Below are 44,048 nucleotides of genomic sequence, written 5' to 3'. Positions count from 1 at the left end.
ATCTTGATTTGGTTATTTTAAACACCATTGCAAGATCCTGAATCGTTCGATAAGTACACTTTTTCTTGGCTTCTTCACAAATCTATCCACAGAAAGCGTGAATAAATGTGCGCAAACTCTCATTGCTATGTTTATAACTTCCTGTTAGGGGTTAAGTTATCCTCAGATGACGACGAGTGCGCAAAAACAACGCTCAATCCACAATGTTTGTTTACCCTTTACCGCTTTTTGTGAAAAAATCAGGTTCAGTAGAGATTTACCATTGAGGTCGTCCAGTGATTGATGGCGATGGCTATCGTCCCAATGTGGGGATAGTAATTTGTAACGGCCACGGTCAAGTTCTCTGGGCTCGTCGATATGGTCAGCATTCGTGGCAGTTTCCACAAGGTGGCATCGATGAAGGGGAAAGCCCTGAACAAGCGATGTACCGGGAGTTGTACGAAGAGGTAGGTCTGACCAAGAAAGATGTACGCATCTTAGGGACCAGTCGACATTGGCTGCGCTATAAGTTACCCAAACGCTTGGTGCGCTGGGATTCTAAGCCCGTGTGTATTGGGCAAAAGCAGAAGTGGTTTTTGCTAAAACTTGAATGTGACGAGTCACGCGTCAATGTCTCGCGCGGAGGCACGCCTGAATTTGATGGTTGGCGCTGGGTGAGTTATTGGTATCCAGTGCGGCAAGTGGTGGCGTTTAAGCGCGAGGTGTATCGGCGCGCGATGAAAGAGTTTGCGCCACTTGCGATGCCGTTTAAAGAACGCAAACCTCGACGTCGACATAAGCGAGGATAAGTGTAGAGGAGAAATCGGGTGCTCACGCAGTTACGACATATTGTGCAAAGTGTAGCGGCGTCTTCAGATCTTGAGCAGGCGTTACACACTTTAGTGCAACAAACTTGCGTGGCGATGCGTACCGAGTGCTGCTCCGTTTATCTTGCCAATGCCGAACACCAACAGTTCGAGCTGATGGCAACACAAGGCCTCGACCCTTGTGCACAAGTGTCGATGGCATTTGGCGAGGGGTTGGTCGGTGTGGTAGGTGAGCGCGCTGAGCCTTTAAATTTGGCGTATGCGCGTGAGCATCCTGCGTTCAAACCTTTCCCCTCTACCGGCGAGGATGCGTTTCAATCCTTTCTTGGCACGCCCATCATTTATCGCAAAAAGGTGTTGGGTGTGCTGGTGGTGCAGCAACACCAACCCCGCCAGTTTGATGAGAGCGAAGAGTCCTTTCTCGTGACCTTAGCCGCACAGCTGGCGGTGGTGTTTGCCCATGCCGATGCGCAAGGTGGCTGGCAGGGAGCCCCGTCACCGGTGTTACTGGAGGGAATGCCTGCGTCGCCGGGCATTGGCATCGCACAAGCTTGGTGTGATGACTCTCAACCGCGGCTTGAAGAGGTGGCGCCCGCTTGCCACCTAGATACACAAGTTGAACTCGATAGACTGGATGCGGCGATTGACGATGCCAGTACCGAGTTTCGTCGTCTGCGTAAACGCTTTGATAAAGAGCTACAAAAAGACGCGCTGGCGATTTTTGATTTGTTTGTTCATCTGCTTAACGATCCTATGCTGCGTGAAGATATGACGGTGCGGATCCAGCAGGGGGATGCCGCCACATGGGCGGTAAGACAAACGGTTGAAGCCTTTTCTGCCCGTTTCGCCGCGATGGATGATCCTTACCTAAAAGCCCGTGCCGGCGATGTGAAAGAGTTAGGACAGCGGCTGCTTTACTTTTTAATCGCACCGGCGGGGAGTCCACCACCGGTATCGACGCCCATTGTGCTGTTGGCGCGAGAGTTAACGGCGGGCATGTTAGCGTCAATTCCCCGCGCATTACTGACGGGTGTGGTCGCCGAAGAAGGGGCGGCGAACTCACACGCGGCTATCTTGGCACGTGCGTTGGGGATCCCGGCGGTAATGGGCGTCAGCTTTTCTCCCGCCAAGCTTCATCAAAAAACCGTGATCCTCGATGGCCACAAAGGGATGTTGATGATCGAGCCCGCTGAGGCATTGATCAACGAATATCAGCACCTGGTGCAAGAAGAAGCGAGCCTGCAATCTACCTTTGAGACCGCACTGGCGGCCCCGGGACAAACTCAGGATGGCACACGTGTTGAAGTGCATTTGAATGCCGGCTTAAGCGCGGATAGCCAAATTGCGATCAATCAAGGGGTTGATGGGGTTGGGCTCTTTCGTACGGAAGTCCCGTTTCTAATGCAGCGCCGTTTTCCCTCTGAAGACGAGCAGGTCAAACAATACCGTGCGATTCTTGCCAGTTATCCCGATAAACCTGTGGTGATGCGCACCTTGGATATTGGCGGCGATAAACCATTACCGTATTTAAGTGTTGAAGAGGACAATCCGTTTTTAGGCTGGCGGGGGATCCGCTTTACCCTCGATCATCCAGATATCTTTTTAATTCAGGTACGTGCGATGTTACGTGCCAGTATCGGCCTCAATAATTTAAAGCTATTGTTACCCATGATCTCGGGACGTAACGAGCTACTGGAGGCAAAAGCGCTCATTAGCCGAGCTTATCAAGAGGTCAGCCAAGAGGCCCAGCACGCCGGGCAGAGTCTCAACATTCCTTTATTAGGGATCATGGTTGAGGTGCCTTCTATTTTATATCAGCTTGATAGCATTGCCCGAGATGTGGATTTTCTCTCGGTTGGCACCAATGATCTCACTCAATATCTCCTTGCCGTTGATCGCAACAATGCGCGCGTGGCTGATATTTTTGATGCCTTGCATCCCTCGGTATTACACGCATTAGCGTCGATTGCCGCGGTGGGAACGCGTCATCAATTACCTGTCAGTGTGTGTGGTGAGCTAGCCGGCGATCCAGTGGGGGCCTCACTATTGGTGGGCTTGGGGTACCACCAACTGAGTATGAACACCCGCAATGTGGCCAAAATTAAATACTTGCTAAGCCGCTTACCCCATGAGCGCTTGGTCATGCAGGCCAATCAGATGTTGACGCTGGATCACCCAAGCGAAATCCGCGCCGCTACTGAGGCCTTTCTCGCTGCGCAAGGGTTAGAGGCGTTGGTCAAAATCGGACAAATGCGATGATCACCAGCCTAACCGTGCTGCTGTTTGTGGTGTGTATGCTGTTGGGGGCCTGTGTGGGGACCTTATCTGGCCTGCTGGGTATTGGTGGGGGCTTAGTCGTGGTGCCCGCCCTGACCTTCTTGCTTCCCGTGTTCGGTATTGCCCCTACTGTGGTGATGCCTATCGCGCTCGCCACCTCACTTGCCACCATTGTACTGACCTCAAGCGCCTCTGCGTGGCGCCATTTTCGTCTGGGGAATGTTCACCTTGAAGCGGTTAAAGCGCTCGTCCCTGGTATGATGCTGGGCGGCATCTTGGGGGCTGGGCTGGCGGATCGGCTACCACACGACTGGTTGCCTCGCCTGTTTGGCGTGATAGTGCTTGCCATGGCGCTACAAATGTTGCTCAATCGGCGTCCCTATCGCGCGCGCCCTTTACCGCATTGGTGGCGGTTGTCCTTTGCGGGCACACTGATCGGGACACTCTCCAGCTTAGCGGGCATTGGGGGCGGCTCTTTTACTGTCCCATACCTGCATTGGCGCGGCGTCAGTATGCACCAAGCCATCGGCAGTGCCTCGGCGGGGGGCGCGGTGTTGGCGCTGGGTGGCATGATGAGTTTTGTGTGGTTGGGCTGGCGTCAAACGGAACCCTTGCCCGCGCTCAGTGTCGGATATTTGTATTTGCCTGCGTTACTTGGCGTCGTGTCAACGTCGGTGTGGATGACACGGGTCGGTGCTCAACTGGCGGTGAGGCTACCCACAGCACAAATAAAACGTATTTTTGCCGTCTTTCTTGTTATCGTCGGCGTCAGCATGTTGTTGAAATAAAGGATCCCATTCATGGCCGAAGGCTACATCATCTTTCCATCAATCGACCCCATCTTAGTTGAACTGGGTCCGTTAGCCGTGCGCTGGTACGGCTTAATGTATTTGCTTGGCTTTGTGTTCGCCTTATGGCTTGCGAATCATCGGGCGGCCAAACCGAATAGCGGTTGGAGTAAAGAAGAGGTCAGTGATCTGCTTTTTGCTGGCTTTTTGGGGGTCGTGCTCGGGGGACGCATTGGCTACGTCCTATTTTATCAATTTGATGCATTTGTTGCTGATCCGCTGTTTTTATTCAAAGTGTGGACAGGTGGCATGTCCTTCCACGGGGGCTTGCTGGGTGTAATCACCGCTATGGCGTGGTACGCGCGTAAAACGCAGCGTCACTTTTTTACCGTCGCCGATTTTATCGCTCCCTTGGTGCCGTTTGGACTGGGCGCAGGTCGCCTAGGGAATTTTATCAATGGTGAACTTTGGGGACGGGTGACCGATGTCCCATGGGCGATGGTATTCCCAAGTGGTGGCCCTTGGCCGCGGCATCCCTCACAGCTTTATGAGTTTGCGCTAGAAGGTGTCGCCCTGTTTATCATTCTCAACCTTTATATCAAAAAGCCGCGCCCGATGGGCGCAGTATCAGGGCTTTTCTTGACAGGCTACGGGACGTTCCGCTTTATTGTGGAGTATTTCCGTGAGCCTGATGCGCACCTAGGCTTATTTGCCGGCATTCTCAGTATGGGGCAACTGTTGTCATTACCTATGATTATAGCGGGGGCTGTGATGATCGGATGGGCGTACCAGCGTCAAACCGCCAAGTGACCGAATAACGCGAATCGGTTATAGTAAGTAAACCACCAAGGCACCTCAGCGGTGCCTTTTGTTCGTTTGGCCAATGATAGGAAACACTATGAAGCAGTATCAGGCTTTGATGCAGGATATTCTCGATAACGGGACGGATAGAGGGGACCGCACCGGCGTGGGAACACGATCTGTGTTTGGTCGACAGTTGCGCTTTGATCTTGCTGCTGGTTTTCCGCTACTGACTACCAAGAAACTCTACACGCGCGCCATTATCCACGAGCTTTTATGGTTTCTTAACGGCGATACTAACGTGCAGTATTTGCAAGATAATAAAGTGCGTATCTGGGATGAGTGGGCAACCGAAAGCGGTGATCTGGGGCCTGTGTATGGTGCGCAGTGGCGGTCTTGGGCGTGTCCTGATGGCTCGACCGTGGATCAAATCGAACAACTGATCGAGCAAATTAAAACGAAACCTAATTYACGTCGTCATATCATTACCGCTTGGAACCCTGCTGACTTGCCTGATGAGTCGATAAGCCCAACAGAGAACGCCGAACAAGGCAAGATGGCCTTAGCGCCTTGTCATTGTTTGTTCCAGTTCTATGTGGCCGATGGCAAGCTTTCCTGCCAGTTATATCAGCGCAGCGCCGATTACTTCTTGGGAGTGCCGTTTAACATTGCCAGCTATGCGCTTTTCACTCACATGATTGCGCAACAATGCGATTTAGCGGTGGGTGATTTTGTCCATACCTTTGGTGACGTGCATCTTTATCACAACCATTTAACCGACGAGATTGTTTACGAGCAACTTAAACGTGAACCACGTGCGCTGCCTCGCTTGGTGATCAAGCGTAAACCGGCGTCTATTTTCGATTATCAAATTGATGATTTTGAGATTGAAGGGTACGAGCCGCACCCAACGATTAAAGCACCGATCGCCATTTAGCCACGTCGTATCGGATTCACGYGCTATATCGCGACCTAACGTTTTATCTCCAATAAAAAACCACCGCACGGGCGGTGGTTTGTTTGTGCTTGGGCGGGAGGTCAACCCATCACTGTGACAACAGCACAATGCTTCCTGGCACAATCACAAAGACGAGGCCGATGTAAGCCAGTACCGCCGCTTTTGATTTGGCTGCTAATTGGCCTAACCAGTCGGCCCCTTTGAGCGGCAATTCACGCAAGAACGGAATACCGAAGATAAGTGCCGTCGCCAAGATGTTGAAGCTTAAGTGCACTAACGCGATTTGGAGGGCAAAGACCGCGAACTCACCGGTAACCGCCGTGGCGGCGAGTAGGGCAGTAATACAAGTCCCAATGTTGGCCCCTAAGGTGAAGGGGTAGATGTCACGGACTTTCAGCACCCCTGAGCCGACCAGCGGCACCATTAAACTGGTGGTTGTCGATGAAGACTGCACCAAAACAGTGACCACAGAGCCTGAGAAAATACCGTGCAGTGGACCACGACCAATCGCGTTTTTCAGCATGTCTTTGGCACGACCGACCATCAGCTTTTTCATCACTTTGCCCATGATGGTAATCGCAATCACGATGGCAGCAATCCCCATGACAATCATGATAGCGCCACCAATGTTACCAGGCAGGGCGGCTTCAAGCGGTGATTGCACCGCGTTAACCACGGGTTTTGTCAGCGGCTTAACAAAGTTCAACCCTTTAATGCTCATGTCACTGGCTTGCGTCAGCGGTGAAACCAACCACTCGGAAATCTTGTTCAGCAAACCGAACGCCATCTCTAATGGCAGGAAGATAGCAACGGCGAACAGGTTGAAGAAATCATGAACGGTGGCGCAGCTAAATGCGCGACTGAACTCCACCTTACAGCGGGCATGACCAAGGCTGACGATAGTGTTGGTCACCGAGGTGCCTACGTTCGCCCCCATGACCATCGGAATGGCCGCTTCAACGGGGAGGCCACCCGCGACTAAGCCCACTATAATTGAGGTGACTGTACTTGACGATTGGATCAATGCGGTAGCAACAATACCAATCATTAAGCTAGCTACGGGATGAGAGGCAAACGCAAAGAGCGTCTTAGCTTCGTCGCCGACGGCCCATTTAAAGCCGCTTCCTACCATGGCAACGGCCACCAGTAGGAGGTAAAGCATGACGGCAAGCTTGGTCCAACGGAACCAATTTGAGGAGCTCTGGGTTGCCTCTACCGCTGTAGCATGGGGAGTCATAAGATATCTCCGTGACAGTTCGATGTCAGTTTAGTGTCAAAGCAAAAATCTGCGGCGATAGTAAGAAGGTAATATTTCAGAAATATGACACAAATACTGCAGTGGTTTGAAAATCCGATCTGGACGAGGTTATCAGTGGAATTCGCGTCAGTTAGCTTGCTGATTTTAAGTATTATTTGTGCCCGTTCGGTGCCGTAAAAAAATCCGCGTAAAAAATGTAACAGGCGCGCGCTCGATGGCACTATGCTAGAAGCAGGGCGGGTAACAAGGTAAAAAAAGATTAGACTGCGAATAAATCAATGGTAAGTTAGTTTTCATATCGGTTTTCCCGATGTTTACTATCAGAACAAACGATTTTTCTAAAAGTGGTCTGGCTGACTAGACTACGGAAATCCACTTTTTTTGTATGGAGTGCTTAAATGACTGATGTCATTCGTCAGTTTCTGAAAATGGAATCCGCAGGAGGTATTGTGCTGATTATTGCGGCGGTATTGGCGATGTTCGTAGCGAACTCGGATCTACAGCCCTTATATGACGGCACCCTTCATACCTATATAGCCGGTTTATCGGTTGGTCATTGGATCAACGATGGCTTAATGGTGATTTTTTTCCTGCTGATTGGTTTGGAAGTGAAGCGTGAGTTGGTGCAAGGTGCCTTAAACTCGAAAGATAAAGCGACCTTCCCGGCGGTCGCCGCCATTGGGGGGATGCTTGCACCCGCATTGGTCTACCTCGCCTTTAACTGGGGCGATCCACTCGCGGTATCGGGGTGGGCGATCCCGGCCGCGACCGATATTGCCTTTGCGTTGGGTGTGTTGGCATTGCTGGGTAATCGTGTCCCTTTGGCGTTAAAGGTCTTCTTGCTCGCGTTAGCGATTATTGACGATCTTGGCGTAATAGTGATCATTGCACTGTTCTACAGCAGTGATTTGTCTGTGGTTGCTTTAGCGGGCGCATTTGCGGCTACCTTGGTCTTGGTGGCGATGAATATGCGCAAAGTCACCAGTATCACTGCCTATGTGGTGGTCGGCTTGCTGCTGTGGTTCAGTGTTCTGCAGTCAGGTGTTCACGCGACCCTTGCCGGTGTGGTGCTTGGTTTTGCTATCCCACTTAAGGGGAAAACGGATGATGACCCATCACCGTTGAAAAAAATGGAGCACGCCCTCCATCCTTATGTGTCGTATTTGATCCTGCCTATCTTCGCCTTTGCCAATGCCGGGGTGTCTTTGGATGGCGTCTCTTTGGCCAACTTAACTGAAATGTTGCCGCTAGGTATCGCTCTAGGTCTGCTGATTGGTAAGCCTTTGGGTATCTTTAGCTTTAGCTGGGCAGCGGTGAAACTAGGCATTGCCAAATTACCAGCACGTGTGAATTTCACCCACATCTTCGCGGTGTCAGTGCTTTGTGGTATTGGTTTTACCATGTCTATTTTTATCTCGTCACTGGCCTTTGTCGGTGTGAATGGCGAGTTCGTCACACTCTCTCGTCTGGGGATCTTGATAGGATCAACCTTGGCCGCGGTGATTGGTTATGCGGTTTTGCACTTTGCATTGCCGCCAGCCAGCGCGCTTGCTGATGAACGAGGAGACGAGTATGAAGAAGGCGACACTAGCATTGATTACTAGCCTGGTTGCCGTCTCTGGCGCTGCCATGGCGGCGAACCAAGAGATGTACTGCCACGGAGAAAAGGATAACAGCGACGTGTGCCAAGCCTACCTAGCGGGCGTGGCAGATGGAAAAGCAATGACAGCCTCATTAAACGACAAAGACAATGTCGACAATGGGTCGAGCTTTTCAGAGCGAGCGTTAGAGCATCGAGCCGGAGAGCGGGTGAGAAAGCCGCTCGATAAAGATGATGTGAAAGACTAAAACGTGCATGGAACTTGAAGGCGCCAGAGGGGCAGCGTAAGCTGCTCGTCTGGCGTTTTTTTATCAATCAGCATGGCTCACCTAAACTACAACCACCTTTACTATTTTTGGATGGTCTGCAAGCAAGGTTCTATCACCCAAGGGGCGGACAAACTTTGTTTAACACCACAAACCGTGACAGGGCAAATCCGAGCGCTGGAACAGCGCTTAAATGGCAAGCTGACTAAACGCAATGGCCGTTATGTTGAGCCCACCGAACTGGGTCAGCTCGTTTTTCAATATGCGGACCGTATGTTTGGCTTGAGTTATGAGATGCTGGATATTGTTAACTATAGCCAACAAGAAAACATCTTATTTGATGTAGGGGTGGCTGATGCCTTATCTAAGCGTTTGATCAGTCAAATCTTGCTTCATGCTATCCCGAACGATAATGCCATCCACCTACGTTGTTTTGAATCGACGCACGAGATGCTACTCSAACAGCTCTCTCAGCATAAATTGGATATGATCCTGTCCGACTGCCCAGTCGATTCCACGCAACAGGCCGGGTTATTTAGCGTCAAGCTTGGTGAGAGTAGCATGAGTTTGTATTCCTCTAATCCTGCTGAGCCCCCCGATGTGCCGTTACCTATCCGTCTGGCTACGCAAAAGATATTGATGCCGAGTAAAGCTACCGCCATGGGGCGAAAACTCACCCAATGGTTTGATCAACAAGGGATAGTACCCAATATACTGGGTGAGTTTGATGACTCTGCACTGATGAAAGCTTTTGGCATTAGTCATCAGGCACTATTCATTGCGCCCACCACGTATGCTGAAGAAGTGACCCGGTTGGGACAGGCGGTGCAAATTGTTGAGCTGAGCGCGGTTAAAGAAGAATACTATGTGATATTCGCTGAGCGGATGATCCAGCACCCAGCGGTCAAGCGGATTTGTGAGGCAGATTACAGTCGCTTATTTGTTTAGTTACAAGCTGACATAAAGATCGTGCTAGACTCACGGCAATGAGTATTAATCAATGATGGAAGTTGAATGGATTTAGCCCGTATGCAGCAGAATGGGCCGAAGGCGGTAAACTTGCTCAAGGCCATGGCTAACGAGAAACGCCTATTCATTCTGTGTTATTTATTGCAAGGAGAGTTGTCGGTGGGGCAGCTCGTAGATCGCGTGCCTCTAAGCCAGTCGGCGCTGTCTCAACACCTTGCTTGGCTTCGTAAAGATGGCCTGGTGGCCACGCGTAAAGAAGCGCAAACCGTGTATTACTCGCTAAAAAGTGATGAAGTCGAGGCGGTTATCCAGTTACTACATGATCTGTATTGTAAGGAAACCGTGGATTCACCCAATCCTTAAGCCATAAAAAAACCGGCCGAGGCCGGTTTTTTTTATCTCTTTGCAAAGAGCAAGATTACAGCGCTTTAATTTGTGCTGCAAATGCTGCTTTGTAACGAGCGGCTTTGTTCTTGTGGATCAGGCCTTTGGTGGCTGAACGATCAAGAATAGGCTGAACTTGTGCAAAAGCAGCGGTTGCTGCTTCTTTGTCGCCTGCAGCGATAGCTGAAGCAGTTTTCTTCATATAGGTGCGCATCATAGAGCGACGGCTTGCGTTGTGCTGGCGACGCTTCTCAGACTGGATCGCACGCTTCTTAGCAGATTTGATATTCGCCAAGGGTCTAACTCCCAAATCTTTTTGTTCGGTGACATTTCAAGGCGGAGGACTATGCCTCTTTTTACCTCTATTGTCAATTCATTTGTGCAAAGATCCGCCGCTCCAACGATGTGTTGGCGCTGCGGGGTTATCACAGTTAATATGGCGGCTGATTCTATCAGCATTTCAGCCCCGACGTCACCTATATTTCCATTTCTTATCGATGTCAGCGATGGCGCGACAGCGGAAAGAAACAATAAAGGCGCGACAGTGACGCGCATTGGGCACGTGTTTTCAAGAGGTAACCGTGAGTAAGCGACTTTTACGCTCTGGGCTCATCGTGAGCACCATGACTTTGGTGTCCCGTGTTTTAGGGTTGGTTCGTGATGTGGTGATCGCGAATTTGATGGGGGCAGGAGCGGCCGCCGATGTGTTCTTTTTCGCCAACAAAATTCCGAATTTTCTGCGCCGTTTGTTCGCGGAAGGGGCCTTCTCACAAGCGTTTGTGCCCGTATTAACCGAATATCAAGCGCTCGACAAAGAAGATGACACGCGCGCACAATCGCGTGAGCTGGTGGCGAATGTGGTGGGCACCTTGGGTGGCTTGGTCACCCTTGTCACCTTGCTCGGGGTGGTTGGCTCGCCAGTGTTAGCGGCGTTATTTGGGACCGGTTGGTTTGTTGATTGGTTAGAAGGGCGACCTGATGGGGCTAAATTCGAGCTTGCCAGCTTGATGCTCAAAATTACCTTCCCTTATTTGTGGTTTATTACCTTTGTGGCTTTATCCGGGGCAATACTCAACACGCTAAACAAGTTTGCTGTGTCGAGCTTTACCCCTGTTTTTTTGAATATCGCGATTATCGCGGCGGCGATAGGGCTCTCCCCGCATCTTGCCCAACCTGAAATTGGACTGGCGATTGGTGTCTTTGTTGGGGGGGCGGTTCAGCTTTTATTTCAACTGCCTTTTCTCGCTCAAGAAGGCATGTTGGTCAAACCTAAATGGGGATGGCGTCATCCTGGGGTAGTGAAAATACGTCAGCTAATGATTCCGGCGCTTTTCGGGGTCTCGGTGAGCCAAATTAACCTATTATTCGATACCTTTATCGCCAGTTTCTTGATGACAGGATCGATCAGTTGGCTGTATTACTCTGATCGCTTGCTTGAGTTTCCGCTCGGTTTGTTTGGCATCGCCATCGCCACCGTTATTCTCCCTGCGTTATCGAAAAAGCATGTGGATCAATCGCCTCAGCAATTTTCCGCCACCATGGACTGGGGGGTGCGTATGGTGTTGCTCCTTGGGATCCCAGCGATGGCAGGGTTGATCGTGCTGGCCAAACCGATGTTGATGGTGCTCTTTATGCGGGGTGAATTTGGTGTCCCCGACGTAGAGGCGGCGAGTTTATCCTTGATGGCCTATGCGTGTGGTTTGGTCAACTTTATGGTGATTAAGGTCCTTGCGCCTGGCTACTACGCCCGCCAAGATACTAAAACGCCTGTTAAGTACGGGGTCATTGCCATGGTGAGTAACATGGTTTTTAACGCCATTTTTGCTTACTTGTTTAGTTATGTCGGGCTGGCCATGGCGACCGCACTTTCTGCGTTGATTAACGCCGGCCTGCTCTATCAAGGATTACACCGACAAGGTATTTATCAGTTATCGCGGGCGACCCTCGGCTTTATTAGCAAACTCGTGTTGGCGGTGAGCGTGATGATCGGCGGGTTGTACCTGGTGATGCCTGCGTTGTCTCAATGGGTGTCTATGTCCTTGCTATCGCGAAGCGTAACGTTAGGCGGGCTTATTGTGGGGGGCGGTGCGCTTTATCTTATCACCGCCTTGTTGGTCGGTGTGCGGTTGAGTGATATTCGACACCGTGGATGATAGAAAGCGCGGATTATCAATCCAGGGCTGATTGCCGGCGCTGACTAGTATATAATCCGCCAGTTTTAATAGTTCAAATAGTCAGCAGGCGATGGAATTAATTCGAGGCATCCACAACATCCGGGCGCAACACCGAGGCTGTGTACTGACCATCGGGAATTTCGATGGTGTCCACCTAGGTCACCAGGCTGTTTTGCGTCAAGTGGTTGAGAAGGCCAGAGCCCTTGACTTGCCTGCGACTGTGATGCTGTTCGAGCCGCAACCGCTCGAGTTATTTCTTGGTGAGCAAGCGCCTGCGCGATTATCGCGATTGCGGGATAAATACACCCAGCTTGCCAAACTGGGCGTCGATAGGTTGTTGTGCGTCAGTTTTACCCCGGCCTTCGCCGCCATGAGTCCTGATGCCTTTGTGGACCGCTTGTTGGTCAATCAATTGGGTGTTAAGTTTCTGGTTGTGGGTGACGACTTTCGCTTTGGCCTGAAGCGAGCGGGCGATTTTTCCCGTTTAGCGCAAGCCGGACAAGAGCATGACTTTGCGGTTGTCAGCACTGAAAGCTTTTGTGTCAGTGATCGTCGCGTGAGTAGCACCGCGATTCGTGATGCGCTTTCCGCGGGTGAAATGAAAGCTGCGGCCGATATGCTGGGGCGTCCTTATAGTATTTGTGGCCGGGTTGCCCACGGGCGCAAGCTGGGGCGAACGATTGGTTTTCCTACGGCGAATGTGTTGCTTAAACGTCGCGTTTCACCTGTGTCTGGTGTTTATGCGGTAACGGTGGCCATCGACGGGCAATCATTACCTGGAGTGGCAAATGTAGGACATCGCCCGACGGTCAACGGCACGCACCAGCAACTCGAAGTACACCTTTTTGATCACACGCTCGACTTATATGGCAAACAGCTTGAAGTGAGCTTGTTACATAAGTTGCGTGACGAGACCAAATTTGCGTCAGTAGACGCGTTAAAAATGCAAATTCAACGAGATGCATCAGCCGCGCGTGCGTGGCTGGCTGATGCCAATAATGTCTAGAGTGTAACCTCCATACGGAATCAATAATCAATGAGTGACTACAAAGATACCTTAAACCTGCCGGAAACCGCGTTTCCGATGCGAGGTAATCTTGCTAAGCGTGAGCCTGATATGCTCAAGCGTTGGTACGATGAAGATCTTTACGGTGCAATCCGTCAAGCGAAGAAAGGCAAAAAAACATTTATTTTGCACGACGGTCCTCCGTACGCGAACGGCAACATTCATATTGGTCACTCTGTTAATAAAATTCTCAAAGACATTATTATTAAATCGAAAACGCTGGCGGACTATGACGCACCGTACGTCCCTGGCTGGGACTGCCACGGTCTGCCTATCGAGTTGATGGTAGAGAAAAAAGTTGGCAAGCCAGGTCAGAAAGTTTCTACCGCCGAGTTCCGTGAAAAGTGCCGTGAATATGCCGCCAAACAAGTGGAAGGCCAAAAAGCGGACTTTAAACGCCTTGGCGTGTTAGGTGAGTGGGATAAGCCTTACCTGACCATGGATTTTAATACCGAAGCCAATATTATCCGTGCATTGGGTAAAATTGCCGGTAATGGCCATCTACACAAAGGCTTCAAGCCTGTGCACTGGTGTACAGACTGTGGCTCAGCGCTCGCGGAAGCCGAAGTTGAGTACCAAGATAAGACATCACCGTCGATTGACGTGACTTTCCGCGCGGTGGATGAGCAAGCATTGGTTAACGTATTTACCCTAGCAGGCGATCACCAAGGTGAAGGCCCAGTGTCAGCGGTGATCTGGACCACCACCCCTTGGACCTTGCCGGCTAACCGTGCGGTCGCGGTCGCGGCGGACTTGGAATATGTCTTAGTCCAAGTCGAAGGTGACCAGCCACAGCGCTTGATCCTTGCCGCAGAGCTGGCAAAAGATGTGATGGATCGCGCGGGCATTGAGCACTATCACAACCTTGGTTTTTGTAAAGGTGAAGCGCTAGAGCTGCAACGTGTGCAGCATCCTTTTTACGATTTTGATGTGCCAGTGATCCTGGGTGATCATGTTACCACCGAGTCTGGTACGGGTGTGGTTCACACGGCGCCGGGTCATGGTCAAGAAGACTTTGTGGTAGGACAAAAATACGATCTCGAAGTCGCTAACCCGGTTGGCAGCAATGGTGTTTATCTGCCGGATACGCCACTGTTTGCTGGTCAACACGTGTTCAAAGCCAACGATAATGTGATTGAAGCGCTGAAAACGCACGGGGCGTTGCTGCATCATCACGCGTATGAGCACAGCTATCCGCATTGCTGGCGCCACAAAACACCGATTATTTTCCGCGCGACGCCGCAATGGTTTATTGCCATGGACAAAGCAGGTCTGCGTGACAAAGCGTTGCAAGAGATCAAGAACGTTGAGTGGATCCCGGACTGGGGACAAAGCCGCATTGAGTCGATGGTAGAAGGGCGTCCAGACTGGTGTATTTCGCGCCAGCGCACTTGGGGCGTACCCATTGCCCTGTTCGTGCATAAAGAAACCTCCGAGCTACACCCGGATACGCTCAACCTGATTGAGAAGGTGGCTCAGCGTGTAGAAAAAGCCGGTATTCAAGCGTGGTGGGATCTCGATCTAAACGAACTGCTAGGCGATGACGCTGACCAGTATGAGAAAGTTTTGGATACCCTAGATGTGTGGTTTGATTCTGGTGCGACGCACTATGCCGTGGTCAATCAGCGTGATGAGTTTAACGGTCAAGAAGCCGATATGTACTTGGAAGGCTCGGATCAACACCGCGGCTGGTTCCAGTCATCGCTGATGACGTCAGTGGCAATTAAAGGCCAAGCGCCTTACCACCGCGTACTGACGCATGGCTTCACCGTTGATGGTAACGGTCGCAAAATGTCGAAGTCGCTGGGTAACACCATCATGCCGCAAGATGTGATGAACAAGCTGGGCGCTGACATTCTTCGTTTGTGGGTGGCATCAACCGATTACACGGGTGAGATCAGTGTGTCGGATGAAATTCTCAAGCGCAGTGCTGATGCTTATCGTCGTATCCGTAATACCTCGCGCTTCTTGCTCGCTAACCTACACGGTTTTGATCCTAAAACTGACTTGGTTGCACCAGACGATTTGGTGGCGGTCGATCGCTGGGCAGTGAGCCGCGCCCTCGAAGCGCAACAAGAGATCACTGCCGCGTATGATGCGTGTAACTTCCACCAAGTAACCCAGCGCTTAATGCAGTTCTGCTCGATTGAGATGGGCTCGTTCTACCTCGATATCATCAAGGATCGTCAGTACACCGCCAAAGCAGGCAGCCACGCGCACCGCAGTTGTCAAACGGCGCTGTTCCACATCGTAGAAGCACTGGTACGCTGGATGGCACCGATTATGTCATTTACCGCCGATGAGATCTGGAATGAAATGCCGGGTGAGCGTAACCCGTTTGTGTTCACCGAAGTCTGGTATGACGGCTTGTTTGACCTAGAACAGCAGGCTGTGCTGAATCAGGCTTTCTGGGCGAAACTGCTTGATGTGCGTGATGCAGTGAACAAAACCCTTGAGCAAGCGCGGAATGAAAAAGTCATTGGTGGCTCATTAGAAGCGGAAGTCACCCTCTATGCTCCCGCTGATTTTGCCGAGAAGCTGCGCTTGATGGGTGATGAGCTTCGCTTTGTATTGCTGACCTCGAAAGCAACTGTGGTCGCCGGTGACGCGCCAGCGTCTGCCACGCAGACGGAACTCGACGGATTGGCCGTAGAAGTGGCGGCATCAAGCGCGGCCAAGTGTGAGCGCTGTTGGCACCACGTTGCTGATGTCGGCACCATTGCAGGTCATGAAGAGATCTGTGGCCGATGCGTGACCAATATTGCAGGAGAAGGCGAAACTCGCCAATTTGTGTGATGCAGACTCTTTCCCTCTCACAATCAGGATGGCGCTGGCTTTGGCTGGCGCCACTGGTCTTTGCACTTGATATCGGCAGCAAGTGGCTGGTGATGCAAACCATGGAATACGGGTTTGCGAATCGGATTGAAGTATTGCCWTTCTTTAACCTGACGTACGTGCACAATCATGGCGCGGCGTTCAGTTTTTTAAGTGATGCGGGTGGCTGGCAACGTTGGCTTTTCAGTGTTATTGCACTGGGGGTGAGCGGGTTATTGGCGTATTGGATGCGGCATACCCCGGCCGATAAACGCATGATCAATATTGCTTATGCAATGATCATTGGCGGGGCCCTGGGTAATCTGTTTGATCGTCTTGTGCATGGCTATGTGATTGACTTTCTAGATTTCTATCTCGGTCAGTCGCACTGGCCAGCGTTTAATCTCGCCGATTCGGCGATTTGCGTGGGCGCGGCGTTGATTATTTTGGATAGTTTTCGTCAAGGCCAGTCATCGACCAAACATGAGTGATGCGTATCTATCCCCGTTACCGCGACGTTCTAAAAGGATGAATCATGACAGCAATCACAGCGTCTAGCGAAGTCATTATGCACTTTACCATCAAACTTGAAGATGGCTCGGTCGCCGATACCACCCACAATGCGGGTAAACCGGCGAAGCTGGTAATGGGCGACGGGAGTTTGACGGAAAACTTTGAAACTTGCCTTCTTGGCTTAAAAGAAGGGGAGTCGAGCAGCTTCACCTTGGCACCAGAGGATGCATTCGGCCAACCTAACCCGGATAACATCCATCACATGGATCGCCGTCACTTTGGTGGAGAAACGCCTGCAGAAGAAGGGGCGATCATTGCCTTTAGTGGGCCGCAAGGACAGGAGATCCCGGGGATTGTGACGGCAGTGACGGGCGATTCCGTCACGGTTGATTTTAACCACCCGCTGGCTGGGAAAACCGTCATTTTTTATGTTGAAATTATAAGTGTGCAATAAAGGCGGACACATGAAGATCTTACTTGCCAATCCCCGTGGTTTTTGCGCAGGGGTTGACCGTGCCATCAGTATTGTTGAGCGCGCGCTAGAAATCTATCAGCCTCCCATTTATGTCCGTCATGAAGTGGTGCATAACCGTTTTGTGGTGGAAGGCTTAAAGCAGCGTGGGGCGATTTTTGTTGAGCAGATCAGCGAAGTGCCTGATGACAGTATTGTGATTTTCTCCGCCCACGGCGTGTCTCAGGCCGTGCGCAATGAGGCCAAGTCGCGTCAGTTAACCGTGTTTGATGCGACCTGCCCGCTAGTGACCAAGGTGCATATGGAAGTCGCGCGTGCCAGCCGTAAGAACATGGAAGTGGTACTGATAGGCCATGCCGGCCACCCTGAAGTGGAAGGCACCATGGGACAATACGCCAGTGAAACCGGTGGGATGTATTTGGTCGAAACCCCAGAGGATGTGTATACCTTGGAGGTGAGCGATCCGGATAACCTGCATTATGTCAGTCAAACCACCCTGTCGGTCGACGAAACCGCGGATGTGATTGATACTCTGCGTAAGGTGTTTCCTAACATCCAAGGACCACGCAAAGACGACATTTGTTACGCCACCCAGAACCGCCAAGATGCGGTGCGCGATTTAGCGCAAAGCTGTGACGTGATGGTGGTTGTCGGCTCAAAAAATAGCTCTAACTCAAACCGTCTGCGTGAGTTATCCGAAAAGCTGGGAACGCCAGGTTATTTAACTGACACGGCAGAAGATATTGATCCGGCTTGGTTTGAAGGCAAGCATACGGTGGGGATCACGGCCGGTGCGTCGGCACCAGAAGAGCTAGTGGATCAAATTATCGAGCGTATCAAGCAGCTGGGTGCGACCCATGTTGATAACCTTGCTGGGCGTGAAGAAAACATGTTTTTTGAAGTGCCTAAAGAGCTACAAATTCGTGAAGTCACTTAGGGTGATGAGCAAGACGATGAGGGGAGCAAGTGCTTCCCTTTTTTTCGCCAATATACAAGTGCCAAGGAACGCGCTAGAGTGGTGGGTTACCGAGAAGGAGCCAGTGAACTGGCAAAGTGACAAAGGGGAAAATCATGGTACGTATTGCCATAGCCGGTGCGGCTGGGCGCATGGGGCGCAACCTTATCCAAGCGGTTTCACAGTATCCAGGTGCCGTGTTAGGGGCGGCGAGCGAAAGGCCGGAATCTAGCTTAGTCGGCACCGATGCAGGCGAGCTGGCAGGGATCGGCCGCTTGGGCGTGAATGTGGTGGACGATTTGCGCAAAGTCAGTGACGACTTTGACGTGGTGATTGATTTTACCGCTCCCGCTGCAACCTTGGCCAATTTAACGCTGTGCCAAGAGGTCGGTAAGCAACTGGTTATCGGTACCACCGGCTTTGATGAGGCGCAAAAAAAAACCATTGAAGAGGCGGCATCCTCGACAGCGATGGTGATGGCGCCCAACTACAGTGTGGGTGTGAACCTTGTCTTCAAGTTGCTTGAGCAGGCGGCGAAAGTGATGGGAGACGAGTGCGACATTGAAATTGTTGAAGCGCACCATCGCCATAAAGTGGACGCACCATCAGGTACCGCACTCGGTATGGGTGAAGCGATCGCGGGGGCGATGGGGAACCAGCTTAGTGACGTGGCGGTTTATGCCCGTGAGGGGATTACTGGCGAGCGGAGTAAAGACGAAATTGGCTTCGCGACCATTCGAGCTGGGGACATTGTCGGCGAACACACAGCGATGTTTGCCGATATTGGCGAGCGTGTCGAAATCACACACAAGGCCTCTAATCGTAATACCTTTGCTAAAGGGGCGGTACGTGCCGCGGTATGGCTCAATCAGCATCAACGCGGTTTATACACAATGCAAGATGTCCTCAATCTTAAATAATTATTCATCGCGCTTCGGCGCGATGTTTTTTTATCCCCTCTTGTTTGCTTYGCCCTGTTTTCTTTCCATTTCCTTATTTCTTATTCTTTATGCGCCTTCCGTGAACTTTAAGTGACAAAGTCGCCTTCATCAGCATTTAGTCATGCAAGGTAAACGTTTGCGAGTTTGATTTCATTTTAAAGAGAGAAAACACGAGCAATAAAAGAATCTCAGTGCTCGATTTGGGTGTTTTTTGTCCGTAAATCGCGGTTTAGGTTTGTTTTTATGGTGCTTTGATGGCGCTTTGTTAGTGAGTGACTAATAAAATAAAGAAAAATACTGTGCTTTGATTGACAGCTAGCCGCCTCGTCCCTAGAATGCGCGCAATTTGTCAAAATTCAGCTTGACGCGGGTTTTGATCTTAGATGGAATACGTGAATGCAACGTTAGTCGTAAAAAGTGCATTTCTATATAACTGGAGGTTGTCTTGAGCAAGTCTGCGCTCTTAGTCCTAGAAGATGGGACAGTGTTCCACGGTACCCCGATCGGCGCTGATGGCACCGCGGTGGGAGAAGTGGTTTTCAATACCTCGATGACGGGGTATCAAGAAATACTCACCGACCCCTCTTATTCCCGTCAGATCGTGACACTCACCTATCCCCACATTGGCAACACCGGCACCAACACCGAAGACGAAGAATCTAGCCAAGTCCACGCCCAAGGCCTCGTCATTCGTGATCTCCCCCTGTTAGCCAGCAACTTCCGCAATCAACAGTCCCTTTCTGATTACCTCAAACATCACAACATTCTCGGCATTGCCGATATTGATACGCGCAAACTCACGCGATTATTGCGAGAAAAGGGCGCGCAGAACGGCTGTATTGTGGCCGGCGATAGTGTAGATGAGGCATTGGCGCTGGCGAAGGCGCAGGACTTTCCTGGCTTAAAGGGAATGGATCTCGCCAAAGAAGTGACCACCAAAGAAAGTTACCGCTGGACGCAAGGCTCTTGGCAGCTTCATCAAGGCTTGCCCGAGGCTGCCGTAGAAGGTGAGCTGCCCTATCACGTGGTCGCCTATGACTTTGGAGCCAAACGCAATATCTTGCGCATGTTGGTTGACCGAGGCTGTCGCTTGACTGTAGTGCCGGCGACGACACCGGCTGATGAGGTGTTGGCGATGAACCCCGATGGTGTCTTCTTATCCAATGGCCCCGGCGATCCTGCGCCATGTGATTACGCGATTGAGGCTACACAAGCGTTTTTAGAAGCAGGCGTGCCTGTCTTTGGTATTTGCTTGGGCCATCAGATATTGGCGCTGGCGAGCGGCGCGAAGACAGTGAAAATGAAATTTGGCCACCATGGCGCTAACCATCCGGTGAAAGACCTAGACCGTGGCGTGGTGATGATCACCAGCCAGAACCATGGCTTTGCCGCCGATAAAGACAGTCTGCCAGACACATTAAGAGCCACCCATGTGTCTCTATTTGATGGAAGTTTGCAAGGTATTCATCGCACTGATAAGCCCGCATTTAGCTTCCAAGGGCACCCCGAGGCAAGTCCGGGGCCGCATGATGCCGCGCCACTTTTTGATCATTTTATCGATCTTATCAAACAACATCGCGCCTAATTGGAGTCGTTGAGCATGCCAAAACGCACAGACATAAAAAGCATTCTTATCCTGGGCGCAGGCCCTATCATCATTGGCCAAGCCTGCGAATTTGACTACTCCGGGGCGCAAGCGTGTAAAGCCCTGCGCGAAGAGGGGTATCGTGTCATTCTGGTGAACTCCAACCCAGCCACTATCATGACCGACCCAGAGATGGCCGATGCCACTTACATTGAACCTATCCAGTGGCAGGTGGTGAAACACATCATCGAAAAAGAACGCCCTGACGCCGTACTGCCAACCATGGGTGGTCAGACAGGTTTGAACTGCGCCCTGGATCTTGAACGCCATGGCGTGTTGGCCGAATTTGGCGTGGAAATGATTGGCGCTACTGCTGATGCGATTGATAAAGCCGAAGACCGTCATCGCTTCGATGAGGCGATGCAAAGCATTGGTTTGGAGTGTCCACGCGCGGGTATCGCCCACAGCATGGATGAGGCGCACAAGGTGCTCGACGAAGTGGGCTTTCCTTGTATTATCCGCCCCTCCTTTACCATGGGCGGCACTGGCGGGGGCATCGCCTACAACCAAGAAGAGTTTAAAGATATTTGCGAGCGCGGTCTCGATTTATCTCCCACCAATGAGCTGCTTATCGATGAGTCCCTCATTGGCTGGAAAGAGTACGAAATGGAAGTGGTGCGGGATAAAAACGACAACTGCATCATTGTCTGCTCGATTGAAAACTTCGACGCCATGGGGGTCCACACGGGCGACTCTATCACGGTTGCGCCAGCACAAACCCTGACGGATAAAGAATACCAATTAATGCGCAACGCATCCTTGGCAGTGCTGCGCGAAATTGGCGTTGAGACCGGCGGGTCGAACGTACAATTTGGTATTAACCCCAAAAATGGCCGTATGGTGATCATCGAGATGAACCCGCGGGTATCACGCTCTTCGGCGCTCGCGTCAAAAGCAACCGGCTTCCCGATTGCCAAAGTGGCAGCCAAGTTGGCGGTGGGCTTTACCCTTGACGAGTTGATGAACGATATCACCGGTGGCGCCACGCCCGCGTCGTTCGAGCCGACCATTGATTATGTCGTGACTAAAATCCCACGCTTTAACTTTGAAAAATTTGCCGGTGCCAACGATCGCTTAACCACCCAGATGAAGTCAGTGGGTGAGGTGATGGCGATTGGACGTAACCAGCAAGAATCATTGCAAAAAGCACTGCGCGGCTTAGAAGTCGGTGCGGCGGGCTTTGACGAGAGGGTAAACCTGGATGACGATACGGCATTAACCGAAATCCGCCATGAACTCAAAGAGCCAGGCGCAGAGCGGATTTGGTATATTGCCGATGCTTTCCGCGCAGGGATGTCGGTTGATGGGGTGTTTAACCTGACCAATATCGACCGTTGGTTCTTGGTGCAAATCGAAGACATCGTCAAGCATGAGCAGCAAGTGCGTGAGCAGGGCTTTGCGGGGCTTAATAAAGCCGCATTGCGTCAGTTAAAGCGTAAAGGCTTTTCCGATGCGCGTTTGGCCGCCTTGTTGGGCGTTTCAGAAATCGAAGTGCGCAAGCTGCGGGACAAATTTCAGATTTATCCTGTCTATAAGCGTGTCGACACCTGCGCTGCTGAGTTCTCGTCGGATACGGCCTATATGTATTCCACCTACGATGAAGAGTGTGAGTCACAGCCGACAGATAAGAAGAAAATCATGGTTATTGGCGGTGGGCCAAACCGAATTGGGCAAGGGATCGAGTTTGATTACTGCTGTGTCCACGCGTCATTGGCCCTGCGTGAAGACGGTTTTGAAACCATCATGGTTAACTGTAACCCAGAAACCGTTTCTACCGACTATGACACCTCTGACCGTTTGTACTTTGAACCCATCACCCTAGAAGATGTGCTGGCGATAGTGAACGTTGAAAAACCAGAGGGCGTGATTGTTCAGTACGGTGGGCAAACGCCACTTAAACTGGCCCGTGACTTAGAAGCGGCGGGTGTGCCGATTATTGGTACCAGCCCAGATGCGATTGACCGTGCCGAAGACCGTGAGCGTTTCCAAGATGCCGTACAGCGCCTTGGCCTCAAACAACCTGCCAACGCGACAGTCACTGCACTGGAGCAAGCGGTGGAGAAAGCCAAAGAAATTGGTTATCCGTTGGTGGTGCGTCCGTCTTACGTATTGGGCGGACGGGCGATGGAAATTGTCTATGATGAGACCGACCTGCGCCGCTACTTTAATGAGGCAGTGAGTGTCTCGCACGAATCTCCCGTGCTGCTGGACCATTTCTTGGATGATGCGACGGAAGTGGACATTGATGCGGTGTGCGATGGTGAAACGGCAGTGATTGGCGGCATCATGGAGCACATCGAGCAAGCTGGCGTGCACTCTGGTGACTCCGCCTGCTCGCTGCCCGCGTATACGTTAAGTGACGATATCCAAGATCGCATGCGTGAACAGGTGCGCAAGCTAGCGTTGGAGCTAGGCGTGAATGGATTGGTCAATACGCAATTTGCGGTGAAGGATGATGAAATCTATCTCATCGAGGTCAACCCGCGCGCTGCTCGAACGGTGCCATTTGTCTCTAAAGCGACGGGTGTTCCTCTGGCGAAAATCGCTGCGCGCGTCATGGCAGGCCGCTCCCTGGCTGAGCAAGGGTTTGTCAAAGAGGTGATCCCGCCTTATTACTCGGTGAAAGAGGTGGTGCTACCGTTCAACAAATTCCCAGGGGTTGATCCATTGCTGGGCCCTGAAATGCGTTCGACCGGTGAGGTGATGGGCGTGGGGGATACCTTTGCCGAAGCCTTTGCAAAAGCAGACCTCGCCTGCGGTAAAGCCTACAGCGAGGGCGGACGGGCCTTGTTATCGGTGCGCAATAATGACAAACAGCGCGTGGTGGATTTAGCAGCGAAGTTACTCAAGCTTGGCTTTGAGCTCGACGCGACCCATGGCACCGCGGTGATCCTTGGTGAGGCGGGTATCAATCCGCGTTTGGTCAACAAGGTGCATGAAGGGCGACCACACATTCTTGATCGCATCAAAAATGGTGAGTACAGCTACATTGTCAACACCACGGAAGGACGCCAAGCGATTGAAGATTCAAAAGTCTTGCGTCGCGGCGCGCTCGCAGCCAAGGTGAATTACACCACTACGCTGAACGCCGCCTTCGCCACGTGTATGGCGCTAACAGCGGCGGACATGAGCAAGGTCAACCCTGTGCAATCTTTGCATGCACGGGTGCAGACCAAATCATAACGGTACGACTGTCAACGCGTATCAGCCCGCCACCTTGGCGGGCTTTTTTTATTCAGTGAGATTGGGCCAGTGGCGGCCGTAACTGACCGCGGATTAGCGCCATATAAAACTCACGCTCAAACTGAGTAATCGGCGAGGGAACATTCTCCGGCTGCGCGTCTTCCTCGGGATGATAATGACTGACAAGTTGCACTACGATGTGCTGTTTTCCTGCATCATCTTCTAGCATCCCAGCTAAATTAAAGCTGCCATACAGCGAGCCACTTTTGGCCTTTAAACGTCCTTTTATGGGCGCATGACGAATGCTCTGGCGATACTTGAGGGTACCGTCCACGCCGGCAGTGGGGAGCATTTGAGTCATGCCCAGTGTCGGATGCGTGGTGATATAATGCATCACCTGCGCCAGTTGGCGGGCGCTGAGACGGTTATTACGAGACAGCCCTGAACCATCGACCAGCACGGCCTGTGATAGGTCAATCCCAGCCTCCTGTAATATCGCCTTCACCGCTGCAACGCCATTGCGATACGAGCCAGGCTGCTGAAAGTAGCGGCGTCCCAAGGCTTTGAGAAGATTGTCGGCAATGAGGTTGTCAGAGTCGCGCAGCATCGTGGTGAGCAGGGAGGTAAGGGGCGCTGACTGGTGACGAGCCAGCTCGCGTGACTGACTGGGTGCCCGCGCCACGCGAATATCGCCTTTCACGCGCACATTCAGGCGCGCGAGCTCATCGGCCACAATGGCTTTGACGTAAATCGATGGCGTTTGTACGGCAAAGTTGAGTGGCAGCGGACGCGCCCGATGCGGGAGGCAACCAGAAAAATAATAGGTGTTTTTTGCTGTCGCGGTGAGATCGAGCCCGCAATGGCGGGTAGCTTGTTCGTCCTCGCTTATCGCTCGCGCTTGGTTCTCTATTGAAACGGGCTGATGGTCAGGGACATGTACGCGTGTCAACCTGCTATCAGGCTGGCTATAAATCGCCCCTTGCACGCAGTTGTGATTGAGGGTGATTGCCGTGGAAGGCGCACTGTAGCAGACCGCTAAAATATCCCATGGCCAGCCAGGCGCACGGGTGCGACCAGCAAACGCGTGTCCATCCAGATAGAGATTATTAATGGTATCGAGACCGCGACGGGGTAATTGACTCAGCAGTTGACGAATATCTTTTCGAGTCAGTAACGGATCACCATTAAAAATAAGGGCGATGTCATCACCACTTTGCACCAATCGGGTGGAAAAACGGAAGGTGCTGGGTAAATAAAGCCGAGCGGCGAGTCCGGTGAGAAGCTTTTGTGTACTGGCTGGGGGCAGCAGCGCATCGGCTTGCTCACTGATCTGGGGGTGATTTTGCTCCGCATCACTCACCCATAGCGCGACTTGGCTGCCTTTAGGCAGCAACGGTGTCAGTTGTGCCAGCGTTAACGACGCCGCCGACGCCGACGCAAACGGCACCAGGAAAATCGTCATCAGAGCGAGATGGCGAAAAAGAGCGGAAAGCATGATAAAAGCCTTTTTATTTGCGCATGCATGCCATCCTACCCTGTCTAGCCTTGAAGACAAGCGGTTCGGGGCGGACAACCCACTCGTTGGGCTGATGATAAAGTGGATAGCCGCAAAGTGGATCGCAGATGGATGGCTCACGCTATCGCCGGATAAGAGATGATTTTGCGCGAATTCTTGTTTACAATCTAAAAAAAGCGTTGAATTCCGCCGCGCCCAGATATTTTATTTGGGCGTGGCTTTGTTTTGCCAAAATCCCTTTGCTGTGGATTGAAAGAGGTAATGTCATTTATGGATAAAGTGCCAATGACCGTACGCGGTGAGCAGCTGCTACGAGAAGAGCTGGACAAGTTGATCAAGCGTCGCCCTGAGATCTCCAACGCCATTGCAGAGGCGCGTGAACTCGGTGACTTAAAAGAAAATGCAGAATATCATGCGGCTCGTGAAGAGCAGGGTATTTGTGAGGCGCAAATCCGTGACATCGAGTACAAGCTGTCGGTGGCACAGGTGATTGATGTCACTAAAATGCCGAATAATGGCAAAGTGATTTTTGGCGCGACGGTCACCTTGATTGACGTGAATACGGACGAAGAAGTGACCTATCGGATCGTGGGTGATGATGAAGCCGACATCAAAGCGAATTTAATTTCGGTGAATTCTCCCATCGCCCGTGGCCTGATTGGAAAAGAAGAAGGGGAAGAAGTGAGCATCACTACCCCGGGTGGCGTCAAAGAGTTCGAACTCGATAGCGTCGATTACGTATAGAAAAGTGTTACTGAATGTAACCCTTCTCCGATGCTGACACAGTAAAAAGGCCGCAATGCGGCCTTTTTGTTATGCGATAGCACAGACTGATCACGCACGTGACTATTTGCGTGGTAATTCAATTTTGCGATCTTCGCTTTGGCGATAAATCACCAAGGTTTTACCGATCACCTGCACTTTTTCGGCGCCGGTTTCCCGAAGAATGGCCTCGACAATCAGGTTTTTGGTCTCACGGTCTTCTGAAGCGACTTTCACTTTAATCAGCTCGTGGTGGTCAAGTGCAAGCTCAATTTCAGCGACCACGGCTTCAGTTAAACCATTGGCGCCCATTAAGACGACAGGCTTAAGGGGGTGAGCCAGTCCTTTGAGATACTGTTTTTGTTTGGTGCTGAGTTTCATGTTGGCTCGATTTCTATTTGCTAGGGGTTGAAAACATGCCWTTCTAACGCCATCTCACCACAAACTGAAACACTAGAAAGTGGGCGGATGGCAAGTACTTGGTCTGCTGGGTGAGAGTGAGTCTGTCTTTGAGAATAAGCTAACGCACACAATTGTCTGAATTTTATATGAATGTGGTGCGATGGGTGGGCGTAGTAGGAACAACATGGCGAATAAAAAACACTCTGCCAGCTCAGGACGCTGGTTGAAAGAACACTTCGACGACAAATACGTTCATGAAGCGCAGAAGAAAGGGTATCGGTCTCGAGCGATTTTTAAGCTAGAAGAGATTCAGCAAAAAGATCGCATCTTGAAACCGGGAATGACGGTAGTGGATCTGGGCGCTGCCCCCGGAGGTTGGTCACAATATGCCGCGACACAAGTCGGTGACGACGGGCAAGTGATTGCTTGCGATATCTTACCGATGGATTCCATGCCAGGTGTTAGCTTTCTGCAAGGGGACTTTCGCGAACAAGCGGTACTCGATACCTTGCTCGAGCGCATTCAACCCAACCAAGTTGATGTGGTGATGTCTGACATGGCGCCAAACATGAGCGGTAATCAGGCGGCCGATCAACCCAAAGCGATGTATTTGGTCGAATTGGCATTAGAAATGTGCCGTGAAGTGCTGGGGCCGAAAGGCAGCTTCGTGGTAAAAGTTTTTCAGGGCGAAGGCTTTGATCAGTATTTGGCCGAGGTGCGTAAAATGTTTACAGCGGTCAAAATTCGAAAACCCGACTCATCCCGTGCAAGGTCGCGAGAAGTCTACATTGTGGCTACAGGTTATAAACTGTAGTACCCTTACATTTATCTATCTCAGTTATGCGAGGCTAACACCTTGAGTGACATGGCAAAAAACTTGATTCTGTGGCTGGTTATCGCCGTTGTCTTAATGTCTGTGTTCCAAAGCTTTGGACCAGGAGACAGCGCCGGTCGTCAAGTCGACTATACCTCTTTCGTACGCGAAATCGGCAACGATCAAATACAGGAAGTAAAATTTGACGATCGTGAGCTGAGTGTCACCCGACGTGACGGCTCACGCTATGTCACCTTTATGCCTGTGATGAATGATCCAAAGTTGTTGGATGATTTGCTTAATAAAAACGTTCGCGTGAAAGGGACGCCACCTGAAGAGCCAAGCATGTTGGCATCGATCTTCATTTCTTGGTTCCCAATGCTACTGCTTATCGGGGTATGGATTTTCTTCATGCGCCAGATGCAAGGCGGTGGCGGCAAAGGTGCCATGTCGTTTGGTAAATCGAAAGCCAAAATGATGAGTGAAGAGCAGGTTAAGACCACCTTCACTGACGTCGCAGGCTGCGATGAAGCGAAAGAAGACGTGAAAGAGCTGGTGGATTACCTGCGCGATCCAAGCCGTTTCCAAAAACTAGGCGGCAAAATCCCAACCGGCGTATTGATGGTCGGCCCTCCAGGTACCGGTAAAACCTTGCTGGCGAAGGCCATTGCAGGCGAAGCGAAAGTGCCGTTCTTTACCATTTCTGGCTCTGACTTTGTGGAAATGTTCGTGGGTGTGGGCGCATCACGTGTCCGTGACATGTTCGAACAGGCAAAGAAAGCCTCGCCGTGTATCATCTTTATCGATGAAATCGACGCCGTCGGTCGTCAGCGTGGCGCTGGGCTTGGTGGTGGTCACGACGAGCGTGAGCAGACCTTGAACCAGATGTTGGTCGAAATGGATGGCTTTGAGGGCAATGAAGGCGTTATCGTCATTGCGGCGACCAACCGTCCAGACGTATTGGACCCTGCGCTATTGCGTCCTGGTCGTTTTGACCGTCAAGTGGTGGTGAGCTTGCCAGATGTGCGTGGCCGTGAGCATATTCTCAAAGTGCATATGCGCAAAGTGCCACTCGGTAATGATGTCGATGCCTCACTGATTGCGCGTGGTACGCCAGGCTTCTCAGGCGCTGACTTGGCTAACCTGGTTAACGAAGCGGCATTGTTCTCTGCGCGTGGTAACAAGCGTGTAGTGTCGATGGTCGAATTTGAACTGGCGAAAGACAAAATCATGATGGGTGCAGAGCGCCGTTCAATGGTGATGTCGGAAGAAACCAAAGAGTCAACGGCGTATCACGAAGCGGGTCACGCCATTGTTGGTCGCTTGGTGCCAGAACATGACCCGGTTTACAAGGTCTCCATTATCCCGCGTGGGCGTGCATTGGGTGTGACCATGTACTTGCCTGAGCAAGACAGGATCAGCATGTCGCGCCAGCATCTCGACTCGATGATTTCGAGCCTGTACGGCGGCCGTTTGGCAGAAGAGCTGATCTACGGCAAGGAAAAAGTCTCGACAGGGGCATCGAACGACATCGAGCGCGCGACCGATATTGCCCGCAAGATGGTGACGCAATGGGGCTTCTCAGAGAAGCTGGGTCCACTGCTTTATGCAGAAGAAGAAGGTGAAGTCTTCCTAGGCCGCTCTATGGCACAGACCAAGCACATCTCCGATGAAACGGCTCGACTTATTGACGCGGAGATCCGTGGCATCATCGATCGCAACTACGATCGCGCCAAGCAAATCTTGGAAGAAAACCTGGATATCATGCACGCGATGAAAGATGCCTTGATGAAGTACGAAACCATTGATGCGGCGCAGATCGATGACTTGATGGCTCGCCGTGATGTACGAGAGCCTGCTGGCTGGGAAGGTGGCGATGGGGGGTCATCTTCTGATGATACTCCAAGCAAGCCGGATGCCTCGAAAGCGATCGCGTCTGACGAATCATCTGACGACAAAAAGCAAAAACCGCTTGATTCAGAAAACCAGTCTGAAGCGTAAATACCCATGAATACAAACCCCGATACGTCGGGGTTTTTTTGATCGTGCTCGGAAAAACGCATGCAAATAACACACAATAACCTCACACTCTCTCTGACCCGCCCCGTCATCATGGGGGTCTTAAACGTCACGCCAGATTCCTTTTCCGATGGCGGCCAATTTCAGCACTGTGATAAAGCGGTCGAACGTGCGATGCAGATGCTCGCAGACGGCGCCACCATTCTCGATATTGGTGGCGAGTCGACGCGACCAGGTGCGGCCGATGTCGATGAGCAAGACGAGATTGATCGTGTTGTTCCCGTCATTGAAGCGATTCGTGAGCAATCTGATTGTTGGATTTCAATTGATACCAGTAAAGCAGCCGTCATGCGTGCCGCAGTCAATGCGGGTGCCAATCTCATTAATGATGTGCGCGCATTACAAGCGCCTGGGGCGTTGGAAGCGGCAGCGGATCTGCAAGTGCCTGTGTGCATCATGCACATGCAAGGACAGCCACGAACAATGCAAGCGGCCCCTGACTACCAAGATGTCGTTGGTGAGGTGAAAACGTTTTTAGCGGCACGTATCGACGCCTGCACTGAGGCGGGGATCCATCGACAGAATATCATTCTGGATCCTGGCTTTGGTTTTGGTAAGACGTTGGCGCATAACTATCAGCTTCTTGCTGACCTCGATGCTTTTCATGACTTTGGATTACCTGTATTAGCAGGCATGTCACGCAAGTCAATGATTTATAAAATGTTAGATAAAACGCCGCAGGATATTCTGGGCGGAAGCCTTGCCTGTGCCACCTTAGCCGCGGCGAAAGGCGCACAGATCATTCGCGTCCATGATGTGAAAGAAACCGCTGATGCGCTCAAGGTGGTCGCCATGACAGCGCGCGTAAAAATGAACTAGGAGAAGAAAAATAATGACAGAGCGTAAGTATTTTGGCACCGATGGTGTGCGCGGCAAGGTGGGCGAATTTCCCATTACGCCGGAATTTATGCTAAAGCTTGGCTGGGCCGCAGGTCGCGTATTGTCGCAACAAGGCACGCGTAAGGTACTGATTGGTAAAGACACGCGTATTTCTGGTTATATGTTAGAGTCGGCGCTCGAGTCAGGGCTGTCTGCGGCGGGATTGGAAGCGGCCTTTACCGGCCCTATGCCGACACCTGCGATTGCTTACTTAACCCAAACGTTCCGCGCGGAAGCCGGGATTGTGATTTCGGCCTCGCATAACCCGCATTACGATAACGGGATTAAGTTTTTCTCCTCCGAGGGCACGAAACTGGCTGATGAGGTTGAGTTAGCGATTGAAGCTGAGCTAGAAAAAACACTGACTTGTGTCGAGTCGGCGGAGTTAGGTAAAGCCAGCCGCATTAACGACGCGGCCGGGCGTTACATCGAATTCTGTAAAGGCACCTTCCCCAGCGCGTTGAGCCTGAGTGGGTTAAAAATTGTGCTCGATTGCGCCCATGGTGCCACCTATCACATTGCGCCTTCGGTATTTCGTGAGCTGGGTGCGGAGGTGACCACCATTGGCTGTGCCCCTAACGGCACCAATATTAACGATGAGGTGGGAGCCACGGACGTCCGTGCGTTACAAAAACACGTCCTCGAGCAAAAAGCCGATTTAGGCATTGCTTTTGACGGGGATGGAGACCGCGTCATCATGGTGGATCACCTTGGCAATAAAGTCGACGGCGACCAGATTGCATATATTATCGCCCGCGAGAGCCTTCGTCGTGGTGAATTAAAAGGCGGCGTGGTTGGTACATTGATGACCAACATGGGGATGGAGCTTGCACTTCAGTCTCTCGGTATTCCGTTTGCACGCGCCAAAGTGGGCGACCGTTATGTGATGGAGCTGCTGCAAGAGAAAGGGTGGCGAATTGGTGCGGAAAATTCAGGCCATGTGATTGTCTTGGATAAAGTCACCACCGGAGACGGCATTGTGGCGGCATTGCAGGTCCTGGCCAGTGTTGCCGCCACGGGCATGGATCTAAAAGCGTTGAGTGACGGGATGACCTTGTTGCCTCAGGTATTAGAGAACGTCCGTTTTAGTGGCACGGTTGACCCGTTACAAAGCGAGCCGGTGCTGGCAGCGAAAGCCAATGTCGAGCAAAAGCTGGGCGAGCAAGGGCGTGTACTGTTACGTAAATCCGGGACAGAACCTTTGATTCGAGTGATGGTTGAGGGACCGGATACCGACAAGGTTCACGCTTATGCGCTTGAAATCGCAGAGGCTGTGAAGGCGAATTGTTGATAACCGTCGAGCGGGTGGTCATAGATTGCGCAAACGGCGTCGAAATCAAGGTTTTTTGCAATTTCCTCTTGTTTCGTCACCGCGCTTTCGCTAGTATTCACCCGCTCCCAACGAAGGGGGCTGCGCTGGCTGAGAAGTAACACTGCCGGCTCAACAACCTGGAGCATAGGTGGAACCATGTACGAAATTCTACTTGTGATTTATCTGTTGGCCGCAATCGGTGTAATTGGCCTGGTTCTGGTTCAGCAAGGTAAAGGCGCAGATATGGGAGCCTCGTTCGGGGCTGGAGCATCAAATACAGTATTTGGCTCTGGCGGCTCTGGAAACTTTTTAACCCGAATGACAACCGGTTTTGCAATTGCATTCTTTGCGTTAAGTTTGGTGCTGGGTAACCTCACTGCACACAAACCTGAAGCAAAAGGCGGTTTTGAAGATTTAAGCGAGCCTGCTACACAACAGCAAGCGACGCCAAAAGAGGACGAAATCCCTGTTGATAACAGTGAGATCCCTCAGTAAAAATTGAGCCGAGGTGGTGGAATTGGTAGACACGCTATCTTGAGGGGGTAGTGCCTTATAGGCGTGCGGGTTCAAGTCCCGCTCTCGGCACCAAGTTCAAAAAGGGCATTAGCTTGCACCTTTGTTGCAAAAAGCGATATAATAATCGCAATCGGAAGCGGGATGGAGCAGTTTGGTAGCTCGTCGGGCTCATAACCCGAAGGTCGGCGGTTCAAATCCGTCTCCCGCAACCAATTTTAGGTTGGTGAAGCGACATATCAGGTTGAGTTAATCAACACGACCTCCGGTCGGCGCCGTTTCATGGCGCGATAAAATCCGCTTCCCGCAACCAAGTTTAAGTTTGTTGTTTAAATAACGGCTAAACTGAATAACGCGTCAGCGTTTCTTGTCAAAGCCACGCTGACCGGGCTAGCCATGTGCTAGCCTTTTTGCCCTCGGGGGCAGCACAAAGCGGACCAATAAGCCTTTGTGTAGAGAGTTACTCTCTCGTTATTGCTGAGATGATTCCGACACCAGCGATAACGGCTATGCTAGCGACTTATGTTGATAGCATGGCATCAGGGTCCAGTTACATTAAACCCCGATCTTCGGGGTTTTTTGTTATCTGAAGAAGACCATTCGGATAGTAACTGGGCTTTTAAGCCCTTTTTTTATTTCTGGGGTTTGGAATGACAGGATTAGAGAAACAACTGACTGAACTTTTGGCCGCGCCGGTTGAGGCGTTGGACTATGAGTTGGTTGGGCTTGAATTTGTTCGAGCTGGCCAGCATTCAACATTGCGTATTTTTATTGACCATGAAAATGGCATTACCGTCGACGATTGTGCCGACGTGAGCCGTCAGGTCAGTGCCGTGTTGGATGTAGAAGACCCAATCACAGTGGCTTATAACCTTGAGGTGTCATCACCTGGGGTTGACCGTCCACTGTTCACCGCTGATCATTATCAGCAATTCATCGGGCATGAAGTGAACATCGTGCTGAAAATGGCTATGCAAAACCGCCGTAAGTGGAAAGGAGAAATTCTTTCTGTCGATGGCGATACCATCACGGTTCGCGTTGACGGCCAAGATGAGGCGTTTGCCTTGAGTAATATCGCCAAAGCAAACCTGGTTCCTTCATTTTAAGAGTAAATGAGGCATTAGTAGATGAATAAAGAAATCTTGGCTGTTGTCGAAGCGGTCTCAAACGAAAAAGCCGTTCCCCGTGAGCGTATTTTTGAGGCACTAGAAACCGCACTGGCAACGGCAACTAAAAAGAAGTACGAAGCCGACATTGATGTACGTATCGCCATTGATCGCAAGTCCGGTGAATTCGATACATTCCGCCGTTGGCTCGTGGTTGATGAAGTCACCCAGCCGACGCGTGAAATTACGTTAGAAGCGGCACAATACGAAGACGAGACCCTAGAGTTGGGCGGTTACGTTGAAGATCAGATTGAATCTGTTGCCTTTGACCGTATTACCACCCAAACCGCCAAACAAGTGATCGTACAAAAAGTCCGTGAAGCCGAGCGTGCACAAGTGGTTGAGCAGTTCATGGACAACGAAGGTGAGCTGGTAACCGGTGTGGTTAAGAAGGTGAACCGCGATGTGATCATCGTTGATTTGGGTAACAACGCGGAAGCGGCTATCCAGCGCGACGATCAGCTGCCTCGTGAAAACTTCCGTCCAGGCGACCGTGTACGTGGCTTGCTGTATGCCGTCCGTCCAGAGGCGCGCGGTTTCCAGCTGTTTATGACCCGCTCAAAGCCGGAAATGCTCAGCGAGCTATTCCGCATTGAAGTGCCAGAAATTGGCGAAGAAATGATTGAGCTGATGGGCGCGGCGCGTGATCCAGCGTCGCGGGCGAAAATTGCGGTTAAAACCAACGACAAGCGTATTGACCCTGTTGGCGCCTGTGTAGGTATGCGTGGTGCACGTGTGCAAGCCGTATCGACCGAGCTAGGTGGCGAGCGCATTGACATCGTGCTTTGGGACGATAACCCTGCACAATTTGTGATCAATGCCATGGCACCGGCCGACGTAGCCTCTATCATCGTCGATGAAGACACGCACTCCATGGATATCGCTGTCGCGGCGGATAACTTGGCGCAAGCCATTGGCCGTAATGGTCAAAACGTTCGTTTGGCGTCTCAACTAACCGGTTGGGAACTGAACGTGATGACAGTTGAAGATCTACAGAAAAAGCACCAAGAAGAAGCGCAAGCCTCCGTCGAGTTGTTTGTGAAATACCTCGATATTGACGAAGACTTTGCCGAAACCTTGGTAGAAGAAGGGTTTACCACCCTTGAAGAAGTGGCCTATGTGCCAACCAGCGAAATGCTCGAAATCGATGGTCTAGACGAAGACACCGTCGAGATTTTGCGCGCACGTGCCAAAGAAGCGTTGACCACCATAGCGCTGGCACAAGAAGAGTCGCTGGGAGACGTTGAACCTGCCGAAGATTTACTGGCTCTCGATGGTCTTTCTCGTGAAATGGCTTTCAAGCTGGCCGCGAAGGGCGTGAAGACCTTGGAAGATCTGGCTGATCAAGGCACTGACGATCTGTTAGATATTGACGGATTAGACGAAACCAGTGCGGGCGAGCTAATTATGGCCGCACGTAATATCTGCTGGTTCAGCGACGAAGCGTAAAGACGGCAAAGGAGGAGCAGAATGTCAGAGGTTACAGTACATACGCTGGCGAAGGAAATTGATACGCCAGTCGATCGTCTGCTGAAGCAGTTTAAAGAAGCTGGTATGCAAAAGTCGGCTGACGATCAGGTAAGCCAAGATGAGAAACAAGCTTTGCTCGCGCATTTAAAGCGTGAGCACGGTGATAACGGCAATGCTCCGACGCGTCTGACGCTTCAGCGCAAGAAACGTAGCACACTGAGCGTGTCAGGGGCTGGCGGAAAGAACAAAGATGTCCAAGTTGAGGTGCGTAAGAAGCGTACCTATGTGAAGCGTAGCGAGCTTGAAGAGCAAAAGACAGCGCAAGAAGCGGAAGAGCAAGCGAAACGTGAAGCCGAAGAAAAAGCGCGTCTAGAAGCGGAAGAGCAAGCGAAACGCGAAGCAGAAGAGAAAGCCAAGCGTGAGGCGGAAGAAAAAGCCAAACGTGAAGCAGAAGAGAAAGCCAAACGCGAAGCCGAAGAAAAAGCTAAGCGTGAAGCCAAGCCGCAAGCGCAACCGAAAACTGAGCAGTCTACAGAAAACGCAGCGGATACTGCTGCAGCTCAAACTGCTGATGCGCAAGCGAAGAAAGAAGCTGATGAACTTAAGCGTCGCCAGGAAGAGGAAGCCAAGCGTAAAGCTGAAGAAGAAAGTCAGCGGCAGTTAGAAGAGGCACGCAAAATGGCAGAAGCAAACCAAGAACGCTGGTCAGATCAAGACAAAGCACTCAATACCATGGAGGCGGCTGATCACCATACAGTCACTTCCGAGTACGCCCGTGAGGCAGAAGACGAGGCGGATCGTCGCGAAGAAAGCGCGGCGCCACGTCGTAAGAAAAAGAAAAAGGCCAATGCAGCCGAAGATAAAACCACTCGTGGCCGTCGTGGCAAAGGTGGGAAAGGCAAAGGCCGCATGGCTAAGCCATCATCGATGCAGCATGGCTTTAAAAAGCCAGCGCAGAAAGTAAACCGTGAAGTTGAAATCGGCGAAACCATCACCGTAGCGGAGCTGGCCAACAAGATGGCTGTTAAAGGCGCCGAAGTTATCAAAACCATGATGAAAATGGGTGCGATGGCGACGATTAACCAAGTGATCGACCAAGAAACCGCGCAACTAGTGGCGGAAGAAATGGGCCACAAGGTTATCCTACGTAAAGAGAACGAGCTGGAAGAGGCTGTACTCTCGGATCGTGATAGCGATGCACCCGTCGCACCACGTGCGCCGGTGGTAACTATCATGGGTCACGTTGACCACGGTAAAACCTCGCTGCTTGACTACATCCGTAAAGCGCACGTTGCGACGGGCGAAGCGGGCGGTATTACCCAGCATATCGGTGCGTATCACGTACAAACCGACAATGGCATGATCACCTTCTTAGATACCCCTGGACACGCCGCGTTTACCGCGATGCGTGCACGTGGTGCGGGTGCAACGGATATCGTTGTCTTGGTAGTTGCCGCTGATGATGGCGTGATGCCACAAACCAAAGAAGCTATCCAGCACGCGAAAGCGGCCGGTGTGCCTTTGATTGTGGCCGTCAACAAGATGGATAAAGAAGGCGCTAACCCTGACAGCGTGAAAAACGAACTCGCACAGTATGACGTTATCCCAGAAGAATGGGGTGGTGAAAACATCTTCGTGCATGTGTCGGCGAAACAAGGCCAGAACATTGATGGCCTGCTTGAGTCTATCTTGCTGCAATCAGAAGTGCTTGAACTGAAAGCGGTTGAGCAAGGCATGGCGCGCGGTGTGGTAGTTGAATCACGTCTTGATAAAGGCCGCGGTCCTGTCGCGACAGTACTGGTTCAAGAAGGTACCTTGAACAAAGGTGATATCGTTCTGTGTGGCTTGGAATATGGCCGTGTCCGTGCGATGCGTGATGAGAATGGCCAAGATGTAGAGCATGCGGGGCCGTCGATTCCGGTTGAGATCCTCGGCTTGTCTGGTGTGCCAGCAGCCGGTGACGAAGCCACGGTTGTGCGTGACGAGAAGAAAGCCCGTGAAGTGGCGCTGTATCGTCAAGGCAAGTTCCGTGACGTGAAACTGGCGCGTCAGCAAAAAGCCAAACTGGAGAACATGTTCTCGAACATGGCTGAAGGTGAAGTGGCTGAGCTGAATATCGTGCTCAAGGCGGACGTACAAGGTTCTGTCGAAGCGATTGCAGATTCACTGGTGAAACTGTCAACAGACGAAGTGAAGGTGAAGATTGTCGGCTCAGGTGTCGGTGGTATCACTGAAACTGACGCTGTCTTGGCCGCTGCATCCAATGCGATCATTTGTGGCTTTAACGTGCGTGCCGATGCCGCAGCACGCAAGACCATTGAAAATGAAAGCTTGGATCTGCGCTACTACTCTGTCATCTACACCATGATTGATGAAGTGAAACAAGCGATGAGCGGTATGCTCGCGCCTGAGTTCAAACAAGAAATCATCGGTCTGGCAGAAGTACGCGATGTCTTCAAATCACCGAAACTGGGCGCCATTGCCGGGTGTCAGGTTTCTGAAGGTGTGATTAAGCGTAACAACCCAATCCGTGTACTACGTGAAAACGTGGTTATCTACGAGGGTGAGCTAGAATCACTGCGTCGCTTCAAAGATGATGTGAACGAAGTGAAAAAAGGCTACGAGTGTGGTATCGGCGTGAAGAACTACAATGACGTTCGCGTTGGTGACCAGATTGAAGTCTATGAAACGGTTGAAATTCAGCGCTCAATCGACTGATTAAGCGTATAAATCAACCAGGTTGTTTGGATACACCGTGGGGGGAGGCGCATGCGCTTACCCCCATTTTATTGAGAGAAAAGAAAATGGGTAAAGATTTTAGCCGCACAGACCGCGTCGCCCATCAGCTGCAAAAAGAAATTGCACTGATACTGCAGCGCGAGATTAAAGATCCGCGCATTGGTATGGTCACTGTCTCTGATGTTCAGATTTCACGTGATTTGGCGTACGCGAAGGTTTTCGTCACGTTTTTAACCGTTGACGAGCAAGCCCCTACCGAGAGCCTAAAGGCGCTGAACGAAGCCAGTGGCTACATTCGTTCATTGGTTGGCAAGGCGATTCGTTTGCGTGTGACCCCTGAGCTGACGTTTGTTTTTGATGAGTCACTCACTGAGGGAATTCGAATTTCCAACTTGGTAAGCAAAGCGGTGCGCAGCGATGATGAGCGCCGTGGTGAAGATGACAAAGGTGAGGAGTAACAGATGGCGCGTCGTCAACGTCGTCGAGGTCGCCCCGTTGATGGGATTATCCTGCTCGATAAGCCCACGGGCATGACCTCTAATGATGCCTTACAAAAAGTAAAACGTATCTTTTTTGCCGAAAAAGCAGGCCATACAGGTGCGCTTGATCCGCTCGCAACCGGTATGCTGCCTATTTGCCTGGGCGAAGCCACCAAATTCTCCCAGTTTTTGCTCGACTCTGATAAGCGTTATCGCGTGGTCGCAAAGCTGGGTGAGCGCACGAACACCTCTGACGCCGATGGCGACGTGGTAGAAACCCGAGACGTGAAAGTTAACCTAGGCTTACTCGAGCGTTGTATTGCTAAGTTTCGTGGTGAAACCCAGCAAATTCCTTCTATGTTCTCGGCGCTGAAATACCAAGGTAAGCCTTTGTATGAATATGCGCGTCAAGGTATCGAGGTGCCACGTGAAGCGCGTACCATCAAGGTGTATCAGATTGAATTGCTGCGCTTTGAAGGTGATGAGATTGAAATGGAAGTGCATTGCTCTAAGGGCACTTATATTCGCACTATCGTCGATGATCTGGGTGAAATGTTGGGCTGTGGCGCGCATGTGACGGCCTTACGTCGTACTGGCGTATCAGCCTACCCAACGCGCCAGATGGTGACGCTTGAGCAACTGGAAAGCTTGTTGAATGAAGCCAGAGAGCAAGAGATCCAGCCCAAGCAGCTGCTCGATCCTTTGTTGCTGCCCCTCGATACCGCGGTGCAAGATCTACGTGAAATTAACTTGCTGCCGGTGATGGCCAGCTATGCATTGCAAGGGCAAGCGGTTCAAGTGCCCAATGCACCTACGAGTGGTTTTGTTCGCTTAACTGCAGGCGATGAGCGTCACTTCATTGGTGTGGGAGAAATCGACGCCGATGGTTTGGTCGCCCCGCGTCGTTTGGTGGCCAGTCGCCAGCCTGAAGCGCGCTAAAAAACCGACGCTTCGGCGCGTGTTTTTACAGGAAAAGCGGCGTGGATAGATTGCTACCTTAGACGAAAGTCAGTAGAATACGCGCCTTCGGGCACCGGCTGAATCAGAGATTGGCTGGTGCATGATAATCACACACTCTTATTAGGAGAGCATTATGTCTCTGACTGCAGAAGCAAAAGCACAAATCGTTGCTGATTTTGGCAAAACCGAGAACGACACGGGTTCACCGGAAGTTCAAATCGCCCTTTTGACCGCATCAATCAACGATCTGCAATCGCACTTCGCTGAGCACAAAGGTGACCACCACAGCCGCCGTGGCCTGCTACGCATGGTTTCACGTCGTCGTAAGCTGCTGGACTACCTGAAAAAGAACAGTGTTGACCGTTACTTGGACGTTATCAAGCGTCTAGGCATCCGTCGCTAAGATTCTGGAGAAAAGGGAGCTCAGGCTCCCTTTTCTTTATATAAAAAACGCGCCACCGGAGCAATCCGTGGCGCGTTTTTTTGTTTGACGATGTTTTGATCTTCGCGCTACTGAYGCAGTATCACTGATGCAGCGTCACTGACGAAGCGCTTTCGCCGCTGCAACCATGTTTTCTAATGCCGGGATCACCTCATCCCATTGGCGCGTTTTTAGGCCGCAATCTGGGTTCACCCACAATCTTTCTGCAGGAATACGGGCGGCGGCTTTTTCCATTAACCCAACAATTTGCGCTTGGCTTGGCGTATTGGGGGAGTGAATGTCATACACGCCAGGGCCAATGTCATTGGGATAGTCAAAGTGATCAAATGCGTCCAACAGTTCCATATCCGAGCGCGAGGTCTCTATGGTGATCACGTCGGCGTCCATATCCGCGATGGATGCGATGATATCGTTAAACTCGGAATAACACATATGGGTATGGATTTGCGTCTCGTCACTCACACCGTTGGCGGCAATTTTAAACGCGTTGATTGCCCAATCGAGGTAATTTTGCCACTCACTGCGACGCAAAGGTAAACCTTCACGCAGCGCCGCTTCATCTATTTGAATGATTTGAGTGCCAGCTTTCTCAAGATCCTGCACTTCTTGGCGGATCGCCAGCGCCAGTTGGTTACAGGTCTGTGATCGTGGCTGATCATCGCGGACAAATGACCAATTAAGAATCGTCACCGGCCCGGTAAGCATGCCTTTTAGCGGCTTATCGGTGAGAGATTGTGCGTACTGCGTCCATTCCACCGTCATCGCTTTCGGACGTTCGATATCACCAAACAAAATCGGCGGTTTTACGCAGCGAGAGCCATACGATTGCACCCAGCCAAACTGACTGAACACATACCCATCCAGCTGTTCGCCAAAGTACTCCACCATATCGTTACGCTCAGCTTCACCGTGAACCAAGACATCGAGCCCTAACGCTTCTTGCTTTTCCACCGCATGGGCAATCTCTTTGCGCATAATGTCTTGATAGGTGGCAGTGTCAATGTCGCCCTTCTTGTATTGCAAGCGCGTTTGGCGAATGGTGCTCGTCTGCGGGAATGAGCCAATGGTAGTGGTCGGGAAGCGTGGCAGGTTGAGCTGCTCGTGTTGCAAGCGAATGCGCTCGGCAAACGGACGCTGCCGTGTCCTTAATTGTGGTGTAATTGCTGCTAATGCGGCTTGCACCTTAGGGTTGTGTACGCGTGGTGATTGCTGACGGCTTTCTATTGCCTCACGGTTATTGTCCAGCGCGGGCTGAACGGTTTGACGGCCGTGATTAAGGGCGCGCGCGAGTACATCCAGCTCCTCGAGTTTTTGATACGCAAAGGCGAGCCAGTTTTTTACCTCAGGGTCGAGCTTTTGTTCGCTCGCCAAATCGACCGGCACATGAAGCAAAGAGCAAGACGGCGCGAGCCAGAGGCGATCCCCCAAAGATTGATGAATCGGTTCGAGCCATTCTAACGTGGCATCAAGGTTAGTTTTCCAAACATTACGACCGTTGATTATACCCAGAGATAGGACGTGTTGATCGCTAAGCGCTTCACGGTATGCATCCACATCCCCTCGGCCACGAATAGCATCTAGGTGCCAGCCGTCAACGGGCAACGATTGCGCCAATGGACGATTTTCAGCTTGCTCGCCGAAGTAGCTCGCCAGCAATAACTTGACCTTGGTTTGGCTTAATGCACGATACGCGGTTTTTAGCGCCGTCTGCCATTCAGGCGCGAGCTCCGTGACCAAGATCGGTTCATCGATTTGGATCCACTCAACGCCTTTTTCTGCCAGCTTGCTCAGTAAGGTTTGATACACGGGTAAGAGCCTATCGAGCAGATCCAGTTTGTTCGATGCATCTTTTTCTTTGCCCAGCCAAAGGTAAGTCACGGGGCCGACTAAAACTGGCTTGGTGTTTATACCGGTTATTTTGGCTTCTTCTATTTGCGTCAATAGATTTTCAGCATGAAGACTAAACGTTGTTTGCGCGGTAAATTCTGGCACGATGTAGTGATAATTGGTATCGAACCATTTGGTCATTTCACCGGCATGCACGCACTGGCAAGCACTATCGTTTGCCGAGCGGCCGCGAGCAACGCGGAAGTAGTTATCCAGGGTGTTATCTTGATGATCAGCCACACGGTCAGGGACATTGCCGACTAAAAAGCTGGTATCAAGCACATGGTCGTAAAAGGAAAAATCACCCGCTGGCACTGTATCGAGCTTACCTTGTTGGTGCCAATGAGTACGGCGTAGATCCGCCGCCGTATTGGTCAAATCTTGCAGTGATGATTCACCACGCCAGTAACGTTCGAGTGCAAATTTTAGTTCGCGCTGTGCCCCTATGCGGGGAAAACCGAGATTATGAGTTTTAGCCATCTATACGTCCTCCTTTGAGTTGAGTTCAGCATAGGGGTTTCTCGTTATGAACTAAAATGGCATTATTTCATCAATCAATGAATTTTAGTCATGGAATGGACATGTTAGAACGTCACCACCTTCATATTTTGCGTGCAATAAAAGAGCAGGGATCACTGACCGCGGCGGCAGAGACGCTTCATCTCACCCAATCTGCCATTAGCCATGCGATGAAAAAATTAGAAAGTCAGATAGGCGTTAGTCTGTGGAAAAAGTCAGGTAGACAATTGCATTTCACTCAGGCTGGTGAGTACTTGCTGACTCTTTCTGAGCGTATGCTTCCGCAGTTTGAGCATGCCGAACAACAGCTCAAACAGTTTGCTCAAGGTCAGCGCGGTACATTGCGCATCGGCATGGAATGTCACCCCTGCTATCAGTGGCTGCTTAAGGTGGTTGAGCCTTTCTTGCACCAATGGCCGGATGTGGATGTTGACGTCAAACAAAAGTTCCAATTCGGTGGTTTAGGTGCATTGTTTGGCCATGAGATTGATGTACTTGTCACCCCCGATCCCCTACTTAAACCAGGCATCGAATACGTATCCGTGTTTGATTACGAACAGGTGCTGGTGGCGAGCGGCCGAAGTGGACTCGCGGCGTTTGACCATGTTGATCCTGAGCAAGTAACACAGGAAGTGCTGATTACCTACCCTGTTGATCAATCGCGTTTAGATGTTTTTAGCCAGTTTTTGGCGCCGGCGCACTGTGCACCGCGCAAACACAAAACCATAGAAACAACCGATATCATGCTGCAAATGGTTGCCGCTGAGCGCGGGATCGCGGCACTCCCCAAATGGCTGGCAAAAGAGTACCAACAACGACTAAACCTTCATATCCTTCGTATAGGGCAACAAGGTATTCATAAGTCGATCCATTTGGGTGTACGCGAGGGACAAAGAGATGATTACATCCAGAACTTCATCGAAAAAGCCAGTTCAACCGTCATGCAGCGATGTGACTAAGAGATAAAACACTCAATACCGTCAATAGTGATATTTAAGCGCATACTTCAAGTGCATACTTTAAGTGCATACTTTAAGTGCATGGTCTATGGGTATAGTTTGGCGCCGTTTCAAACACCGATCTATAATTACGTATTGTCTCAATGTTGAGCCGTACAAAGTGCACATTTCGGCGTAAAATTGCTTTCGAAGAAGTCTAATTCCTTAGATAATGCAAGTGATAGACTTTGAATGCACCTCACATTTTTTATGGATAAAGAGTCCCGGCTATGAAATCAATCTCGCTCTCTCGCAATGTAAACGTCGAAAGTATCCAAGGAAATGGTGTACTGCTTGTCAATGGCACGCCAATGACAGTGACCGAAGGCACGTCCTTTCCGCCTGGAACCGAGCTGGTTCTGCCAGATAACAGTGAGGCTGTTATTGTACTTAGCGACGGAACGTTACTCGCCGTTGAGGCTCAGGGAGAGCAGCCCGGCGCCGTGCTCGATGGATTGCCGCAAGATGTTCAAGATGAAATAGCCGAGATTCAGCAACAAATCCTTGATGGTGAAGGCGAGATCACCATTGAAGATGACCAAGCGACCGCCGCTGGTGGTGACGCTGCAGCCGGCAGTGGCTCATGGAGTTATGTCAATGTTGAGCGTGATGGAAGCGAGACCATTGCAAGCTCAGGATTTGATACTGATTCGCTTGCAACCAACGACGGGGCGATTGGTAGCGATGCAGAAGGAGGAGCGGGGCTTGCGATTGACACCACCGCTCCCGGAATCCCTGGCGTGACCATTGTTAATGATGCTAACAACGATGGCATTATCAGAGGGCAAGAGCTTGGTGATGGGATCCAGGTATTGATCGATCTGTCCGATACCGGTGCTAATCCGGGCGATGTATTAACCATAAATGGTCAAACCTCGACGATTACCGAGCAAGATATCATAGACGGCACCGTCACTATCACACTGCCAGACACTCCTGCAGACGGAGAAACGTTAACCGTAGAAGCCACCATTACCGACACCTCCGGCAACACCTCCGAGCCGGGGAGTGATCAAGCTGAGGTTGATACTAGCGCCGAGGCCGGCACGGTCAGCGTGAACGACATCACCAACGATGACGTGATCAACGCGCAAGAAGCGGGCGAGACCATCCCGGTCACCGGCAGCGCGAGCGGCGGCGACATCGCCGCAAACGATCAGGTCACCATGACCATCAACGGCACCGAGTACACCACCACCGTGGATGAAAACGGCGAGTGGAGCGTGGACGTGGCCGGCAGC

General features: G+C 51.3%; 37 protein-coding genes and 2 tRNA genes. 34 read left to right on the top strand and 5 right to left on the bottom strand.

Annotated features, from left to right (window positions below; genetic code table 11):
• Window positions 1-275: 275 nt before the first annotated feature.
• From rppH to BZG13_RS11550, 5 genes are all read left to right on the top strand, one after another.
• Entirely contained in the window at window positions 276-788 is a 513-nt protein-coding gene (gene rppH / locus BZG13_RS11570; RefSeq protein WP_046075090.1) for an RNA pyrophosphohydrolase, read from the top strand.
• 18 nt (window positions 789-806) lie between these two features.
• Window positions 807-3,065, top strand: a complete 2,259-nt coding sequence (gene ptsP, locus BZG13_RS11565; protein ID WP_077486727.1) for a phosphoenolpyruvate--protein phosphotransferase — start codon at window positions 807-809, stop codon at window positions 3,063-3,065.
• Window positions 3,065-3,871 (top strand): sulfite exporter TauE/SafE family protein, encoded by an 807-nt coding sequence (locus tag BZG13_RS11560; protein WP_106407235.1) that lies wholly within the window; start codon window positions 3,065-3,067, stop codon window positions 3,869-3,871. The genes ptsP and BZG13_RS11560 overlap by 1 nt, the downstream gene beginning before the upstream one ends.
• A gap of 12 nt (window positions 3,872-3,883) precedes the next feature.
• Window positions 3,884-4,681 carry a prolipoprotein diacylglyceryl transferase gene (gene lgt / locus BZG13_RS11555; protein ID WP_077486725.1) on the top strand — a complete coding sequence of 266 codons (798 nt, stop codon included), beginning with the start codon at window positions 3,884-3,886 and terminating at the stop codon, window positions 4,679-4,681.
• Between the two features lie 88 nt (window positions 4,682-4,769).
• On the top strand, window positions 4,770-5,609 hold the full coding sequence (locus BZG13_RS11550) for a thymidylate synthase (RefSeq protein WP_077486724.1): 840 nt from the start codon (window positions 4,770-4,772) through the stop codon (window positions 5,607-5,609).
• Between the two features lie 109 nt (window positions 5,610-5,718).
• On the opposite strand, the gene BZG13_RS11545 is transcribed toward BZG13_RS11550, so the two are convergent.
• Entirely contained in the window at window positions 5,719-6,867 is a 1,149-nt protein-coding gene (locus tag BZG13_RS11545) for a Na/Pi symporter (protein WP_077486723.1), read from the bottom strand.
• Window positions 6,868-7,286: 419 nt separating this feature from the next.
• On the opposite strand from BZG13_RS11545, the gene nhaA reads away from it, so the two are divergent.
• From nhaA to BZG13_RS11525, 4 genes are all read left to right on the top strand, one after another.
• Window positions 7,287-8,492, top strand: a complete 1,206-nt coding sequence (nhaA, locus tag BZG13_RS11540) for a Na+/H+ antiporter NhaA (RefSeq protein WP_077486722.1) — start codon at window positions 7,287-7,289, stop codon at window positions 8,490-8,492.
• Window positions 8,461-8,736 (top strand): hypothetical protein, encoded by a 276-nt coding sequence (locus tag BZG13_RS11535; RefSeq protein ID WP_077486721.1) that lies wholly within the window; start codon window positions 8,461-8,463, stop codon window positions 8,734-8,736. The genes nhaA and BZG13_RS11535 overlap by 32 nt, the downstream gene beginning before the upstream one ends.
• A 72-nt stretch (window positions 8,737-8,808) precedes the next feature.
• Window positions 8,809-9,702 carry a transcriptional activator NhaR gene (gene nhaR, locus BZG13_RS11530; protein ID WP_077486720.1) on the top strand — a complete coding sequence of 298 codons (894 nt, stop codon included), beginning with the start codon at window positions 8,809-8,811 and terminating at the stop codon, window positions 9,700-9,702.
• A gap of 66 nt (window positions 9,703-9,768) precedes the next feature.
• Complete coding sequence (locus BZG13_RS11525; protein ID WP_069362119.1) at window positions 9,769-10,086, top strand: ArsR/SmtB family transcription factor; 318 nt, start codon at window positions 9,769-9,771, stop codon at window positions 10,084-10,086.
• A gap of 55 nt (window positions 10,087-10,141) precedes the next feature.
• On the opposite strand, the gene rpsT is transcribed toward BZG13_RS11525, so the two are convergent.
• Window positions 10,142-10,402 (bottom strand): 30S ribosomal protein S20, encoded by a 261-nt coding sequence (gene rpsT, locus BZG13_RS11520; RefSeq protein WP_046075100.1) that lies wholly within the window; start codon window positions 10,400-10,402, stop codon window positions 10,142-10,144.
• Between the two features lie 286 nt (window positions 10,403-10,688).
• Here rpsT and murJ point away from each other — a divergent pair, with 286 nt between their 5' ends.
• From murJ to carB, 9 genes are all read left to right on the top strand, one after another.
• Window positions 10,689-12,260, top strand: a complete 1,572-nt coding sequence (gene murJ, locus BZG13_RS11515; protein ID WP_077486719.1) for a murein biosynthesis integral membrane protein MurJ — start codon at window positions 10,689-10,691, stop codon at window positions 12,258-12,260.
• Window positions 12,261-12,351: 91 nt separating this feature from the next.
• Window positions 12,352-13,287: a bifunctional riboflavin kinase/FAD synthetase gene (gene ribF, locus BZG13_RS11510; RefSeq protein ID WP_069362121.1), complete on the top strand. Its 936-nt coding sequence runs from the start codon at window positions 12,352-12,354 to the stop codon at window positions 13,285-13,287.
• 30 nt (window positions 13,288-13,317) lie between these two features.
• Complete coding sequence (ileS, locus tag BZG13_RS11505; RefSeq protein ID WP_077486718.1) at window positions 13,318-16,143, top strand: isoleucine--tRNA ligase; 2,826 nt, start codon at window positions 13,318-13,320, stop codon at window positions 16,141-16,143.
• Complete coding sequence (gene lspA, locus BZG13_RS11500; protein ID WP_069362123.1) at window positions 16,143-16,652, top strand: signal peptidase II; 510 nt, start codon at window positions 16,143-16,145, stop codon at window positions 16,650-16,652. The genes ileS and lspA overlap by 1 nt, the downstream gene beginning before the upstream one ends.
• A 44-nt stretch (window positions 16,653-16,696) precedes the next feature.
• Entirely contained in the window at window positions 16,697-17,128 is a 432-nt protein-coding gene (gene fkpB / locus BZG13_RS11495; RefSeq protein ID WP_077486717.1) for an FKBP-type peptidyl-prolyl cis-trans isomerase, read from the top strand.
• A gap of 10 nt (window positions 17,129-17,138) precedes the next feature.
• Complete coding sequence (gene ispH, locus BZG13_RS11490; protein ID WP_077458694.1) at window positions 17,139-18,083, top strand: 4-hydroxy-3-methylbut-2-enyl diphosphate reductase; 945 nt, start codon at window positions 17,139-17,141, stop codon at window positions 18,081-18,083.
• A gap of 134 nt (window positions 18,084-18,217) precedes the next feature.
• Window positions 18,218-19,021, top strand: a complete 804-nt coding sequence (gene dapB, locus BZG13_RS11485) for a 4-hydroxy-tetrahydrodipicolinate reductase (RefSeq protein WP_077486716.1) — start codon at window positions 18,218-18,220, stop codon at window positions 19,019-19,021.
• Window positions 19,022-19,487: 466 nt separating this feature from the next.
• A complete protein-coding gene (gene carA / locus BZG13_RS11480; RefSeq protein WP_069362127.1) occupies window positions 19,488-20,627 on the top strand; it encodes a glutamine-hydrolyzing carbamoyl-phosphate synthase small subunit in 1,140 nt (379 codons plus the stop codon).
• A gap of 15 nt (window positions 20,628-20,642) precedes the next feature.
• Entirely contained in the window at window positions 20,643-23,870 is a 3,228-nt protein-coding gene (carB, locus tag BZG13_RS11475) for a carbamoyl-phosphate synthase large subunit (RefSeq protein WP_077486715.1), read from the top strand.
• A 52-nt stretch (window positions 23,871-23,922) separates the two neighbouring features.
• Here the strand turns inward: carB and dacB are convergent, their stop codons facing one another.
• Window positions 23,923-25,365 (bottom strand): D-alanyl-D-alanine carboxypeptidase/D-alanyl-D-alanine endopeptidase, encoded by a 1,443-nt coding sequence (gene dacB, locus BZG13_RS11470; protein ID WP_077486714.1) that lies wholly within the window; start codon window positions 25,363-25,365, stop codon window positions 23,923-23,925.
• Between the two features lie 291 nt (window positions 25,366-25,656).
• Here dacB and greA point away from each other — a divergent pair, with 291 nt between their 5' ends.
• Window positions 25,657-26,130 (top strand): transcription elongation factor GreA, encoded by a 474-nt coding sequence (gene greA, locus BZG13_RS11465; RefSeq protein WP_069362161.1) that lies wholly within the window; start codon window positions 25,657-25,659, stop codon window positions 26,128-26,130.
• 102 nt (window positions 26,131-26,232) lie between these two features.
• Here greA and yhbY read toward each other — a convergent pair whose 3' ends face one another.
• Complete coding sequence (yhbY, locus tag BZG13_RS11460; protein WP_077486713.1) at window positions 26,233-26,529, bottom strand: ribosome assembly RNA-binding protein YhbY; 297 nt, start codon at window positions 26,527-26,529, stop codon at window positions 26,233-26,235.
• 205 nt (window positions 26,530-26,734) lie between these two features.
• Between yhbY and rlmE the strand changes: the two genes are divergently transcribed.
• The 13 genes from rlmE (at window position 26,735) to rpsO (ending at window position 39,364) form a co-directional block, all read left to right on the top strand.
• Window positions 26,735-27,364 carry a 23S rRNA (uridine(2552)-2'-O)-methyltransferase RlmE gene (rlmE, locus tag BZG13_RS11455; protein ID WP_077486712.1) on the top strand — a complete coding sequence of 210 codons (630 nt, stop codon included), beginning with the start codon at window positions 26,735-26,737 and terminating at the stop codon, window positions 27,362-27,364.
• 51 nt (window positions 27,365-27,415) lie between these two features.
• Window positions 27,416-29,365: an ATP-dependent zinc metalloprotease FtsH gene (gene ftsH / locus BZG13_RS11450; protein ID WP_077486711.1), complete on the top strand. Its 1,950-nt coding sequence runs from the start codon at window positions 27,416-27,418 to the stop codon at window positions 29,363-29,365.
• A gap of 60 nt (window positions 29,366-29,425) precedes the next feature.
• Window positions 29,426-30,262 (top strand): dihydropteroate synthase, encoded by an 837-nt coding sequence (gene folP, locus BZG13_RS11445; RefSeq protein ID WP_158074894.1) that lies wholly within the window; start codon window positions 29,426-29,428, stop codon window positions 30,260-30,262.
• Window positions 30,263-30,275: 13 nt separating this feature from the next.
• On the top strand, window positions 30,276-31,613 hold the full coding sequence (glmM, locus tag BZG13_RS11440; RefSeq protein ID WP_077486710.1) for a phosphoglucosamine mutase: 1,338 nt from the start codon (window positions 30,276-30,278) through the stop codon (window positions 31,611-31,613).
• A 177-nt stretch (window positions 31,614-31,790) separates the two neighbouring features.
• Entirely contained in the window at window positions 31,791-32,129 is a 339-nt protein-coding gene (secG, locus tag BZG13_RS11435; RefSeq protein WP_069362133.1) for a preprotein translocase subunit SecG, read from the top strand.
• Window positions 32,130-32,136: 7 nt separating this feature from the next.
• Window positions 32,137-32,222 (top strand) — tRNA-Leu (locus BZG13_RS11430).
• Window positions 32,223-32,285: 63 nt separating this feature from the next.
• Window positions 32,286-32,362 (top strand) — tRNA-Met (locus BZG13_RS11425).
• Between the two features lie 435 nt (window positions 32,363-32,797).
• Window positions 32,798-33,253, top strand: coding sequence for a ribosome maturation factor RimP (gene rimP / locus BZG13_RS11420; RefSeq protein WP_069362134.1), 456 nt, complete (start codon window positions 32,798-32,800; stop codon window positions 33,251-33,253).
• 21 nt (window positions 33,254-33,274) lie between these two features.
• Window positions 33,275-34,762, top strand: a complete 1,488-nt coding sequence (nusA, locus tag BZG13_RS11415) for a transcription termination factor NusA (protein ID WP_069362135.1) — start codon at window positions 33,275-33,277, stop codon at window positions 34,760-34,762.
• A gap of 21 nt (window positions 34,763-34,783) precedes the next feature.
• Complete coding sequence (gene infB / locus BZG13_RS11410; RefSeq protein ID WP_077458689.1) at window positions 34,784-37,501, top strand: translation initiation factor IF-2; 2,718 nt, start codon at window positions 34,784-34,786, stop codon at window positions 37,499-37,501.
• Between the two features lie 86 nt (window positions 37,502-37,587).
• Window positions 37,588-37,980 carry a 30S ribosome-binding factor RbfA gene (gene rbfA / locus BZG13_RS11405; RefSeq protein ID WP_046075120.1) on the top strand — a complete coding sequence of 131 codons (393 nt, stop codon included), beginning with the start codon at window positions 37,588-37,590 and terminating at the stop codon, window positions 37,978-37,980.
• A gap of 3 nt (window positions 37,981-37,983) precedes the next feature.
• The gene (truB, locus tag BZG13_RS11400; RefSeq protein WP_077486709.1) at window positions 37,984-38,940 is read left to right on the top strand and encodes a tRNA pseudouridine(55) synthase TruB; all 957 of its coding nucleotides are present in this window, start codon (window positions 37,984-37,986) and stop codon (window positions 38,938-38,940) included.
• Between the two features lie 154 nt (window positions 38,941-39,094).
• Window positions 39,095-39,364 carry a 30S ribosomal protein S15 gene (gene rpsO / locus BZG13_RS11395; RefSeq protein WP_025673889.1) on the top strand — a complete coding sequence of 90 codons (270 nt, stop codon included), beginning with the start codon at window positions 39,095-39,097 and terminating at the stop codon, window positions 39,362-39,364.
• Between the two features lie 135 nt (window positions 39,365-39,499).
• On the opposite strand, the gene metE is transcribed toward rpsO, so the two are convergent.
• Entirely contained in the window at window positions 39,500-41,770 is a 2,271-nt protein-coding gene (gene metE / locus BZG13_RS11390) for a 5-methyltetrahydropteroyltriglutamate--homocysteine S-methyltransferase (RefSeq protein WP_077486708.1), read from the bottom strand.
• Between the two features lie 101 nt (window positions 41,771-41,871).
• On the opposite strand from metE, the gene BZG13_RS11385 reads away from it, so the two are divergent.
• Window positions 41,872-42,768 (top strand): LysR family transcriptional regulator, encoded by an 897-nt coding sequence (locus tag BZG13_RS11385; RefSeq protein WP_198935523.1) that lies wholly within the window; start codon window positions 41,872-41,874, stop codon window positions 42,766-42,768.
• Between the two features lie 269 nt (window positions 42,769-43,037).
• Window positions 43,038-44,048, top strand: a 1,011-nt coding sequence (locus tag BZG13_RS11380) for an Ig-like domain-containing protein (protein WP_131825400.1), incomplete at its 3' end; no start/stop codon positions are given.

It is taken from the genome of Salinivibrio sp. ML323 (assembly GCF_001995745.1).
Lineage (GTDB): Bacteria > Pseudomonadota > Gammaproteobacteria > Enterobacterales > Vibrionaceae > Salinivibrio > Salinivibrio kushneri.
This window is presented reverse-complemented; position numbering and strand designations above follow the sequence as displayed.

Coding starts and splice junctions, on each gene's coding strand:
- lgt (WP_077486725.1), top strand. CDS start 3,884: ATGGCCGAAGGCTACATCATCTTTCCATCAATCGACCCCATCTTAGTT.
- BZG13_RS11545 (WP_077486723.1), bottom strand. CDS start 6,867: ATGACTCCCCATGCTACAGCGGTAGAGGCAACCCAGAGCTCCTCAAAT.
- nhaA (WP_077486722.1), top strand. CDS start 7,287: ATGACTGATGTCATTCGTCAGTTTCTGAAAATGGAATCCGCAGGAGGT.
- BZG13_RS11535 (WP_077486721.1), top strand. CDS start 8,461: ATGAAGAAGGCGACACTAGCATTGATTACTAGCCTGGTTGCCGTCTCT.
- BZG13_RS11525 (WP_069362119.1), top strand. CDS start 9,769: ATGGATTTAGCCCGTATGCAGCAGAATGGGCCGAAGGCGGTAAACTTG.
- ribF (WP_069362121.1), top strand. CDS start 12,352: ATGGAATTAATTCGAGGCATCCACAACATCCGGGCGCAACACCGAGGC.
- ileS (WP_077486718.1), top strand. CDS start 13,318: ATGAGTGACTACAAAGATACCTTAAACCTGCCGGAAACCGCGTTTCCG.
- fkpB (WP_077486717.1), top strand. CDS start 16,697: ATGACAGCAATCACAGCGTCTAGCGAAGTCATTATGCACTTTACCATC.
- ispH (WP_077458694.1), top strand. CDS start 17,139: ATGAAGATCTTACTTGCCAATCCCCGTGGTTTTTGCGCAGGGGTTGAC.
- dapB (WP_077486716.1), top strand. CDS start 18,218: ATGGTACGTATTGCCATAGCCGGTGCGGCTGGGCGCATGGGGCGCAAC.
- carB (WP_077486715.1), top strand. CDS start 20,643: ATGCCAAAACGCACAGACATAAAAAGCATTCTTATCCTGGGCGCAGGC.
- dacB (WP_077486714.1), bottom strand. CDS start 25,365: ATGCTTTCCGCTCTTTTTCGCCATCTCGCTCTGATGACGATTTTCCTG.
- greA (WP_069362161.1), top strand. CDS start 25,657: ATGGATAAAGTGCCAATGACCGTACGCGGTGAGCAGCTGCTACGAGAA.
- yhbY (WP_077486713.1), bottom strand. CDS start 26,529: ATGAAACTCAGCACCAAACAAAAACAGTATCTCAAAGGACTGGCTCAC.
- rlmE (WP_077486712.1), top strand. CDS start 26,735: ATGGCGAATAAAAAACACTCTGCCAGCTCAGGACGCTGGTTGAAAGAA.
- ftsH (WP_077486711.1), top strand. CDS start 27,416: ATGGCAAAAAACTTGATTCTGTGGCTGGTTATCGCCGTTGTCTTAATG.
- folP (WP_158074894.1), top strand. CDS start 29,426: ATGCAAATAACACACAATAACCTCACACTCTCTCTGACCCGCCCCGTC.
- glmM (WP_077486710.1), top strand. CDS start 30,276: ATGACAGAGCGTAAGTATTTTGGCACCGATGGTGTGCGCGGCAAGGTG.
- secG (WP_069362133.1), top strand. CDS start 31,791: ATGTACGAAATTCTACTTGTGATTTATCTGTTGGCCGCAATCGGTGTA.
- rimP (WP_069362134.1), top strand. CDS start 32,798: ATGACAGGATTAGAGAAACAACTGACTGAACTTTTGGCCGCGCCGGTT.
- nusA (WP_069362135.1), top strand. CDS start 33,275: ATGAATAAAGAAATCTTGGCTGTTGTCGAAGCGGTCTCAAACGAAAAA.
- infB (WP_077458689.1), top strand. CDS start 34,784: ATGTCAGAGGTTACAGTACATACGCTGGCGAAGGAAATTGATACGCCA.
- rbfA (WP_046075120.1), top strand. CDS start 37,588: ATGGGTAAAGATTTTAGCCGCACAGACCGCGTCGCCCATCAGCTGCAA.
- truB (WP_077486709.1), top strand. CDS start 37,984: ATGGCGCGTCGTCAACGTCGTCGAGGTCGCCCCGTTGATGGGATTATC.
- rpsO (WP_025673889.1), top strand. CDS start 39,095: ATGTCTCTGACTGCAGAAGCAAAAGCACAAATCGTTGCTGATTTTGGC.
- metE (WP_077486708.1), bottom strand. CDS start 41,770: ATGGCTAAAACTCATAATCTCGGTTTTCCCCGCATAGGGGCACAGCGC.
- BZG13_RS11385 (WP_198935523.1), top strand. CDS start 41,872: ATGTTAGAACGTCACCACCTTCATATTTTGCGTGCAATAAAAGAGCAG.